The sequence below is a fragment of the Burkholderia sp. AU39826 genome (assembly GCF_020419965.1).
GTDB lineage: Bacteria > Pseudomonadota > Gammaproteobacteria > Burkholderiales > Burkholderiaceae > Burkholderia > Burkholderia semiarida.
The window spans coordinates 1-56,949 of record NZ_JAIZQG010000003.1; the positions used below are offsets into that span (position 1 = coordinate 1).

The 56,949-nt window shown below is 66.2% G+C and carries 50 protein-coding genes and 2 pseudogenes (1 of these 52 only partly in view); 19 read left to right on the top strand and 33 right to left on the bottom strand.

What is annotated here, in order from left to right:
- The first annotated feature begins 299 nt into the window (after nt 1–299).
- Nucleotides 300–488, top strand: a complete 189-nt coding sequence (locus LGM42_RS33190; protein ID WP_319001448.1) for a hypothetical protein — start codon at nt 300–302, stop codon at nt 486–488.
- Between the two features lie 99 nt (nt 489–587).
- The gene (locus LGM42_RS33195; protein ID WP_060317912.1) at nt 588–857 is read left to right on the top strand and encodes a hypothetical protein; all 270 of its coding nucleotides are present in this window, start codon (nt 588–590) and stop codon (nt 855–857) included.
- A 620-nt stretch (nt 858–1,477) separates the two neighbouring features.
- Here the strand turns inward: LGM42_RS33195 and LGM42_RS33325 are convergent.
- A pseudogene (locus LGM42_RS33325) lies at nt 1,478–1,543 on the bottom strand (ESPR domain-containing protein); the annotation flags it as partial.
- Nucleotides 1,544–2,152: 609 nt separating this feature from the next.
- Here LGM42_RS33325 and LGM42_RS09015 point away from each other — a divergent pair.
- Together LGM42_RS09015 and LGM42_RS09020 are read left to right on the top strand one after the other, a co-directional pair.
- Complete coding sequence (locus LGM42_RS09015; protein WP_081083370.1) at nt 2,153–2,521, top strand: H-NS family nucleoid-associated regulatory protein; 369 nt, start codon at nt 2,153–2,155, stop codon at nt 2,519–2,521.
- 124 nt (nt 2,522–2,645) lie between these two features.
- Nucleotides 2,646–3,329 (top strand): response regulator transcription factor, encoded by a 684-nt coding sequence (locus tag LGM42_RS09020; protein WP_060317909.1) that lies wholly within the window; start codon nt 2,646–2,648, stop codon nt 3,327–3,329.
- A 109-nt stretch (nt 3,330–3,438) separates the two neighbouring features.
- On the opposite strand, the gene LGM42_RS09025 is transcribed toward LGM42_RS09020, so the two are convergent.
- The 3 genes and pseudogenes from LGM42_RS09025 to LGM42_RS09035 all read right to left on the bottom strand — a co-directional run.
- Nucleotides 3,439–4,728, bottom strand: coding sequence for an MFS transporter (locus LGM42_RS09025; protein WP_226232047.1), 1,290 nt, complete (start codon nt 4,726–4,728; stop codon nt 3,439–3,441).
- An 88-nt stretch (nt 4,729–4,816) separates the two neighbouring features.
- Complete coding sequence (locus LGM42_RS09030; protein WP_226232048.1) at nt 4,817–5,725, bottom strand: helix-turn-helix transcriptional regulator; 909 nt, start codon at nt 5,723–5,725, stop codon at nt 4,817–4,819.
- A 125-nt stretch (nt 5,726–5,850) separates the two neighbouring features.
- Nucleotides 5,851–6,127, bottom strand: a pseudogene (locus LGM42_RS09035) (transposase); the annotation flags it as partial.
- Nucleotides 6,128–6,312: 185 nt separating this feature from the next.
- Between LGM42_RS09035 and LGM42_RS09040 the strand changes: the two are divergent.
- Complete coding sequence (locus LGM42_RS09040) at nt 6,313–6,891, top strand: YbhB/YbcL family Raf kinase inhibitor-like protein (protein WP_059581827.1); 579 nt, start codon at nt 6,313–6,315, stop codon at nt 6,889–6,891.
- 139 nt (nt 6,892–7,030) lie between these two features.
- Here LGM42_RS09040 and LGM42_RS09045 read toward each other — a convergent pair whose 3' ends face one another.
- Nucleotides 7,031–7,729, bottom strand: coding sequence for an MgtC/SapB family protein (locus LGM42_RS09045; RefSeq protein ID WP_226232049.1), 699 nt, complete (start codon nt 7,727–7,729; stop codon nt 7,031–7,033).
- A gap of 117 nt (nt 7,730–7,846) precedes the next feature.
- Here LGM42_RS09045 and LGM42_RS09050 point away from each other — a divergent pair, with 117 nt between their 5' ends.
- Nucleotides 7,847–8,956, top strand: a complete 1,110-nt coding sequence (locus LGM42_RS09050) for an AGE family epimerase/isomerase (RefSeq protein WP_226232050.1) — start codon at nt 7,847–7,849, stop codon at nt 8,954–8,956.
- Here LGM42_RS09050 and LGM42_RS09055 read toward each other — a convergent pair.
- Complete coding sequence (locus tag LGM42_RS09055) at nt 8,929–10,548, bottom strand: methyl-accepting chemotaxis protein (protein WP_226232051.1); 1,620 nt, start codon at nt 10,546–10,548, stop codon at nt 8,929–8,931. The genes LGM42_RS09050 and LGM42_RS09055 overlap by 28 nt on opposite strands.
- A gap of 281 nt (nt 10,549–10,829) precedes the next feature.
- On the opposite strand from LGM42_RS09055, the gene LGM42_RS09060 reads away from it, so the two are divergent.
- A complete protein-coding gene (locus LGM42_RS09060) occupies nt 10,830–11,273 on the top strand; it encodes a PaaI family thioesterase (RefSeq protein WP_006480333.1) in 444 nt (147 codons plus the stop codon).
- Between the two features lie 58 nt (nt 11,274–11,331).
- Here LGM42_RS09060 and LGM42_RS09065 read toward each other — a convergent pair whose 3' ends face one another.
- The 8 genes from LGM42_RS09065 to prpB all read right to left on the bottom strand — a co-directional run bounded on the left by LGM42_RS09065 (nt 11,332) and on the right by prpB (nt 20,616).
- The gene (locus LGM42_RS09065) at nt 11,332–12,384 is read right to left on the bottom strand and encodes a CaiB/BaiF CoA transferase family protein (protein WP_226232052.1); all 1,053 of its coding nucleotides are present in this window, start codon (nt 12,382–12,384) and stop codon (nt 11,332–11,334) included.
- Nucleotides 12,385–12,672: 288 nt separating this feature from the next.
- On the bottom strand, nt 12,673–13,581 hold the full coding sequence (locus LGM42_RS09070; protein WP_060317894.1) for a hypothetical protein: 909 nt from the start codon (nt 13,579–13,581) through the stop codon (nt 12,673–12,675).
- A gap of 168 nt (nt 13,582–13,749) precedes the next feature.
- Complete coding sequence (locus LGM42_RS09075) at nt 13,750–14,199, bottom strand: response regulator transcription factor (RefSeq protein WP_081083368.1); 450 nt, start codon at nt 14,197–14,199, stop codon at nt 13,750–13,752.
- Nucleotides 14,200–14,419: 220 nt separating this feature from the next.
- Complete coding sequence (locus LGM42_RS09080) at nt 14,420–14,629, bottom strand: hypothetical protein (protein ID WP_124860187.1); 210 nt, start codon at nt 14,627–14,629, stop codon at nt 14,420–14,422.
- Nucleotides 14,619–15,809, bottom strand: coding sequence for a 2-methylaconitate cis-trans isomerase PrpF (prpF, locus tag LGM42_RS09085; protein ID WP_226232053.1), 1,191 nt, complete (start codon nt 15,807–15,809; stop codon nt 14,619–14,621). The genes LGM42_RS09080 and prpF overlap by 11 nt, the downstream gene beginning before the upstream one ends.
- Nucleotides 15,810–15,833: 24 nt before the next feature.
- Entirely contained in the window at nt 15,834–18,428 is a 2,595-nt protein-coding gene (gene acnD, locus LGM42_RS09090; protein ID WP_226232054.1) for a Fe/S-dependent 2-methylisocitrate dehydratase AcnD, read from the bottom strand.
- Nucleotides 18,429–18,510: 82 nt separating this feature from the next.
- Complete coding sequence (gene prpC, locus LGM42_RS09095) at nt 18,511–19,683, bottom strand: 2-methylcitrate synthase (RefSeq protein WP_006491569.1); 1,173 nt, start codon at nt 19,681–19,683, stop codon at nt 18,511–18,513.
- A gap of 39 nt (nt 19,684–19,722) precedes the next feature.
- Complete coding sequence (gene prpB, locus LGM42_RS09100; protein ID WP_059581788.1) at nt 19,723–20,616, bottom strand: methylisocitrate lyase; 894 nt, start codon at nt 20,614–20,616, stop codon at nt 19,723–19,725.
- Nucleotides 20,617–20,786: 170 nt separating this feature from the next.
- Between prpB and prpR the strand changes: the two genes are divergently transcribed.
- Entirely contained in the window at nt 20,787–22,769 is a 1,983-nt protein-coding gene (gene prpR, locus LGM42_RS09105) for a propionate catabolism operon regulatory protein PrpR (RefSeq protein ID WP_226232055.1), read from the top strand.
- Nucleotides 22,770–22,793: 24 nt separating this feature from the next.
- On the opposite strand, the gene LGM42_RS09110 is transcribed toward prpR, so the two are convergent.
- A complete protein-coding gene (locus tag LGM42_RS09110; RefSeq protein ID WP_226232056.1) occupies nt 22,794–23,423 on the bottom strand; it encodes a CGNR zinc finger domain-containing protein in 630 nt (209 codons plus the stop codon).
- A gap of 275 nt (nt 23,424–23,698) precedes the next feature.
- On the opposite strand from LGM42_RS09110, the gene LGM42_RS09115 reads away from it, so the two are divergent.
- Nucleotides 23,699–24,082 carry a VOC family protein gene (locus LGM42_RS09115; RefSeq protein ID WP_060317875.1) on the top strand — a complete coding sequence of 128 codons (384 nt, stop codon included), beginning with the start codon at nt 23,699–23,701 and terminating at the stop codon, nt 24,080–24,082.
- 223 nt (nt 24,083–24,305) lie between these two features.
- Here the strand turns inward: LGM42_RS09115 and LGM42_RS09120 are convergent, their stop codons facing one another.
- Complete coding sequence (locus LGM42_RS09120; RefSeq protein WP_226232057.1) at nt 24,306–25,154, bottom strand: ureidoglycolate lyase; 849 nt, start codon at nt 25,152–25,154, stop codon at nt 24,306–24,308.
- A gap of 644 nt (nt 25,155–25,798) precedes the next feature.
- Here LGM42_RS09120 and LGM42_RS09125 point away from each other — a divergent pair.
- A complete protein-coding gene (locus tag LGM42_RS09125; protein WP_226232058.1) occupies nt 25,799–26,620 on the top strand; it encodes an IclR family transcriptional regulator in 822 nt (273 codons plus the stop codon).
- 162 nt (nt 26,621–26,782) lie between these two features.
- Nucleotides 26,783–27,334, top strand: coding sequence for a hypothetical protein (locus tag LGM42_RS09130; protein WP_059581772.1), 552 nt, complete (start codon nt 26,783–26,785; stop codon nt 27,332–27,334).
- 662 nt (nt 27,335–27,996) lie between these two features.
- Here the strand turns inward: LGM42_RS09130 and LGM42_RS09135 are convergent.
- The 5 genes from LGM42_RS09135 to LGM42_RS09155 all read right to left on the bottom strand — a co-directional run bounded on the left by LGM42_RS09135 (nt 27,997) and on the right by LGM42_RS09155 (nt 33,755).
- A complete protein-coding gene (locus LGM42_RS09135; RefSeq protein ID WP_124658201.1) occupies nt 27,997–30,354 on the bottom strand; it encodes a GNAT family N-acetyltransferase in 2,358 nt (785 codons plus the stop codon).
- A gap of 581 nt (nt 30,355–30,935) precedes the next feature.
- Complete coding sequence (locus tag LGM42_RS09140; protein WP_059581767.1) at nt 30,936–31,241, bottom strand: H-NS family nucleoid-associated regulatory protein; 306 nt, start codon at nt 31,239–31,241, stop codon at nt 30,936–30,938.
- A 102-nt stretch (nt 31,242–31,343) separates the two neighbouring features.
- Nucleotides 31,344–31,616: a hypothetical protein gene (locus tag LGM42_RS09145; RefSeq protein ID WP_059608900.1), complete on the bottom strand. Its 273-nt coding sequence runs from the start codon at nt 31,614–31,616 to the stop codon at nt 31,344–31,346.
- Between the two features lie 61 nt (nt 31,617–31,677).
- Nucleotides 31,678–32,214, bottom strand: coding sequence for a BON domain-containing protein (locus LGM42_RS09150; protein WP_060317860.1), 537 nt, complete (start codon nt 32,212–32,214; stop codon nt 31,678–31,680).
- Between the two features lie 53 nt (nt 32,215–32,267).
- Nucleotides 32,268–33,755 (bottom strand): sigma-54 interaction domain-containing protein, encoded by a 1,488-nt coding sequence (locus LGM42_RS09155; RefSeq protein ID WP_060317857.1) that lies wholly within the window; start codon nt 33,753–33,755, stop codon nt 32,268–32,270.
- Between the two features lie 327 nt (nt 33,756–34,082).
- On the opposite strand from LGM42_RS09155, the gene LGM42_RS09160 reads away from it, so the two are divergent.
- Nucleotides 34,083–35,486 carry a GntP family permease gene (locus LGM42_RS09160; RefSeq protein WP_059581760.1) on the top strand — a complete coding sequence of 468 codons (1,404 nt, stop codon included), beginning with the start codon at nt 34,083–34,085 and terminating at the stop codon, nt 35,484–35,486.
- Nucleotides 35,487–35,830: 344 nt separating this feature from the next.
- The gene (locus LGM42_RS09165; RefSeq protein ID WP_059582185.1) at nt 35,831–36,082 is read left to right on the top strand and encodes a DUF4148 domain-containing protein; all 252 of its coding nucleotides are present in this window, start codon (nt 35,831–35,833) and stop codon (nt 36,080–36,082) included.
- A gap of 39 nt (nt 36,083–36,121) precedes the next feature.
- Here LGM42_RS09165 and LGM42_RS09170 read toward each other — a convergent pair whose 3' ends face one another.
- Both LGM42_RS09170 and LGM42_RS09175 read right to left on the bottom strand, forming a co-directional pair.
- A complete protein-coding gene (locus LGM42_RS09170) occupies nt 36,122–37,720 on the bottom strand; it encodes a thioredoxin family protein (RefSeq protein ID WP_226232059.1) in 1,599 nt (532 codons plus the stop codon).
- Nucleotides 37,721–37,987: 267 nt separating this feature from the next.
- A complete protein-coding gene (locus LGM42_RS09175) occupies nt 37,988–38,488 on the bottom strand; it encodes a GNAT family N-acetyltransferase (protein ID WP_059581756.1) in 501 nt (166 codons plus the stop codon).
- Nucleotides 38,489–38,959: 471 nt separating this feature from the next.
- On the opposite strand from LGM42_RS09175, the gene LGM42_RS09180 reads away from it, so the two are divergent.
- The 3 genes from LGM42_RS09180 (at nt 38,960) to LGM42_RS09190 (ending at nt 42,994) form a co-directional block, all read left to right on the top strand.
- Nucleotides 38,960–41,305 (top strand): phosphocholine-specific phospholipase C, encoded by a 2,346-nt coding sequence (locus LGM42_RS09180; RefSeq protein ID WP_226232060.1) that lies wholly within the window; start codon nt 38,960–38,962, stop codon nt 41,303–41,305.
- A gap of 272 nt (nt 41,306–41,577) precedes the next feature.
- Nucleotides 41,578–41,847 carry a hypothetical protein gene (locus tag LGM42_RS09185; protein ID WP_059581751.1) on the top strand — a complete coding sequence of 90 codons (270 nt, stop codon included), beginning with the start codon at nt 41,578–41,580 and terminating at the stop codon, nt 41,845–41,847.
- Between the two features lie 154 nt (nt 41,848–42,001).
- A complete protein-coding gene (locus LGM42_RS09190; protein WP_060317843.1) occupies nt 42,002–42,994 on the top strand; it encodes a DedA family protein/thiosulfate sulfurtransferase GlpE in 993 nt (330 codons plus the stop codon).
- A gap of 54 nt (nt 42,995–43,048) precedes the next feature.
- Here LGM42_RS09190 and LGM42_RS09195 read toward each other — a convergent pair whose 3' ends face one another.
- From LGM42_RS09195 to LGM42_RS09225, 7 genes are all read right to left on the bottom strand, one after another.
- Nucleotides 43,049–44,521 (bottom strand): OprD family porin, encoded by a 1,473-nt coding sequence (locus tag LGM42_RS09195; RefSeq protein WP_226232061.1) that lies wholly within the window; start codon nt 44,519–44,521, stop codon nt 43,049–43,051.
- Nucleotides 44,522–44,689: 168 nt separating this feature from the next.
- The gene (locus tag LGM42_RS09200) at nt 44,690–45,709 is read right to left on the bottom strand and encodes an ABC transporter ATP-binding protein (RefSeq protein ID WP_226232062.1); all 1,020 of its coding nucleotides are present in this window, start codon (nt 45,707–45,709) and stop codon (nt 44,690–44,692) included.
- A complete protein-coding gene (locus LGM42_RS09205) occupies nt 45,706–46,698 on the bottom strand; it encodes an ABC transporter ATP-binding protein (protein WP_059581740.1) in 993 nt (330 codons plus the stop codon). The genes LGM42_RS09200 and LGM42_RS09205 overlap by 4 nt, the downstream gene beginning before the upstream one ends.
- 2 nt (nt 46,699–46,700) lie before the next feature.
- A complete protein-coding gene (locus LGM42_RS09210; RefSeq protein WP_226232063.1) occupies nt 46,701–47,603 on the bottom strand; it encodes an ABC transporter permease in 903 nt (300 codons plus the stop codon).
- A 13-nt stretch (nt 47,604–47,616) separates the two neighbouring features.
- Complete coding sequence (locus tag LGM42_RS09215; protein ID WP_059581735.1) at nt 47,617–48,555, bottom strand: ABC transporter permease subunit; 939 nt, start codon at nt 48,553–48,555, stop codon at nt 47,617–47,619.
- An 11-nt stretch (nt 48,556–48,566) separates the two neighbouring features.
- Nucleotides 48,567–50,183 carry a peptide ABC transporter substrate-binding protein gene (locus LGM42_RS09220; RefSeq protein WP_059581732.1) on the bottom strand — a complete coding sequence of 539 codons (1,617 nt, stop codon included), beginning with the start codon at nt 50,181–50,183 and terminating at the stop codon, nt 48,567–48,569.
- 178 nt (nt 50,184–50,361) lie between these two features.
- Nucleotides 50,362–50,940: a cupin domain-containing protein gene (locus tag LGM42_RS09225; protein WP_011548888.1), complete on the bottom strand. Its 579-nt coding sequence runs from the start codon at nt 50,938–50,940 to the stop codon at nt 50,362–50,364.
- A 497-nt stretch (nt 50,941–51,437) separates the two neighbouring features.
- On the opposite strand from LGM42_RS09225, the gene LGM42_RS09230 reads away from it, so the two are divergent.
- Entirely contained in the window at nt 51,438–52,955 is a 1,518-nt protein-coding gene (locus LGM42_RS09230) for a peptide MFS transporter (protein ID WP_059608903.1), read from the top strand.
- 120 nt (nt 52,956–53,075) lie between these two features.
- Nucleotides 53,076–53,282, top strand: coding sequence for a hypothetical protein (locus tag LGM42_RS09235; RefSeq protein ID WP_060317829.1), 207 nt, complete (start codon nt 53,076–53,078; stop codon nt 53,280–53,282).
- Between the two features lie 44 nt (nt 53,283–53,326).
- Here the strand turns inward: LGM42_RS09235 and LGM42_RS09240 are convergent, their stop codons facing one another.
- The 3 genes from LGM42_RS09240 to LGM42_RS09250 all read right to left on the bottom strand — a co-directional run bounded on the left by LGM42_RS09240 (nt 53,327) and on the right by LGM42_RS09250 (nt 56,084).
- On the bottom strand, nt 53,327–54,451 hold the full coding sequence (locus tag LGM42_RS09240; protein WP_060317826.1) for an OpgC domain-containing protein: 1,125 nt from the start codon (nt 54,449–54,451) through the stop codon (nt 53,327–53,329).
- Nucleotides 54,452–54,871: 420 nt separating this feature from the next.
- On the bottom strand, nt 54,872–55,771 hold the full coding sequence (rarD, locus tag LGM42_RS09245) for an EamA family transporter RarD (RefSeq protein ID WP_059644386.1): 900 nt from the start codon (nt 55,769–55,771) through the stop codon (nt 54,872–54,874).
- 16 nt (nt 55,772–55,787) lie between these two features.
- Entirely contained in the window at nt 55,788–56,084 is a 297-nt protein-coding gene (locus LGM42_RS09250; protein ID WP_006480292.1) for an acylphosphatase, read from the bottom strand.
- 152 nt (nt 56,085–56,236) lie between these two features.
- Between LGM42_RS09250 and hpnA the strand changes: the two genes are divergently transcribed.
- Nucleotides 56,237–56,949: the 5' portion of a hopanoid-associated sugar epimerase gene (hpnA, locus tag LGM42_RS09255; protein ID WP_226232064.1), read on the top strand. It continues 295 nt past the right edge of the window; only the first 713 of its 1,008 coding nucleotides appear in the window; the start codon lies at nt 56,237–56,239; the stop codon falls past the right edge of the window.

The window sequence follows — 56,949 nt, forward strand, 5'->3', positions numbered from 1 at the left end:
CGCTTTGAGCCGTGCTGATCCCCGTCGACGCCGACGTCGACAGCGAGGTCACCGTGCTATTCGTCGCGCTCAGGCCCGTCGACAACGACGTCACTCCGCTTTGAGCCGTGCTGATCCCCGTCGACGCCGACGTCGACAGCGAGGTCACCGTGCTATTCGTCGCGCTCAGGCCCGTCGACAACGACGTCACTCCGCTTTGAGCCGTGCTGATCCCCGTCGACGCTGACGTCGAAAGCGAGGCCACGGAACTATTCGTCGAGCTCAGCCCCGTCGACAATGACGTCACTCCGCTTTGAGCCGTGCTGATCCCCGTCGACGCTGACGTCGAAAGCGAGGCCACCGAGCTATTCGTCGAGCTCAGACCGGTCGACAACGAAGTGACGCCACTTTGCGCGGTGCTGATCCCGGTGGAAGCCGACGTCGACAGCGACGCGACCGAGCTATTCGTCGAACTCAGGCCCGTCGACAACGACGTCACTCCGCTTTGAGCCGTGCTGATCCCCGTCGAGGCCGACGTCGACAGCGAGGTCACCGTGCTATTCGTCGCGCTCAGGCCCGTCGACAACGACGTCACGCCGCTTTGAGCCGTGCTGATCCCCGTCGAGGCCGACGTCGACAGCGAGGTCACCGTGCTTTTGGTCGAACTCAGACTTGTCGACAACGAAGTGACGCCGCTTTGCGCGGTGCTGATCCCGGTGGAGGTTGACGTCGACAGCGAAGTCACGGAACTGTTGGTTGAACTGAGTCCCGTCGAGAGCGACGCAATTGAACTGCTTGCTGATACAGCACCGGCAGCTGCTGTAGACAGGCTTGTCACGCTCGACGCGACGGCAGTAATCGCTTGGTTCGTCGCATAAAGCTCCGATCCGTTAATCGCATCAGTGCTAGTTGACGATATCTGCCCTGCATTAACATTGGTGATGGTTCTTTCGGCACCAGGGGCACCTACGCTAACTACCGCGTTGCCGCCGCCCCCGGCAAAAGTATATAGGATACCGTTAATTGTTGTCCCGATCGGTGCAGTAACCAAAGCATCGGCTATCGACCCATTACCTAAAGCCACGGAGTTTATAGCTGCAGCGGTGGCCCCATAACCAATTGCCGTGCCACCGTCAACTGTCGAAACAGCATGCCCGCCAATTGCCGTGGCGTGCGTTTGGGCGGCGGTCGCGAACGCGCCAAGTGCGGTCGCATATAGATTCGAAGCGGTAGCGGCCCAACCAATGGCAACCGCCGGCCCCATGGTCCCAAACACGTTCGAACCTGAATTCGCTGCCGCAGCTGAACCAATTGCAATGTCCCCAGCAGTCGATGCATTCGTGATCCCGCTATTGCCACCAATTGCGATCGCACCTGTTTGAGTGGCCGCTCCCAAGCCCGCCGAATATTGCGCCAGAACAGTATGCGGGGACGAAATCAGCGCAAGGGCCATCAGCGCAACTACGCTTCTCTTGTTCGGCTTTCCGCGAGCCGAGTCGTTTTCAGAGGCGGCCACCCAAGCGCCAAGCGCCTCGTTCCAAATTGTCCTGTAACTCTTGTTCATTTAGATCCCCGTCGATATCGAGCCGCAGCTTCCGCCAATCGACCCTTTCACATAAATCTGACAAATTAAAAAATGTCGACCTTTCAACGGCGAGCTAAATGCCAAACCAACCCACCGGCTAGCGACGATTCTCCAATTGACCGTTCCAGTCAGGGCTGAACAATTTTCACGAAAATGCACCAATCCGGTGAATATGTGTCAAGGTTCGTCAGATCGAATATCGCCTGCCGTTTAATTTATTGGCGCTCGATGGCAACAAACGACCGCTCCAAAATGACTGACCATACGTCACGCCAACCCCGCCTTTTCTCCGGGTGGCAGTAGTTCTGTCTGATGTTTTCAAATTTTTTTCGCGTCCACGAAGCCCGCAAAAATTCAAAAAGCACGGCACGGCGAAGCGTGACAATATTTCAGAAAGACAGACATCCATGGACGAACATCTGATCGCACGGAGTAGTCAATGAGCGAGTATGCGCACCTGCTATATCCGGCCGCACTGATAGCAGTGGCGTCCGGGTGAATTTAGAGAATGCCTCGCCACCTCTCGCCATTGCTTGAGGAAGCGTCAGCCGTGTAGATAATTTGCTTCCACCTTTCTAGGACACGTCAATGCAGACCTATCAAAATTATCTCGATTTGAAGAAGCGGCTCGATCACGAACTTGAGATTGAGAAATTGAAAATGATTGACGCCGTGATATCAGAGATCAGGATGTGCGTGAAATTGTTCAACTTGACCGCACGCGACGTATTCCCCCCTGAACATCAACGCCAGCGAAAAAGAAGGGCCAAATACTACGATCCGGTGTCCGGATGCACGTGGTCAGGAGTCGGTCGCGAGCCGCACTGGATTAAAGGGAAAAACCGGAAAGAATTTTTGCTGAGCCCGGTCGCGCACGATGAGACTCAGAGAAGCCTCCGCTCCGGTGAGCCATTGTCGCCCCTTCAAATGGGTCGCGATCACACGTTACTAGATTAGCATTTCAGAAATGCACTTGATCCTGAAACACATCAGATTAACTCAGAATCAGAACCACACCTCAACCGAAGGTGGTTGATTTTCACCACACAAAGGTGAAATATTCGCTTCACACGAACGATATATGAAGATTTTGTTTTTGGACGAGCGAGCAGTATATGGTGATCTCGCGCGCCTCCTCTGTCAGCAACGCGAAAATGATGTGGTCGCCGTCAAGAACGGCGCCCAGGCTGTGCGCGCCCTTCAACAAGCGATGTTCGATCTCGTTATCTTGGAATTGACTGTGCCGGCCATGCCGGGGCTCGACCTCATCCGCTGGGTTCGGCATAACCTCGGCAAGCAAATTCCCGTCTTGGCTTTGTCCGGCGTATTGTCGGACTGTTCCACCGCGGATGTACTCAACGCTGGCGCAGATGACTGGATCCGCATGCCGATGAGCAAAGAAGATTTTATCGCCAGAGTGAATGCTGTAATCCGACGCACGAACATCTCTGAAGAATCAGATGACTCCGTCTTGGTCGGAAATTACCTGGTTCCACGCGGCGGTCGAAATATCTTCGTCAACAACGAGCCAGTTAAAGTGACAAGGAAGGAGTTCGAGATCGCCGCCACGCTTTTCAGAAATGTCGGGCGGGTCGTTCCCCGCGACCACCTGATAACGTTTGTCTGGGGAGACGCAGGCGACACGTCCTCGCGATCTCTTGACACCCATATCTATCGCGTGAAAAACAAGCTGCGACTCAATGGGGAGCATGGCCTCCGGCTGCAGTCGGTATACACCTTCGGATATAGACTCGAGAAGGTTTAAGCAGCACGCCCAGTCATAAGCCCGCTGCATCGTCTACTTTCCGGGCTGTGCATGGCGGAATGCGGCGCTCGTTGGCGGACGGAGCCGCCGGACACTGCGATCGATGCAACTATTGGAAGGTCCTGTCTTCCGTGGCGACCTGAGCCCGGCGTGTCACGTCACGCAAAAGGATGAAGAGTATCGTCGCCCCAATAAGATCGAAGGCTCCAAATGCTCCAAAGAAAAGCCCATATCCAAACCGGTCGGCAGTCGAACCCAACAGCAACGAAAATCCAAGACCTCCAATCGAGGCCACCATACCGGCCAGTCCCGCTGCAGTACCTACCTCATCCGGTTCGAAGACGTCTGCACACAGCGTATTGAGAAGTACGGAGATCATCTGATGTGCAAAACCACCCATGCAGAACAGAACGATTGCTTGAAGCGGCGTAGCGACTAGCCCAATACACGCGGGCCCGAACATCAAAACGGCTCCGAGCGCTACGCCGGCGACGCGCGATCCGATTAGCCGCACGTGAAAGCGGTTGATCAGGAAAGGCGACAAGTATCCGCCGAAAAGGCCACCCAGGTCGGCTGCGAGAAAGGGTAGCCATGCAAACAGTGCAATCTGCTTCAGGTCCATGTGCCGTTCCGTTGCCAGATACAGCGGCACCCAGAAAATCAGGGTCTGCCAGACGGGCTCGGCAAAGAAGCGCGCCTGGGCTATTGCCCAAAAACGGCGCATTCCAAGCACCTTCCATATGCGCCGGATTCCTTCATGCCACTCGGTGCGGACTGACATTCGCTTACCGGGAGGCTCGACGTGTTTCGTCTTGGCCAGCCCCTGGTATTGCCCTGGCGAGCGGTAGACAAAATACCAAATTGCCGACCATACGAAACCCAGCGCGCCGGTAATGGTGAACGCGCTTTGCCAGCCATACTCGCGAGACAGGAACACGACGACCAGCGGTGCAAAAAGTGAGCCGAGTGATGTGCCAGCGTTGAAATAACCGACCGCAACCGATTTTTCGTGATCTGGAAACCATTCGGCAACGATTTTCATCCCGGCGGGAATCGCGACAGCATCGGCGGCGCCTTTTACCGCACGCAGTGCAGCCAGCGATAGCCATCCACCGGCCACGCCGTGCAAGATACCCGCAAATGACGAGATGCCTACGAATATGGCAACGCCAATCCGCAAGCCGATCAAGTCTATGACCAGCCCGCATATCGGTTGCATGACTAAATAGCCCGCCTGAAATGCACCGACCACGTATGCGTATTGCTGCGTACTCATGTTCAAAATGAACTTGAGTTCCGGCGCCATCACCCCAAGCGCGTTGCGGGACAGATAATCGATGATGGTACCGAGGCAGCCGAGCGCCACGACCCACCAGCGCAGGCTGTAGGCTTGTTTCATAAATTTTCCGTACAGGCGGCCTACGGGGCGGAAGGTGTGTCGTTCCCGACCGGGAGCAGGATTTCGACGTGATATCTCGCCGTGGCGATCATCGGCTTCCTTTGATCAACTGGGATGGTGACGCAGCCCATCGGCGTTTGAAAGCGGTCGAGAAATGGCTCATATTGTTGAATCCGCATGCCAGCGCTACGTCGGTTACGCTCCCGTGCCCCTGAAGCAACAGATTCTTCGCACGCTCGAGGCGAGCTTCCATCACATATTGATGTGGTGGTAAACCGGTGTACTTTCCGAACAGGCGCATGAAACCATACAAATTTGACTCGAAGCCCGCGGCACTAGCGATCTCTCGGACTCGAAGCGTTGAATCCAGCCCAGCGTGAATGAATTGCAATGCCCGGTCCATAATCGCATCTGCGAGCCCCATGTTGCACTCCCATGTGGTATTTCGGGCCAGCGCCGTGAAGCGGTAAAGCGCCGAGAGCGCCAACCACTCGGCATGTTCGACGCCAGTAGGCGTGCCCGATGACGCGTCCCGCACGATCTCGTCAATGAGTTGCACCAGTATGCGATCGTGGATACCCGCAAACCACCCATGGAGCGGGATCGGCATCCGGCCGGAGGTACCCTGAAGCCAATCGATATTGATAATGAGATGGCTTTGCTCGAGGTTGACGCCCCATCGATAATTCAACGCCGCATTAGGTGGACCATACGCCACACTGCTATCTGAAGCATCGGCGTGCTGCCAGCGGCCGAATCGATTGAGGCTTTCAACCCGCTCGTGGGGCTTTCGATACAAGCAAAGAAGCAGGTTCGATTCGAATCGCAAATCCCGTACTTCTCCCTCTTCGCGGATCTGATAGTTATGCACTTGAATCCCGTCCCACGGTGACACCACTGGTGCGGGTTTCCATGTATCTGGTAGCGCTGTCAGGATGCGACCCTCTGAGGGAGAGGCGTTGGAACACGGAAACTGCGTGGCCGGATTGGCGTCCATGATCGGATCAAAAGTGGCATGCAATGTTGTAATAATTGGAACATGTTTCGACCGCAAAGGCGAGTATCGATTCGCAGTGCGAAGGCCTGGCCTCGAGGGAAGCGAGGATCGACAGGGATTCGCAGTAGTTTGGTCAGCAGCAACGCATGAAATGCATCCCGGACTGCAGCCTCTTGCCAGTCCCGCGGCAGCAGCCAGCAACTCACGCACGAGCCACATCCCATTTTGGCAGGAAGATCGCGCCAGCGAATGCAGGTCTTCAGCACGAACAGAATGCCCGTCGGCGCCGCGCGATTCAGCACGGGCTTGCGACGCGGATACTTGAACCGACGGGGGCTTGGCCGGTGCTAGAAGTGGCTCGATCAGTTTCCACAACGCGTCGTCAATGATCCGTCTGCCCATCTCCTTGATCCGGCTGTCGCGACGGCTCAGGGCTAACAGGTCGAGAGAAACGTTGACAGTAGCTACGCGTCGACGTTGCAGCCAAGGCAACACCGTGGTTCGCGAATGCGCCTTCCGGCGCGAATCGCCACAAGATACCGTGGATACCGTTGTACTGAACTCTCACCCTTCAACGGAGCAACGTCATGCGACCGAGGATTTTTTTGTCCGCGATTCTATTCACCTCAACGGCATTGGCGTTCATCCCGGCGACAGCCAGCGCGGAGCCGTTCACGATCACGGTCGATGGCCTCCATCGCGGGCACTTTACGAACGAACACGTGTACGGAGGGTTTGGCTGTCACGGTCAGAACGTTTCGCCGCGCATTTCGTGGGCTCACGTTCCGCGCGGCACGAAGAGCATCGTCGTGACGATCTTCGACCCCGATGCGCCGACCGGGGGGCTTGGCTGGACCCACTGGGAGATCGTCAATATTCCACCTTCGGAGTCGTCGATCGAAAAAGGCGCGTCCGGCAATCCGAAGCTCATGCCGAGCGGCGCTGTCGAGACATTGACGGATTTTGGCGAATCCAGATACGGTGGGCCCTGCCCGCCTCAGGGTGCATCGCATCGATATGTCGTGACGGCATCCGCCCTGAACGTGGAAAAAATCGACGTGGCACCGGCGGCAAGTCCCGCCGTCGTCGCTTATCAGATGCACGGGAAAATCATCGCTCAGGCAAAGTACGTCGCCCGATATCATCGCGCCTCCACTACCGATTGACGGTTGCGATTACGCCAACGACATTCCACCACGTTGAGGTTGCCGCCGCACCCGACGGCACCACGTAACACCATGCGGCATCAACCAACGCCCCGGACCGACGACTCCCTCCGCCCAGCGCATTCGTGCCGATAGGCCGCTATTCGTCACTCGACATCCCATTCCCGCCGTCGAACCGCGTGACGCCCGGCAGTGCGCGCAGCTTGTCGCAGATCGCCTTGTATTCGCCTTCCGACACCCGCGCGAGCGCGATGCGCACCTCGTCCTGCTCGCCCGTGTCGTCGACACGCTGCACGATGAACTGCTTCACGCGCGCACTGTCGGGGCCGAGCGCCGCGTGCAGCGAATCGAACGTCAGCGTGCCGCTCGCCACCGTCAACGCGAGCTGGCGCCGCTGCCGCACCGTGAAATAGCGCCGCTCCAGCGGCTTGATGCCGGCCAGGATGATCAAAATGATGATCGTCGCGGAAATCGCCGCGACATAGAGCCCGCCGCCCACGGCGAGCCCGATCGCGGCGACCGACCACAGGCTCGCGGCCGTCGTCAGCCCGCGTACGATCTCGCCGCGCAGCAGGATCGAGCCCGCGCCGAGGAAGCCGATGCCCGACACGACCTGCGCGGCGATCCGCGACGGATCGAGCACGATGTGGTCGCTGGTGCCGAGCACGTCGGCGAAACCGAACGCCGACACGATCATGATCAGCGTCGAGCCGACACACACCAGCATGTGCGTGCGCAGGCCGGCGGCCCACGACAGGCGCTCGCGCTCGACGCCGATGACGCTGCCGAGCGCCGCCGCGAGAACGAGCCGCATCACGAGTTCCAGGTTGCTGAGCATTCGATTTATCTCCTTTTTTTGGTGCCGCCCGCGCGGAATGTTTTATCCTTGGCCCCGGCCGCGCCGATTCTCCGGGCCGCGCCGACACGTTTCGATCCAAGCGCTCAAAACCCCGCCATGTCCGTTTCCGACTTCGCTTCCGCCCAGGCCGCCCAACTGCGCCACCATTTCGCGCACGTCGTCTTGCCGATCTGGCGGGGTTCAGGGTTCGACCCGGCATTGCAACTGCCGTTCGAGGCCATCGATCCCGCCACCCATGCGCCGCTGCCCGCGACCCGTTATCGCGCAATGGCGTGCGCGAGGCAACTGTTCGTGTTCGCGCAAGCCGGCGATACCGCACACGCGGCCACGCTGTTCGACGCGCTGTGCCGGCACTTTCGCGACCCGCGGCACGGCGGCTGGATCTACAGCGTCGATGCGCGCGGCGCGCCGCTCGATACGACCAAGGACCTCTATACGCACGCATTCATCGTATTTGCGTGCGCCGCGTGGCATGCGGCGTCGGGCGACGCCGCCGCGCGTACGGTCGCAGAAGAAACGGCCGCACTGATCCAGGACCGCTTCGCGCCGCGCCACGGCGACGCGTTGCTCGATGCCGCACGGCACGCCGATTTCTCGTCATCCGGCAGCGGCGCGCTGCAGAATCCGCTGATGCACCTGACCGAAGCGTGGCTTGCTGCCGCCGATGCGTTCGGCGACACCGCGTTCGACGATGCGCTCGCGCGCACCGCGCAGGCCGTCGAGCGCACGTTCGTCGATCCGGCAACGGGCTGCGTGGCCGAGCTGCCGCTCGGGGCGGCCGACAACCGTTTCGAGCCCGGCCATCAGTTCGAGTGGTTCTATCTGGTCGACGCGGCCGGTGCGCGGCTCGCGCAGACCGGGCTCCGCGCCGCGCTGTCGCGCGCGTTCGCGTTCGCCGAGCAATACGGCGTCGATCCGCAGACGGGCGGCGTGTGCGCGGCGCTCGACGCGCAAGGCGCGTGCATCGACGGCACGCAGCGGATCTGGGCGCAGACCGAATACCTGCGCGCGCTCGCGACGCACGGCGGCACGCCGGCCTCCGCGCCGCTCGCGCGTCAGATCGAACGGTTCGCCGCGCGCTTCCTGCATCCGCGCGGCTGGTTCGAGTGCAAGACGGCGGACGGTCAGGTATCGCGCGCGGACATGCCGTCGACGACGCCCTACCACCTCGCGACCGCCTACGCGGCGCTGCCGGCCGGTTCGTAACCCGTCGCGGCAAACGACGGCGCCGCACGATCGCCGCGTGCGGCGCGTCCGTCGCCCAGTTCGAACACCGACACCGCCTGCATCAGGTGCGCGGTCTGGTCGTTCAGCGACGCGGCCGCCGCCGCGACTTGCTCGACCAGCGCGGCGTTCTGCTGCGTGAGCTGATCCATCTGCGTGACGGCCTGGTTCACCTGCTCGATCCCGACGCTCTGCTCGACCGACGCCGCCGTGATCTCCGACATCGTCTGCACGACCCGCGTGATCGACGCCGACACCGTGCGCATCGCGTCACCGGCGCGCTCGACGAGCTCCGCGCCGCCGTTGATCTGCGCGACCGAATCCTCGATCAGCGCCTTGATTTCCTTCGCCGATTGCGCGCTGCGCTGCGCGAGCGAGCGCACTTCGCCCGCGACCACCGCGAAGCCGCGCCCCTGTTCGCCGGCCCGCGCGGCCTCGACCGCCGCGTTCAGCGCAAGGATGTTGGTCTGGAACGCGATGCCGTCGATCACCGAGATGATCTCCGCGATCCGCCCCGAGCTCTGCGCGATGCCGCGCATCCGGTCGATCACGCTGTCGACCACGCCGCCGCCGTGGCTCGTCGCTTCGAGCGCCGCGTCGGCCAGCGCGCTCGCCGCGCGGGCGCTGTCGGTGTTCTGCCGGACGGTCGCGGTCAGTTCCTCCATGCTCGCGGCGGTTTCCTCGAGCGACGCGGCCTGCGTGCCCGTGCGCGCCGACAGGTCGGCGTTGCCGCCGGCGATTTCGCCCGCGCCGAGATGGATCGCGTCGGACGCTTGGCGCACCGTGCGCACGGTGCCCGCGATGCTCGTCTGCATCGCGGCGAGGCCGCGCAGCATCCGGTCGATCTCGAATACGCCGCCCGCCTGCACGGCTTCGTCGAGACGGCCCTGCGCGATCCGCTCGAAATGGCGGCCGGCCTGCTCCAGCGGCGCGACGACCGCGCGCCGCGCGGCCGCGTAAATCGCCGCGCTCGCCGCGAGCATCGCCACCAGCAGCACGATGCCGACCGACTTGAACCACAGCATGCCGCCGTCGATGGTGTCGAGCGCCGCGCGGCTCGACGTGCCGCCATAGTCGGTGAAGCGATGCAGTTCGGCGATGTACGCGTCCTGGAAGCCCTGGGTCGGCTGGTCGAGGAACGCCTGGATGTTGTCGGCGTCGAGGAACTGCACGAGTTCGCCCAACGCGCCGCGCAGCGCGCGATAACGCTCGGTGAGCGCCGCGACGCGCGTGCGGTTGGTCTCGTCGACCGGCTGCGCGGCCGTCAGCACCGCGAACGCCTTGTCTGCTTCCGCGAGCGATGCGCCGGCGTGGCGGATGATGTCTTCGGGCTTCGGGCCGCCGCGCACCATCCGCGTGCCGGCGCGCGACAGGTTGATGCGCGCGTCGAGCAGCTGCTCGGTCGCCCGGCTGGCCGCGTCGACCTGCGCGATCGCGACGTTCGACAGATCGTCGACGCCGCTGCGCGTCGACGCGAGCGTCCAGAAACCGAGCGCTTCGATCGCGAACAGGAAGAGACAGAACACGGTCAACACGCCGAGCAGACCCGACGCGAGCTTGATTTTTCCGAACATGGGGGGATTCCTGGAAAGCGGACGATGAGGCAATGCCCCGGCATTAGCGGCATTTCTTCGTCGGACTTTAGGCGGAACGGCCGGAAACGCGGGCCAATCGCGCGCTTCGCTCGCGCATTCGCGTCGAATCGCCCGCAAACGCGGAGATCTTCGGTATTCGACGCAATAATCGCGTCGCATCGCACCGGGATTTGCACGAAATGCGGACGAATTTCCTTGCTTATCCGGAACCCCCTTCCTAGAGTTCAGCGCAAGCGGGCACTCATTTCGAAGGAAATTCGATGACCGACATCACGGACCACGCGCGCGGCGCATTGCGCGCGCAGCCGTTCAGCATGCTGCTGGGCACGGAGCTGATGCATATCGGCGACAACGAAGTGTCGCTGTGTCTGCCCGTGCGCGAGGAATTGCGGCAGCAGCACGGTTTCGTGCACGGCGGCGTCATCAGCTATCTCGCGGACAACGCGCTGACCTTCGCCGGCGCGCTCGTGCTCGGCCCGCGCGTGATCACCGCCGAATACAAGATCAACTACCTGCGGCCGGCCGTGAACGGTACGCTCGTCGCCCGCGCGAAGCTCGTCTACGCGGGCCGGCACCAGGCGACCTGCCAGTGCCACGTGTTCGTCATCGACGGCGATCACGAGCGGCTCGTCGCGATCGCGCAAGGCACGATCAATCGGGTCGGCGACGGCAAGATGCCGGATGCGCCGGTGGAAACGGCGTGAGAACGGCCTGAGCAACCGGCGGGCAATATCGCGGCCGGCTGGCCCCTGAGTCGCGCCGCTAGGCCGCGTCATCCCCCGCCAACGGCGAAAACCGCGGCGCCACCTTCGCCCACACGTTCCCGTGCTCATCCGTCCGATAGATCCCGCGCGCCGCGTTGTGCGGATGCACGGCCGCGTCGGCCACGCTCAGCACCGGCGCGAAACACGCGTCGGTGCCTTCGAGCAGCGCGCGCCAGTGCGCGGACGGCCGCTGCGCGAACACCTCCGCGAAACGCGCCTTCAGCGCGGGCCAGCGCGCCCGGTCGTACTGCGACGCGGGATCGACGTCGGTCAGCCCGAGCCGTTCGACCAGCAGCGCATAGAACGGCGGCTCGAGCGCGCCGATCGTCACGCATTCGCCGTCCGCGCAGCGATACACGTCGTAGAACGGCGCGTCGTGGAACAGGCTCGGCTGCGCGCCGTCGAGTTGCCCGTTCGCGCGTGCCCACAGCGCGAGCGAACCAAGCATCGACACGATGTCGACGATCGCGCCGTCGACCACGCGGCCCGGCCCGCCGCCGCGCACGTCGAGCAATGCGCAGACGATCCCGAAAGCAAGCCCGAGCGCGCCGCCCGCATCGCCGACGACGGTGGGCGGCACGCCCGGCCGGCCGTCGCGCGGTGCGGACAGCGACAGCAGCCCGGTCAGCGCGACGTAGTTCAGGTCGTGCCCGGCCGCGGCCGCGAGCGGTCCATCCTGGCCCCAGCCGGTCATGCGCCCGTAGACCAACTTCGGATGGCGGCGCGCGCAAGCGTCGGGCCCGAGGCCGAGCCGCTCCATCACGCCGGGCCGCAAGCCCTCGATCAGCGCATCGGCCTGCGCGATCAGGTCGAGCGCGGCGTCACGCCCGGCCGGCGCCTTCAGGTCGAGTTCGACGATCGTCTTGCCTTCGCGCAGCAGGTCGCCGTCGCGGGCGCGTAGCGCGTCCGGCGCGCTGGTGCGACCAGACGGGCGCGCGACCAGCGTGATGCGCGCGCCCATGCCGGCGAGCATCCAGCCCGCGAGCGGGCCGGGGCCGAGACCTTCGAATTCGACGATGTGGATGCCGGCAAGCGGTGCGTGCAATGACATGGCGACCTCGTGGGAATGCGATCGAAGCGGGGATAGGCGAGCCTTCACCGCAGGCAGGCATGTGCGCCGGATACACGTATTCTGACGTGCTTTCGCGCATCGACGACGTCCGGTTCGAATCCGTGAGGCGGCAGGCAGAACGGCAAACGAAAAGGCCGGCGAAACGTCGCCGGCCTCTGCAGTCAGGGGATGATCCAGGACCGCCCCCGATACACGCGGGCCGCCGTCGAAACGCCGGAGAGATCGATCTCGACGTAACGGCCGACAACCCGGTCGGTCACGGCAGGATCACGGCGTTTTCCATTGCCCGCCTTCGTACACTCGCCCCGTCGAATTCGTATTCGTGAGGTCGATCTCGATGCTCCGCGACCGCGCCTTCGAGAAGATCGTCGACGTCTCGATGTTCTGCTCGAACCACACGAGCACTTTCTCGATCGGCGTGAACGATGCCTCCCCGGACACCATCACGTCGGGGGCTGCGTAGATCGGCGTGCTGATGGCCTCGCCGTCCACACCCGTGCTCAGTTGGCAGATGCCCGGGTGGATGTCGCCGTAGTCGTTCTCCATGTTGATCGCGGTCGGGTCGCCGCCCGTCGACGGCGCCCCGAACTGGCCGTACTTGTCGAGGGTAACGATCTCCCCAAGGCCGATCGAGACCTTCTTGGTCGACGCCTTGACCGAAATGCCGTCCTGATAGCGGTTCGTTCCGAAGATCTGGTAGATCGGCGTCCACGAGAACTCGTTGTCCTCGAGATACTCGAACGATGCGCGCCAGACCACGTTGTACGCCGCGTCTCCGACCTTCTTGGCGAAGCACAGGTTGTAGCGGGCCTGCTTGAGCGTCGCGAAGTCCTTCTTGCCGATTCCGATATCGACCGTCTTCGTCGCGGCCGCCAGCGCGTTCTGGAACGACTGGACGAGCACGCCGTATTCCTCCGCCTGGAACAGCTGCGCCTGAACCTGGAACTCCGCCACGTTCCCGGTCGGACTGAGGCTCTTGCACACGACCTTCTGGCCCTGGTCGGCATGCGAGCCCTGATACACGTAGTACGTGCTTTCGGTTCTCAGCTGGTCCTTGTTCACCCCGGTCACGGAGAACTTCTCGCCGGCCTTTTTCTTCAGCTCCCCGGTCCCCTCGGTAATGACGTCCCAGGTAACACCGACCTTCGGCCAACGGCATACTTTCAGAATGCTCATTTTCTGATCCCCTCGGATAAGCTCGCTGAAAATAAATCTCTTGCACGCGGCGAGCATCGCGCACAAAAACCAAAAGGCACCTCTTTATTGGTGAATTGAACAATTTCAAATTCGAAAATTATCGACGACTCAATTCATCGAATCGAATGTGCAGCGCATGGACCCAGATTAGGATTCGCCGGACAAATTGGCCATGCCACACTTCGCGTATTGACTGGCGATCCAGGCGACCAGTTGACGCGTCGATTTGCAGCCGCATTTATCGAGTAAATGCTCGCGATGCTTGTCGACGGTACGGGGACTGACTTGAAGCACGCGTGCGATCTGCTTGCTGCCGTGCCCCTGGCACAGCAGCCGCAGCACCCGGGATTCGGCCGGGCTCAGGCGGATACCGCCCAGGTCGAGTCGCTCGAGCCATCCGGGCTCGTCCGGCAGGTCGCCGGCAGGCAATGCGATGACGGATCGGACACCCGTCTTTCGCTTGATGCGGCTTACGTGGCGTCGCGCGGTATCGAGTCCGATTCCGAGGTGAACGGCAATGGCCTTGTTGCTGAATCCGAGACGCAGCAGATCCACGACTTCTTTCTCTCGCGGCGTGAGAGCAGGATCCGAATCCATCGGCCCGGTCGTCTTGTTTTCGCCGCCGGGTAGGTGTGGTCAGTTGAATGCGATGCTGTCGGCTGCGGGTGTTTATGATCGAAATTTCCGGCAGGAGCGTCGCTTATATCACGTTTCAATACGTGCAATTTCACTGGACATCGACCCGGGTCAATCGATATCCAAAAGAAAGAAAATTACGCCGCACATGCGGTACGTAAATTGAAATCGTTTTCCACGGTCAGGATATTTTTATCATCCAGCCGTCAACGACCGGATTTTTCTTTCGAATCGAAACATCGTGGAATATCGCGATTGCGGAGGCCGCATCGCGCGATGGCCCACCCATGGCGGACAGGCCGCCCGCTTCGCCGGCCGCGAAGCCGGCGAAGCGGGAAAATCGCTTGTCGCACGCCCCTTCCAGGGCGATGCGGTACCGATCAGAACGCATCCCCCGGCACGCGCACCCAGCCTTCCATCAATACGCGCGCGCTGCGGCTCATGATCGCCTTCGTGACGGTCCACTCGCCGTTCTCGCGCTGCGCTTCCGCGCCGACCCGCAGCGTGCCCGACGGATGGCCGAAGCGCACCGCATTGCGTTCGCCGCCGCCCGCCGCGAGATTGACGAGCGTGCCCGGGATCGCCGCGGCCGTGCCGATCGCGACCGCCGCCGTGCCCATCATCGCGTGGTGCAGCTTGCCCATCGACATCGCACGCACGAGCAGGTCGACATCGCCCGCGTTCACCCGCTTGCCGCTCGACGCGACGTAGTCGGCCGGCTTCGCGACGAACGCGATCTTCGGCGTGTGCTGGCGGGTCGCGATTTCGTCGAGCGTGTCGATCAGGCCCATCCGCAACGCGCCGTGTGCACGGATCGTCTCGAACTTCTCGAGCGCCTTCGCGTCGCCGTTGATCGCGTCCTGCAACTCGGTGCCCGTATAGCCGATCGCTTCCGCCTCGACGAAGATCGTCGGAATCCCGGCGTTGATCATCGTCGCCTTCAGCGTGCCGATGCCCGGCACGGCCAGATCGTCGACGAGGTTGCCGGTCGGGAACATCGAGCCGCCCGCGCCTTCTTCCTCGGCGGCCGGGTCCATGAACTCGAGCTGCACTTCGGCGGCCGGGAACGTGACGCCGTCCAGTTCGAAATCGCCCGTCTCCTGCACCGCGCCGTTCACGATCGGCACGTGCGCGACGATCGTCTTGCCGATGTTCGCCTGCCAGATCCGCACGGTCGCGACGCCGTCGCGCGGCACGCGCGCCGGATCGACCAGCCCGCCGGCGATCGCAAACGGGCCGACCGCCGCCGACAGGTTGCCGCAGTTGCCGGTCCAGTCGACGAATGCACGGTCGATCGCGACCTGACCGAACAGGTAGTCGACGTCGTGGCCCGGCCGCGTGCTCTTCGACACGATCACCGTCTTGCTGGTGGACGACGTCGCGCCGCCCATCCCGTCGATCTGCTTGCCGTACGGATCGGGGCTGCCGATCACGCGCAGCAGTAGCGCGTCGCGCGCGGCGCCCGGCGCCTGCGCGGCGTCCGGCAGATCCTGCAGCCGGAAGAACACGCCCTTGCTGGTGCCGCCGCGCATGTACGTGGCGGGAATCCTGATTTGAGGAATGTGAGCCATGTCTGTGTTCCCAATGTGCGCCGGTCAGGCGGCCTGCGACGATTCGAGGAAGTCCTGCGCGAAACGCTGCAGCACGCCGCCCGCTTCGTAGATCGACACCTCCTCGGCCGTATCGAGCCGGCACGTCATCGGCACCTCGACGCGCTCGCCGTTCCTGCGGTGAATCACGAGCGTCAGGTCGGCGCGCGGCGTGCGCTCGCCGATCACGTCGAAGGTCTCGGTGCCGTCGATGCCGAGCGTCGTCCGGTCGGTGCCCGGCTTGAACTCGAGCGGCAGCACGCCCATCCCGATCAGGTTCGTGCGGTGGATCCGCTCGAAGCCTTCGGCGGCGATCGCCTCGACGCCCGCGAGCCGCACGCCTTTCGCGGCCCAGTCGCGCGACGAGCCCTGGCCGTAGTCGGCGCCAGCGATCACGATCAGCGGCTGCTTGCGATTCATGTACGTCTCGATCGCTTCCCACATCCGCATGACCTTGCCGTCCGGCTCGACGCGCGCGAGCGAGCCCTTCTTCACCACGCCGTCGACGACGGCCATCTCGTTGACGAGCGTCGGGTTCGCGAAGGTCGCGCGCTGCGCGGTCAGGTGGTCGCCGCGATGCGTCGCGTACGAGTTGAAGTCTTCTTCCGGCAGGCCCATCTTCGCGAGATATTCGCCGGCCGCGCTGTCCGGCAGGATCGCGTTCGACGGCGACAGGTGGTCGGTCGTGATGTTGTCGCCGAGCACCGCGAGCGGGCGCATGCCCTTCAACGTGCGCTCGCCGGCCAGCGCGCCTTCCCAGTACGGCGGGCGGCGGATGTACGTGCTCTGCGCGCGCCAGTCGTACAGCGGCGCCGCGCGCTCGCCGGCGTCGGCGCTGCGCGCGAACATCGGCTCGTAGACCTTGCGGAACTGCTCGGGCTTCACGCTCGACGCGACGATCGCATCGATCTCCTCGTCGGTCGGCCAGATGTCCTTCAGCGTGACGGGGTGGCCGTCCCGGTCGTGACCGAGCACGTCCTTCTCGATGTCGAAGCGGATCGTGCCGGCGATCGCGTACGCGACGACGAGCGGCGGCGACGCGAGGAACGCCTGCTTCGCATACGGGTGGATACGGCCGTCGAAGTTGCGGTTGCCGGACAGCACGGCGGTCGCGTAAAGATCGCGATCGACGATCTCCTGCTGGATCTTCGGATCGAGCGCGCCCGACATCCCGTTGCAGGTCGTGCACGCAAACGCGACGATGCCGAAGCCGAGCTTTTCGAGTTCGGGCAGCAGGTTCGCTTCCCGCAGATACAGCTCGACCGCCTTCGAGCCGGGCGCGAGTGAGCTCTTGACCCACGGCTTGCGCGTGAGGCCCTTCGCGTTCGCATTGCGCGCGAGCAAGGCCGCCGCGATCACGTTGCGCGGGTTGCTGGTGTTCGTGCAGCTCGTGATCGCGGCGATGATCACCGCGCCGTCGGGCATCTCGCCCGGCTTCTCTTCCCACTGGCCGGCAATGCCGCGCGCGGCGAGATCGGACGTCGGCAGCCGCTTGTGCGGGTTCGACGGGCCGGCCATGTTGCGCACGACGCTCGACAGGTCGAACGTCAGCGTGCGCTCGTATTGCGCGTTCGCGAGCGTATCGGCCCACAGGCCCGCCGTCTTCGCATACGTCTCGACCAGCTTCACCTGCTCGTCGCTGCGACCGGTGAGGCGCAGGTAGTCGATCGTCTGGCCGTCGATGAAGAACATCGCGGCCGTCGCGCCGTATTCGGGCGCCATGTTGGAGATCGTCGCGCGATCGCCGAGCGTGAGGCTCGCGGCGCCTTCGCCGCGGAATTCCAGATACGCGCCGACCACCTTCTCCTTGCGCAGGAACTCGGTCAGCGCGAGCACGACGTCGGTCGCGGTGATGCCGGGCTGGCGCTTGCCGGTCAGCTCGACGCCGACGATGTCGGGCAGGCGCATCCACGACGCGCGGCCGAGCATCACGTTCTCGGCCTCCAGCCCGCCGACGCCGATCGCGATCACGCCGAGCGCATCGACGTGCGGCGTGTGGCTGTCGGTGCCGACGCAGGTGTCCGGGAACGCCACGCCGTCCTGCGCCTGGATCACCGGCGACATCTTCTCGAGGTTGATCTGATGCATGATGCCGTTGCCCGGCGGGATCACGTCGACGTTCTCGAACGCCTTCTTCGTCCACTCGATGAAGTGGAAGCGATCCTCGTTGCGGCGATCCTCGATCGCGCGGTTCTTCGCGAACGCGTCCGGATCGAAGCCGCCGCATTCGACGGCGAGCGAGTGGTCGACGATCAGCTGCACAGGCACGACCGGGTTCACCTTCGCCGGATCGCCGCCGCCGTCCGCGATCGCGTCGCGCAGGCCGGCGAGATCGACGAGCGCGGTCTGCCCGAGGATGTCGTGGCACACCACGCGCGCCGGGAACCACGGGAAATCGCGTTCGCGCTTGCGCTCGACGATCTGCTTCAGCGAATCGGCGAGGATCGCCGGATCGCAGCGGCGCACGAGGTTTTCGGCGAGCACGCGCGACGTGTACGGCAGCGTGTCGTAGGCGCCGGGCGCGATCGCATCGACCGCGGCACGCGCGTCGAAATAGTCCAGCGACGTGCCGGGCAGGGGTTTGCGGTTGGCGGTATTCATGATGTGGGGCGGAATTCGGGGAATGACGCGCCGCACGCGCGGGCCGCCCGCATCACGGGCGCCGGCGCGCGCGGCGGGCGTTTCAGCGCTTCTCGATCGGCACGAACTGCAGGTCTTCCGGGCCCGTGTAATTCGCGCTCGGGCGGATGATCTTGTTGTCGATGCGCTGCTCGATGATGTGCGCGCTCCAGCCCGACGTGCGCGAGATCACGAACAGCGGCGTGAACATCGCGGTCGGCACGCCCATCATGTGATACGACACCGCGCTGAACCAGTCGAGGTTCGGGAACATCTTCTTCGCGTCCCACATCACCGATTCGAGGCGCTCGGCGATGTCGTACAGCTTCAGGTCGCCCGCTTCCTTCGACAGCTTGTGCGCGACGCCCTTGATCACCTTGTTGCGCGGATCGGAGATCGTGTAGACGGGGTGGCCGAAGCCGATCACGACTTCCTTGTTCTCGACGCGGCGGCGGATGTCGGCTTCGGCGTCGTCCGGCGAGCTGTAGCGGCTCTGGATCTCGTACGCGACTTCGTTCGCGCCGCCGTGCTTCGGCCCGCGCAGCGCGCCGATCGCGCCGGTGATCGCCGAGTAGATGTCCGAGCCCGTGCCCGCGATCACGCGGCCCGTGAACGTCGACGCGTTGAATTCGTGCTCCGCGTACAGGATCAGCGACGTGTGCATCGCCTCGACCCACGACTTCGACGGGGTCTTGCCGTGCAGCAGGTGCAGGAAGTGGCCGCCGATCGAGTCGTCGTCGGTTTCCGTCTCGATGCGCTTGCCGTTGTGCGAGAAGTGATACCAGTACAGCAGCATCGAGCCGAGCGACGCCATCAGGCGATCGGCGATGTCGCGCGCGCCCGGCAGGTTGTGGTCGTCCTTCTCGGGCAGCACGGTGCCGAGCACCGATACGCCGGTGCGCATCACGTCCATCGGGTGAGCCGACGCCGGGATCTGTTCGAGCGCGGCCTTCAGTGCGCTCGGCAGACCGCGCAGCGCGCGCAGCTTGGTCTTGTACGCGGCCAGTTCGGTCAAATTCGGCAGCGTGCCGTGCACGAGCAGGTGCGCGATTTCCTCGAATTCGCACGATTCGGCGACGTCGAGAATGTCGTAGCCGCGGTAGTGCAGATCGTTGCCGGTCTTGCCGACCGTGCACAGCGCGGTGTTGCCGGCCGTCACGCCCGACAGCGCCACCGACTTCTTCGGCTTGAATGCGCCTGCGGCGGCCGGTGCTGCTGCGTCTTTCGTCTCGCTCATGTTTTCCTTCTCCAATGGGTATCGGGGGTGCGGGCCGCGTTACTTCCTGCCCTGCGCGAACAGTTCGTCGAGCTTGCGTTCGTATTCGTGATAGCCGAGGAAGTCGTACAGCTCGGCGCGCGTCTGCATCGTCGGCACGACCGCCTTCTGCGTGCCGTCGCGGCGCAGCGTTTCGTAGAAGTTCAGCGCGGCCTTGTTCATCGCGCGATACGCGCCGCAGCAGTACAGCGCGATGTCGACGTTCGCCTCGCGCAGCTCGTCCAGCGTGAACAGCGGCGTCGAGCCGAATTCGGTCAGGTTCGCGAGGATCGGCACCTTCACCGCGGCCTTGAAACGGCGGTAGTCGTCGAGCGTCTTCATCGCTTCCGGGAAGATCATGTCCGCACCGGCTTCGACGTACGCGACCGCGCGCTCGATCGCCGAGTCGATCCCTTCCGCGGCGGCCGCGTCGGTGCGGGCCATGATCACGAACTGGTCGTCGGTACGCGCATCGACCGCGGCCTTCACGCGATCGACCATTTCCTCGGTCGGCACGACTTCCTTGCCCGGGCGATGGCCGCAACGCTTCTGGCCGACCTGGTCCTCGAGGTGCACGGCCGCGACGCCGGCGTTGATGAACGAGCGGACCGTGCGCGCGATGTTGAATGCGCCGCCCCAGCCCGTGTCGATGTCGACCAGCAGCGGCAGGTCGGTCGCGTTGGTGATCCGGGTCGCGTCGATCAGCACGTCTTCCATCGTGCTGATGCCGAGGTCGGGGATGCCGAGCGAGTTCGCGGCGACGCCGCCGCCCGACAGGTACACGGCCTTGAAGCCGACGGCCTGCGCCATCTTGGCCGCGTACGCGGTGATCGCGCCGACCACCTGCAGCGGCTGCTCGGCCGCGACTGCCGCGCGGAACTTCGCGCCGGCGCTCTGAAGATGCGTATTGCTCATGAACGGCCTCCTGATGGAATGCCTGATAACAGCAAGGACCGGGCCAGCTTGCGGAATGTCGCTAACCCACTGATTCTTAAGCAAGGGCCGTGGGCGTTGCATCGGCCGTCGATTTCAATTCGGCAATTTGGTGTTTCAAAAATGAAATCGCACGCGCATAATCGACCGTCATGGACCTCTCTTCGACCAAGCCCGTCGGCCCGGCCGACCGCACGGTGCGCCCGCGCATCTGGGCGATGGGCATCAGCCGGCTGCGCGAGCTGTTTCGCGAGATCGCCGGCGAATTCGACGAACGTGCCGACGTGCGCATCGTCACGCGTGCCTATGAAGATGCGCTGAGCGCCATCGCGGAAGCCGGCACCGCGCGGCCCGACGTGATCGTCGCGGCCGGCTCGAACGGCGGCTTCCTGAAAACGCGCGCGCAGGTGCCGGTGGTGGTCGTGTCGCCGACCGGCTTCGACGTGATGCAGGCGCTCGCCCGCGCGCGGCGCGACGCCGCGCGGATCGCGCTCGTCAGCGCCGGCGAAACGCCGCCCGAAGTGCGCCGCTTCGTCGCCGCGTACGGCCTCGACGTGCAGTTTGCGTCATATCAGTCCGCGCAGGAAGCGGAAGCCTGCGTGCACGACCTGCGCGACCGCGGCATCGAGACGATCGTCGGCCCCGGCCTCGTCACCGATCTCGCGGCCAGCGCCGGCATGGGCGCGGTGTTCCTGTATTCGCATGCGTCGGTGCGCAAGGCCGTCGAGACGGCGCTCGAGGTCGCGTACGCGACGCACGCCGAGGCATTCCGCCGCCAGCGGCTCGATACGCTGCTGCAGCATCTGCGCGACGGCGTGGTCGCGCTCGACGCGCACGGCCGCGTCGAGGCGATCAACGAGCGGCTCGCGTCGGCGCTCGGGGTCGAACCGGCGGCGGCCGTCGGCCGCGCGCTCGTCGACCTGCGGCCCGAGCTGCGCACGCTGCGCGGCGAGGACGGCGACGCGCTCGCGACCGTGCGCGGCGTGCGCTACGTCGTGCATCGCGGGCCGCTCGTCGATCGCGGCGTCACGTCGGGCAGCGTGCTGACGTTCCAGGAATCGCGCGCGGTCGAACGGCTCGATCGCGCGTTGCGCTCGCAACCGACCACGCAGCAGTTCGCCGCACGCTATGCGCTCGACGACGTGGTCGGCGCCTCGGCGCCGATGACGCGCGTGCGCGACCTCGTGCGCCGCTACGCGAAATCCGACGCGACCGTGCTCGTGCTCGGCGAAAGCGGCACCGGCAAGGAAATGATCGCGCAGAGCCTGCATGCGCTGTCCGCGCGGCGCAGCTACCCGTTCGTCGCGGTCAACTGCGGCGCGTTTCCGGAAGCGCTGCTCGAGAGCGAGCTGTTCGGCTATGAGGAGGGCGCGTTCACCGGCGCGCGGCGCGGCGGCAAGACCGGCCTGTTCGAGGCCGCGCACCGCGGCACGCTGTTTCTCGACGAGATCGGCGAGATGCCGCCGTCGTTGCAGAGCCGGCTGCTGCGCGTGCTGCAGGAGCGCGAGGTGATCCGCCTCGGCTCGACCGAGCCGATCCGCATCGACGTGCGCGTGATCGCCGCGACGCACCGGCCGCTGCTCGCGGCCGTCGAGGCCGGCACGTTCCGCGCGGATCTCTATTACCGGCTCAACATCCTGAACATCGGCCTGCCGCCGCTGCGCGAGCGCGCGGCCGACATTCCCGCGCTCGCGGCGACGCTGCTCGTGCAGGCCGCGCGGCGCGAGCCGCGTCTCGCCGAACGCGTGCGCGACACCGACGACGCGCTGCGCGTGCTCGACGCGACGCAGGCGACGCTCGCGCGCTACCGCTGGCCGGGCAACGTGCGCGAACTGCAGAACGTGGTCGAGCGGATCGCGGTCGAGCTGGCCGAGGAAGTCGACGAAAGCGATCCGGCCGCCCCGTGCGCGGCGCTCGCACCCGGCGCGCTGCAAGTGATCGCGCCCGAGCTGTTCGCCTCGCGGCCCGATGCGGCCGACGCCGACGACGCGCAAACCCTGCAAGCGCGCCGCCGTCGAGCGGAAGCCGACGAGATCCGCGCGGTGCTCGACGCGTGCGGCGGCGACCGCGACCGCGCCTGCGCGATGCTCGGCATCAGCAAGACGACGCTGTGGCGCAAGTTGTCGGCGAAATAGGTTCGGGCGGCGCCAGCCGCGCCGTCATTCGGCCTTGTGGTAGTGGCGATACGCCTTCGCGCGATTGCCGCACGACGACATCGAGCACCAGCGGCGGCTGCCGTTCTTGCTGTCGTCGATGAACAGCCACTGGCATGTATCGTTCGCGCAGCGCTTGACCTTCGCGAGCCGCGCGCCGCCGAGCAGGTCGATCGCCGACCACAGCACCGGGCTCAACAACCCCGCGAGCGTCGCGCTCGACGCGTCGACCCGCCACGCATAGCGGCCATCGACGCGCGCCAGCGCAACGCGCGGCGACGCTTGCGCCAGAAAGCCGCCGAGCAGCGCGAGATCGTCGGGCTGCGGCTCGCGTTGCTCCGCCTGTGCAAGAAACAGCCGGTACAGCGCCTCGCGCAATGCGAGCGCCCGCGCAAGCATCGGCGGCGCGTCGCTCTTGTCTTTCTCCTTGTCGGGCACGCGGCATGCGTCGGTCAGGCAGGCCGGCACGCCGGCACGCTCGCGGCACCACACCAGCAGGTCGTCCATCGTGGCGAAGGTTTCCGTCGGCGGATCGCTGCCGCGCCAGTACAGCGTGTTCGCGAAATCGACGCTCAGCGTATCGGGCGGCGCCGGGACCAGGCAGTCGGTCGTGACGGAAGGTTGCATTTTGTTCATGACGCGATCGTATCTAACCACCATGCCGGTTGACAAGCGCTCGAGCGATTTCTAACATAACCGGCATGGTGGTTAAAAACAGGTTGATTGCACTGACGCCTCTTCAATTCAAGGAGACACAGATGATCGATTGCCTTTCGTTCAGCGTTATCCACACCGCGGCCGGCCGCGCGTACGACGACAGCACGCTCGGCGCGCTTCGCTACAAGCGGCTGGCATGGTGCCTTTGAGCAGGTTTGCCGCACTGACGTCCCCTTCAGTTCAAGGAGCCACAGATGATCGATCACCTTTCATTCGGCGTTGCCCACATCGACCGCAGCCGCACCTTCTACGACAACGCGCTCGGCGCACTCGGCTACAAGCGTCTGTATAGCGACGACAGCGCCATCGGGTACGGCGCGACCGAGCCCGAGCTGTGGTTGCAGCACGCGGCTCGCCCTGTCGCCGCCGATCCCGAGTCGGGGATGCACCTGTCGTTCAAGGCCGCGTCGCCGGCCGAGGTCGATGCGTTCTACCGCGCCGCGCTCGAGCACGGCGGCCAGGACAACGGCGGGCCCGGCAAGCGCGAGCACTACGGCCCCGGCTATTACGCGGCGTTCGTCGTCGATCCCGACGGATATCGGCTCGAAGCGCATTGCGAGCTGGACAACGTCGTGTGATCCGCTTCGTGCGGACGCCGACGAGCGACAACGGCCCGATTCCGCATCACGCGGAATCGGGCCGTTGGTTTAGGGCTCTTCACGCTAATAACGGGCTTGCGCTGGCTGCATCGTCGTTCGGTTCGCGGCCGCCACCGACGGCGGCCGGGCCGACATGTCGGAGCGACTGACCGGCACGCGCGGGCGGGTTGCGCCCTCCGGCCAGCGCCCGCCGCGCACGCGCTTATTGCGCGTTGCGTGTGCGCTGCAACTGTTCGCCGAGCCCTTCGATCCCGAGGCGCACCGTCTGGCCGGCCTTCAGGAACACCGGCGACGGCTTGACGCCCATGCCGACGCCCGGCGGCGTACCGGTCGTGATCACGTCGCCCGGCAGCAGTGTCATGCACGCCGACAGATAGGCGACCAGTTGCGCGACGGTGAATACCATCGTGCGCGTGTTGCCGTTCTGATAACGATGGCCGTCGACGTCGAGCCACAGGTCGAGACGCTGCGGATCGGGCACTTCGTCGCGCGTGACGAGCCACGGGCCGATCGGGCCGAACGTGTCGAAGCCCTTGCCCTTGTCCCACTGACCGCCGCGTTCGATCTGCCATTCGCGCTCGGACACGTCGTTGACGACGCAGTAGCCCGCGACGTAATCGAGCGCGCGCGCTTCGTCGACGTCCTTGCATGTCGCGCCGATCACGACGCCGAGTTCGACTTCCCAGTCGGTCTTCACCGAGCCCTTCGGGATATCGATGCCGTCGTTCGGGCCGCAGATCGAACTCGTCCATTTGCCGAACACGACCGGCTCCTTCGGCACCGGCATGCCGGCTTCGGCCGCGTGATCGGCATAGTTCAGGCCGATGCCGATGAACTTGCCGACGCGCCCGACGCACGCGCCGATGCGCGGCTCGCCGGACACGAGCGGCAGGGTGGCCGGATCGATCGCGCGCAGCCTCGCGAGGCCGGCGTCGGACAGCACGTCGCCGGCAAGATCCGGTACATGTGCGGACAGGTCGCGAATCCGGCCGGCCGCGTCGAGGAGGCCGGGCTTTTCCTGGCCGGACGGGCCATAGCGAAGCAGTTTCATCGTGCTTAACCTCTGTTGTCGAATGGGACAGCATACCGGCCGGCGCGGCCTTCCGCAGCCGCGCACCGGACTGATGGTCGATCGTCGATTGCGCGCGTCGGCGCCGCATGCGGCATGCCGTCGACGCGCGGGGGGCGCGCGGGCGCAGCGATCGGGGCGCCATACGGAAGGACGGCGCGCATCGAACGGGCAGCCGCCGGTCCGTGCATCGGCGACGACGGCCCGGCACGCGCGACGCGTGCCGCCCCATGCGGCCGCGCCGTCGCCGGCCCGCAACTCTTTGTACCATCGGCCGCGCGCCGTGAAATGACGCGCGACGGATACCGACTATTGGTGCGCCCGCGGACGCTGCGACGCAGCACGCGCTGCACCGGCGTCGGTGGCTCGGCCGCCGTTTGCAATGGCGCCTGCCATCGGTGCATGAATACTGGCTATTCGGGGTGCCCCTGTCATCGGAAACGTTTGCCCATCCGTTCTTTTCCGGTAATGATCAGTAAAAAGACGCTGCATTGCACACTGTATGTTTATTGCTAAGCTCGTACGGATGGCTTTCATCGCCATCCGCGGGGCCGCCCTCTACGCGTGCAGAACCGGCCAGCGTGCGTCGCCAATCGATCGAGTAATCCCCCAACCTCACACCGACAATGCAGACAACCAACGACCCGCTTCCCGGCTGCGACGCACGGGAATCGATGGCCGCTATCGACCGCTATCGCGCACCCGCGCTCGACAAGGGCCTCGACATTCTCGAGCTCCTGTCCGAGCAGAAGGAAGGACTCACCCGCACCGAAATCACGAAGGAACTCGGCCGTAACGCGAGCGAAATCTACCGGATGCTCGAACGCCTCGTCGCGCGCCGCTACGTGATGCGTTCGACCGGCGGCGATCGTTACACGCTCAGCCTCAAGCTGTTCGCGCTTGCACACCGGCATCCGCCGATGAACCGGCTGATCGCCGAGGCGCTGCCGCCGATGCAGCGCTTCGCCGATGCCGCCGAGCAGTCGTGCCACCTGTCCGTCTACGATCGCGGCAACCTGCTCGTGATCGCCCAGGTGGACGGGCCCGGGCCGTGGGGCGTGTCGGTCCGGCTCGGCTCGCGCGTCGGGCTCGCCGATACGGCGTCGGGGCGCATGATGCTGGCGTTCCAGGGCTCCGAGCAACGCGCGCACATGCTGGCCGAGCACCGCAAGGTCAAGGGCGAGGCGCCGCTGAACGAACAGGAGCTCGCGACTGCGTGCCAGTCGATCCGGCAGTCCGGCTATCTGCGCCAGGACAGCCGCCAGGCGTACGGCGTGACCGACCTGACCGTGCCGATCCTCGGGCCGGCCGGCCATGCAATCGCGGTGCTGACCTGCCCGTACATGCGCCGGATCGATGCGCACATGGCGCCGTCCGTCGACGTGGTCATCGGCGCACTGCGCGACACGGCCGCCCATCTGTCGATGTGCCGCACCGAGACCTGCTGACACGCGGGATAGCCGGCAACGCGAAGCGGCGCCGGCTCCGGATACGCGCGACGCCCGTGCGGCGGCCGATGCGCGATGTCGCATCGGCCGCCCGCGGCGCTACGCTAGAATAGCGGCCCTCTCAAAAACTACGGCGGCCGGTTGTCGCGGCCGTCGTGTCCGATGGATGTCATGGCCAAACTTCTGAACGATCAAGAATTCCAGCGTTTCTCCGAACTTCAGCAGAAGCAGGCAAGCTTCACGATCACGCCCGAGGAAGCGGACGAGCTGCGCGATATCGTCGCGCGCGCACAGAAGAAGCGCGACGATCGCGCCGCCGCGATGCAGGCGATCGAGAACTACATCGAGCAGTTCGACATCACGCCTGACGAACTCTTCTCGCCGGAGCAGATCGGCGACGCCGCCCGCACGTACGGGCTCATCACGGCGACCAAGAAGGAACGCACGCTACCGCCGTCGATCACCTTCAACGGCAAGCCGTACCAGTGGACCAAGACGCTTCCGGACGACGTGCGCGGCGCACTCTTCGACGCGTTCACGTCCGGCGAATCGGTCAAGCGCTTCATCGCGATGCCGAAAGACACCGCGCGCTGTGCGCTGACGATCGCCCGCCTCGAGCGCGAAACCGGCGCCGTCTATGCCGATCCGCACCTCGAGGAACTCGCGATTTCGCGCGATCAGGTGAACGACGCGGCGTCGAAACTCACCGCGTGAATGTCATCACGGGCACGCTTCCTGCGTGCCTGCACCCGCGCATGGCGCCGGCATTGGCCGGCGCCGCGCCCGCGGGAGCCGCGCATTCGCATGCTCCCGAAAAAGCTCACCTCGACATCCCGCAAGCCTCACCGCCGCCTCCCGGAAAACCTCACCCAAGGCGCCCGGAAACGCCCACTGACGTCTCCCGAACGTCCTCACCGATTGCTCCCGCACGTGCTCACCGAGGCGTCCCGGAAAGGCTCACCGGCACCTCCCGCAGGTGCTCACCGGCCGTTCCCGGGAAAGCTCACCGAATGCTCCCGTATCGGCTCACCACGCTGTCCCGGAAAAGCTCCCTCACTGCTCCCGAAAAATCTCACCTGTCTCACCTTCGTGATGGCTATGAATCCGCGAGGCCGGCATGTGGCCGCGAATATTTGCGAGCACATCGCTTGAAACGGCGGCGCAAGACGAATATCGCAGCACGCTGGTGCGCATCTCCCGACCTCATCCGTGCCTCGCGATATCGCCGCGATCGACAGGCTCGACACGTTGGCAAGCGCTTCATCCGGGATGATTTTTCGACTTCTTTGCATTCCTGATCGAAATTCCGGCATGGCGAAACATTGCTGCCTCGACGCCATGCGCTCACCCTTCAGCGTCGGGGCGCGGGCTGCTGCCTACGGCTGCAACTTCATCCTGAAACCCACGACACCGGGCTCCTCCGTCGTCGACACCTCGAAACCGCACGATTTCGCGAGCGAGATCATCGCCGAATTCTCGCGCAGCGCCTCGCCGACCATCCAGGCGGTGCCGCGCGAGCGTGCGTAGTCGATGATGCGGGTCATCATCAGCCGGCCGAGCCCCTTGCCCTTCTGGTCGGGCCGCACCGCGATCGCGAACTCCGCCGTCTCGTTGTCGGGATCGGCCACCGCGCGCACCACCGCGAGCGTGTGGTCGCGCCCGGACACATCGGTAAACGACACGATGAAAGCCATCTCGCGGTCGTAGTCGATCTGCGTCATGCGCGCCACCTGCGAATGATCGAAGCTGCGCACCGCGCCGAAGAAACGCATCCGCAGATCTTCCGGCGTCATCGCACCGAGCAGTTCGTTGTGCGCGGCTTCGTCCTCCGGACGGATCGGGCGGATCGTCACCGTCTCGCCGTGCCACTCGAGCGTCTGCTCGAGGTGCCGCGGATACGGCATGATCGCGAGCCGGCTGCGCCCCGAAGCCAGCGTGATGCGCGGCGCGACTACCCATGCGCGGTCGGACAGCACGCGCAGCGTGACCGACATCGCCACGACTTCACGCACGTCGCAAACGGCCTGCGACAGCGCGGTCAGCGCATCGAGCGTGGGCTCGACGGGCGTGCTGCGCGCATACGGCGAGCGCTCCATCACCGCGCGGGCGAGCACGGTGTTCAGCGGCGGCAGGCCGTAGACGACGAACGGCGCCGATACGCCATCGGCCGGCGGCACGGCATAGCGAAACACCGGACCGAAGTTCGAATCGTCGTACATGTCGACCGTGATATCGACGATTTTCTTGCCGGCCGGCTCGTCGGGCTGCTCGCCCTGCAGACCGAAACGGGACAGCCAGCGCAGCGCGGCTTCGCCGGCCAGTTCATGCTGACCGGCTTCGACCATGCGGCGCGCATCGGCCTGGGCCGATGCCACGCACTCGGCCGGCTGCAGCGGCGTGCCCTCCGGCGTCTGCATCAGCAACTGGCGCCCGAGGTTGTAGTCGACGAGACGCGCATACGCGCGGGCAAGCCGCTGCGGCGTCGTATGCACCGGAATGCCGTTCGCGTGCAGCGCGTCGCGCGTCGCCGCGTCGACCGCGCCGAAGAAACACGCGAGGATGCCGCGATGCGCGTATTGCCGCGAGTCGATCAGCGTGCGCGCGACCCGATCGGCCGGCGCGCTGTGCGAAGTCGAATGAACGACGAACAGCGTGCCCGTCTGCGGAAACGGGGCGAGCGCCTTGATCGCCTCGGCAAAATGCTCGGGGCGCGCATCGTCGCCCAACGTGAGCGGGTTGCCGGGTGCCGCGAGATGCGGCAGCGCGGCCGCGACGGCCGACGTTGCCGCGGGCGACCAGTTTGTCAGCACGTCGCGCACCTCGGCCACCGCATCGACCGCGAGTTTCGCCACGCCCGCGTCGCTCGTCACGAGCGTCGCCGCCCCACGCGCGGTGACACGGCCAACGCCGAGCGTCTCGATTTCGTCGAGCAGATCGTCGAGCGCATCGACGCGCACCATGCCCGCGCGCTGGAACGCCGCCGTGTACAGCGCGTCGCCGGGGTCGGCCCGGCCGGTGCGCAACGCGAGCACCGGCTTGTTGCGTGCGGCCGCGCGCGCGGCCGACATGAACTTGCGCGCCGCGCGCACGGTATCGAGTTCGAGCAGGATCGCGCGCGTGCCGGGGTCGCTTGCCAGATAGTCGAGTACGTCGCCCGCATCGACGTCGGATTCGCTGCCGAGCGCGACGACATGCGAAAAGCCGAGGCCGCGCGCATCGGCCCAGCCAAGCACCGCGTTCGTCAACGCATTCGATTGCGACACCCACGCGACGCCGCCCGATCGCGCCGTATACGCAGGCGCGCCGAAATGCGCATGCCGCGCGGGCGACAACACGCCCAGGCTGCCGGGCCCGACGATACGGAGCACGAACGGCTTCGCCGCCTTCAGCGTACGATCGACCGCGGCGCGATCGGCATCGGTGCGCGCCTCGCCGACGATCACCGCGACGCGCGTGCCGAGCTCGCCGAGCTTGCGCACGATGCCGGCCCAGGTCGCGGGCGGCGTGCAGATCACGGCAACCGACGGCGGCGCGGGCAACCGGTCGACATCGGAGACGACCGCATGCCCGTCCAGCTCGCGATATTTCGGGTTGACCGGCCACACGGGCCCCTGGAACGCGCCGTCGAGCACGCGCGACCACACCATCGCGCCGATACTGCCCGCGCGCGATGACGCGCCGACGACCGCAACGGACCTGGGCTGGAACAATGCATCGAGATGGCGAACGGTCACATCGGCTCCCTGCGGTGACGAAAGACGACACGATCGGCATGCGGCCCGGCAGGCCATGCGCCGATCGACGCGAACTCCAAGCATAGGCGAAGCGCCCGCGACTGCCTATATGCCGAACGGCCGACTATTCGACGGACGTCAATGCCCGCACCATGGGCCTGCACCACATGCGGCCCGGCATCGCAGCGCCGCTCGCACGATGCACGCAACGCGGCACGACGCTGCAGCCGCTTTCTCAAAGGTGAGGATTTACAGGAGGCATGGTGAGTATCTTCGGGAATCGCACGACATACCGCGCCACCACGCGAACGGTGATGAAAATCCGCGTCATGCATGCACCGCGAAAATGGCGAATGCCAATGCGCGTGCGTTGCGCCATTACGCGGTTGTTTACGGAAATTCCCCGCGATATGCAGTCGGATCGCGGCAAATTCGCAAAACGGTATCCGTTAATTGCGCGGCGGCGCACCTCAATCCGTCGGGGAAAATCGCATGACGCGCGCGCAAAAACAAAACGGTGCGAAGGCCGCATGGCCATTCGCACCGTCGGTCGACACGCGAAAGGTGAGGATTTTCGGGAGTCAGTCCTTGATCAGGAAACGTCCGCGATTCTTGCCGAGCCATGCCGGCGCCCGCCCGCGGCCACTCCAGGTTTCGCCCGTCTTCGGGTTCAGGTACTTCGGCGGCAAGGTGCGCCTGGGCTTCGCGGCGGCAGCGGCGGCCGCCGCTCCTGCCGGGCGAAAACCGAGCTCTTCCGGCGTGATGTCGTATTCGTCGATTTTCGCGCGGATCGTCGCGATCGCGTCGGCGATCGCCTTTTCGCGTTCCTTGTCGATCTTTTGCTGAAGCCGTTCGAGCTGCGCGGTCAATTGCCTGTAGGTCGCCATATGGATGGGACTCCGTGAGTGTTATTCGTGAAAAACAAGTGACTCAAGCAAACAGAAAAGCGCTTCGCCCGATCGTGGTCTCCTCAGCCGGTCATTTCGGGATCAATAACCGCTTTTCTTCTTGCATGCGAAGAGAAGATTTCGTACGGCGTCATCCGTCGATTGCTGGATCACGTCGAAATCTCCATTGCACATGGCCCGGGCATTGTCCGTGCAATTGCTCCAGTCGCTGCCGGTGCATTGCACCTGCGTGGTCGGACGCCCGTCCGAAGTGAACAGCGGAGCACCGCCACCGCACCCGCCGAGCCCGGCAACCAGAACCAGCATCACGGCCGCCCGAGGCCACCGACAGACCGACGCAAGCATGTGTTTCATTGTTGTTCCCGTCAACCTTTTTTTGAATGTCGCGAGTATGCCATGGGCAGCCGTTCGGCCGTCAGTCCGGCGTGCGGTCGGGTTGCCCGCGCGCCTTGTACGGCAAGCGCTTGCGCGGATCGTCGGTGATGCGAATGAAAACCTGCTCGACGTCCGGAAGCGCCTCGAATTCGCGTTGCAGCGCCTGGCGATCGAGTGCCGTATCCGCGCATCCTTCGACGTAGATGAAACGTCGCTGCACGGTGATCCACAGGCTCGTGCCGCGCAGACGATCGGAGCCGGCAAAGTGCGCCTTCGCCGCATCGGCGATCGACGCGTCATACATATACGAGTTCGGCTTCGTGCAGCGATGGGCGAGCCAGCAGGTCGTGCCGCGTTCGGCGCGGTAGTGCGCATCGTCCGCCATCTCGGCGCGCGTCATCCACGGGCCGAGCGGCAACGGGCATTCGGCCACGTCCCGCGACAGCGCGACGAACGGATCGTTGTACCAGTTGCGCCGCGCGTCGGGCGCGTCGGGCGTGTCGGTGTTGCCGGCCTGCGCGAGTGCGGCGCCCGCCAGCAACATGGTCAGCCACCCCGCGATGCCGATCTGCTTCATCGTGACTCCTGTTCGATGCGTTACATCGGGCCGGCTCGGCGTCGCCGATCGGCCTACCGGGCGATACCGAGCGCCGCCAGTTTCTTGTACAGCGTCGCGCGGCCGATGCCGATGCGCGCGGCCGCTTCAACGACCTTCCCGTCACAAGCCGCCAGCGCATCGGTCAGGAACTGGCGCTCCCACGCCGCCAGTGCATCGGCATACGAAGCGGCCGGCGCACCGGATGTCGTCAACGCGTCGCCCGCGCGCTGCTCGGCCGGCACCGCGGCAATCCGCTGCGCCGGCGCCGCAGCGTCCGGCGAGATGCGCACCGGCCCGAGAAACGGCGCGAGCGCGCGCGCATCGATCACCGAACGGTCCGACAGCATCAGCGCGCGTTCGAGCGTATTGCGCAACTCGCGCACGTTGCCCGGCCACGGATACGCGCACAGCATCCGCAATGCATCGTCGGTCAGCTCGCAGTGCGCGGCGCGCCCGTGCTGGGCCGCCAGTTCCTCGAGCGTCGCATAGACGAGCGCCGCGATGTCGGATGCGCGTTCGCGCAGCGGCGGCGCATGGATCGTCAGCACGTTCAGCCGGTAATAGAGATCCGCGCGAAAACGCCCGGCTGCCACGAGCGCCGGCAGGTCGGCCGACGTGGCGGCGATGATGCGCACGTCCGCCCGCACGATCCGGTTCGAGCCGACCGGCTCGAACTCCTTGTCCTGCAGCACGCGCAGCAGCTTGCCCTGCAACGGCAGCGGCATGTCGCCGATCTCGTCGAGAAAGAGCGTGCCGCGATCGGCCAGCTCGAACTTGCCGACGCGCCCCTTGCGATCGGCGCCGGTGTACGCGCCGGGCGCCGCACCGAAGAATTCGGTTTCGAGCAGCGTGTCGGGAATCGCCGCGACGTTGACGGTCACGAGCGGCTGGAGCGCACGCGCCGACGCCGCGTGAATCGCGTGGGCGAGCAGTTCCTTGCCGGTGCCCGTCTCGCCGAGCAGCAGCACCGGCGAATCGACTTGCGCCGCGCGACGCGCCTGGCGCTTGGTCTCGAGGCTCGCGGCGCTCGTGCCGACGAAGCTCGCGAACGTGTATTTCGCGCGGCGCGCCTGCGCGAGCGAGCGCTGCGTCGCGATCAGTTGCTGCTGAAGCTGCGCGTAGCGGGAAAAAATCGGCGTGAGTGTCTTCAACTGGTCGAACAGCGCGAAGCCGATCGCGCCCACCGTCTCGCCGGCCTCGTTCTTCAACGGCAGGCGCGTGACGACGAGCGGCTCGCGGCCCGTCTCCATGATGTCGAGCAGGATCGGCTGCCCGGTCGACACGACCTCGCGCATCAGGCTGTTCGGAATCACGGCCTCGCAGTCGAGGCCGACGGCCTGCTGCGGATCGGCGAAACCGAAGCGTGCGGCGTAACGCTCGTTCATCCACACGACGCGCGCCTCGCGATCGACGACCACCGTGCCCGCACTCGAATCCTCGAAAGTCCGGAACAGCGACTCGGCGGCGCGCCGCAGCACGTCGCCGTAGTTGACGGGCAGGCGGGCCCAGTCGTTCATCATCGTGTCGTCGTCTCCATGTATCGTCGGCCAGATTGTCTCTGGAACGAGACGGATTATCTCACTCTGGAGACACCCCGCAATGCGTTGTCCGGGAAAGCCCTGCATGATTTCGAGGGTCGGCCGGATGGCCGAAACGTCTCCCGATGGAGACGTTTTATGTAGAATCGTCAGACTTACGCCGGCGCGGGCCCGCCGGCCGTCGGCGGGCCCATGTCCGGCGGCGCAATGCGCCCGATGGCACGAAACCTGCACCAACCCGAGTTGGTCCGCGGTGCACCGCGCGATCGAACAACAACCAAAGCCATTCCAAGCTTTTAGGAGACTCCCTTGTCTTTCGTGATCGTCCTCGCCGCGCTGGCGTTCCTGATGTTCGCCGCGTATCGCGGCTACAGCGTGATCCTGTTCGCGCCGATCGCCGCGCTCGGCGCGGTGCTCCTGACCGAACCCGCCGCCGTCGCACCCGTTTTCTCGGGCATCTTCATGGAGAAGATGGTCGGCTTCGTCAAACTGTATTTCCCGGTCTTCATGCTCGGCGCCGTGTTCGGCAAGGTGATCGAGCTGTCCGGGTTCTCCGAGTCGATCGTTCACGCGGCGATCCGCTACATCGGCCGCTCGCGCGCGAATGCGGTGATCGTCGCGGTGTGCGCGCTGCTCACCTATGGCGGCGTCTCGCTGTTCGTCGTGGTGTTCGCGGTTTATCCGTTCGCGGCCGAACTCTATCGCCAGAGCAACATCCCGAAACGGCTGATGCCCGGCGCGATCGCCCTCGGCGCGTTCTCGTTCACGATGGATTCGCTGCCCGGCACGCCGCAGATCCAGAACATCATCCCGACCACGTTCTTCAAGACGACCGCCTGGGCCGCGCCCGCGCTCGGCACGATCGGCTCGCTGTTCATCATCGTCGTCGGCCTCGCGTATCTCGAATGGCGGCGCCGTTCGGCAATGGCGAAGGGCGAAGGCTACGGCACGTCGCTCGTCAACGAACCGGAACGCGTCGAGGCGAAGGCGCTGCCGCACCCCGCGCTGGCGATCCTGCCGCTGATCCTCGTCGGCGTGTCGAACTTCGCGTTCACGAAGCTGATCCCGCAGTGGTACGGCGCCGCGTCGTACACGGTCGCGCCGGAAGTGCTGCCGGGCGTGCACGCGCCGGTCACGACGTCGATCAAGACCGTCGTCGCGATCTGGTCGGTCGAGGCCGCGCTGCTGCTCGGTATCGTGCTGGTGGTGCTGACGGCATTCAAGCGCGTCAGCGACCGCTTCGCGGCCGGCTCGAAGGCCGCCGTCGCCGGCGCGCTGCTCGCCGCGATGAACACCGCGTCGGAATACGGCTTCGGCGGCGTGATCGCCGCGCTGCCGGGCTTCCTCGTCGTCAGCGATGCGCTGAAGAGCATCCCGAACCCGCTCGTCAACGCAGCCGTGTCGGTCAGTTCGCTCGCCGGCATCACGGGCTCGGCCTCGGGCGGCATGAGCATCGCGCTCGCCGCGATGTCGGACTTGTTCATCAAGGGCGCGCAGGCCGCCAACATCCCGATGGACGTGCTGCACCGGGTCGTCGCGATGGCGAGCGGCGGCATGGACACGCTGCCGCACAACGGCGCGGTCATCACGCTGCTCGCGGTCACGGGCCTCACGCACCGCGAGTCGTATCGCGACATCTTCGCGGTCACCGTCATCAAGACGCTCGCCGTGTTCTTCGTGATCGCCGTGTACTACGCGACGGGGCTCGTGTAAGCGTTGGCATCAGGGCGGCACTTCGTGCGCCGCCTTCCCGTCTTTCAAGATCGGACCGCATGCGCGCCGGAATCAATTCCGGAATGCGCATCCGGTCCGACTTCATTTCCCTGCCCGCCGAATCAGGTCAAATTCACGCCGCCGCGCCTGCACACGCGTGGCGGCTACCCGGGGCCATTGCACGACCTCGCCCCTTACGCGCCCATTGTTACCCGCAGCAAAACACTGCGTTGGGCGCGATCGCATTTTTCCCGGGCCCGCCGCGGCCTACACTGATTCCAACGTCGCGCGGCGCTTCGACGAACGAAGCGCCGCGAATTACCGGAATCGCGGAGGTCCCGATCATGAAGCGCCTGTTCCAAGCCGTTGCCATCGCCCTGGCCGTCTCGGCCCCGTTCGCCGCACAGGCCCAGTCGAACCAGCCGCTCACGCGCGCGCAGGTCCACGCCGAAGTCAAGGCGCTCAAGCAGGCCGGCTTCCAGTCGAGCGACTGGTTCTATCCGGCCAGCATCGTATCGGCCGAAGCAAAAATTGCCCGCGAGCACGACGCCGGATACGGCAGCGACCGCGGCGCATCGTCGGAGTCGGGCCGGTAATCGTTCGCCCCGCCCGCTCGACGATCCGTCGACGCGTCGTTACGCCTTCACGGGCTGGATCAGCTTCGCGCACGCCGCTGCCTGCGGATCGCCCGCCGGCAACTTCCCGCACACGCCGTCGAACTGCTTGACGACCGATCTGACCGACGCATCGTGCGCGCCGCTGCCGCGCCAGCGGTTCAACTGCGTGACGACCTTGGTCAGCGCGCGCAGGTTCGCGCCGTAGAACGCGTCCCGCGTCTTGTCGGCCTGTGCGAGCACGCTGGCGGCAATTCCTTCGATGCGCGCCGAATCGTTCGGCGCCAGTTCCACCGCATTCGCAAAGTAAGTTGCGCCCCAGCGCAGCTTCGTCGCCGGCCCGCTCGCCGCGTCGTACGCCTTGCGATACCAGTCGAGCGCGGCCGCCTTGTCGCCGCGCGCCTTCGCGTTCGCGGCCAGCCCCGACATGAAGTAGTACGGCGTGGACGAACGCGGCAGCTCGGCCTTCAGCAACGCATCCGATTCGTCGTACAGGCCGGCGTCGGTCAGCGTGTCCGCGCCTTCGCTGACGAGCGCCTGCCGCTCGTACGCGTTCGCCGCGCCCTGCACCGACGCGGCGATCTGCTTGCGTGCGGTGTCGGCCAGCGCCGCCGGTGCGGCGGGCGCCGTGCCGCTGCGCGCGCCACCGCGCGCGAGCAGCACGCGGCCGTGCAGCGCCATCAGCCGGTCGATCGACGATAGCGTGGTGTCGGTCGACAGGCGCGCCAGCGCCGCGTCGTATGCGCCGCGCAACTTGGTGCGCTGCGCGTCGTCGCCACCGAGATACGCGACCACGCGCGCGGGCGCCGCGACCAGCACGTCCGAATCGGCGCGCGACAGCGCGGCATCGTGCAGCACCGTGCGCAGCGAATCGGCCAGCGCAGCCTTGTCGAGCGCACCGGCCTGCGTCGGGTCGTCCGACGCGGCGACCACCGCCGACTTCAACGCGAAGCGCGCCGATTCGGCTTTCGCGCCAGCCGCCCGTGCGCGTTGCGCGAGCGACTGCAGCGTCTCGGCGACACGATCGGCCGGCACCGGCAGCGCACCGTCGGTATCCCACGAATAGTCGGCCAGCAGGCGCCATTCGTCCGGCGTCAGCGACGCGCCGTTCTTCAGCGCCGTCGCGAGCGTCTGCCGCACCGGATGCGCGGCCGTCATCCCGAGCGACAGCGCCTGCATGTAGCGGTCGAGATCGGCCTCGCCCGGCAGCCGCGTCACTTCGGTGCCGTCGGGACGGAACAGGATCATCGTCGGATAGCCGTGCACCTTGAAACGCTCGCCGAGCTTCTGCGCGCTTTCGGTATCGCCGTCGAGATACACGGGCACGAAGAACGACGAGCGCGTCTTGAATGCCTGCTGGCTGAAGATCGTCGACTTCACCTGGTTGCACGACGGGCACCATACCGCGCCCCAGTACAGCAGCAGCGGCTTGCCCTCGCGCTTCGCGAGCGCGAATGCGGCATCGACGTCGCCGTGTTGCCACGCGATACCGGGCGGCAGATGCGCACCGTCGGGCGATGCGCTCGCCACCGGCGCGGCCGCGGGCGTGGCAGCGGCAAGCGCCGCACCGGCGGCGGCGAACAGGCAGGCAGCGGTGAGATTGCGGAGAACGGTTTTCATCGAAGCGGATTCCGTTGAAAAAGACGGTTTCAGGGCGATGCCGCGCACGCAACGAGGGCCGTGAAGCGATGACGATGAAGCCGGCCGACATGCCGCGCCGCGCAGGCATCGATACGGAGAAGCGAAGCCGGCCGAATCGGCCGGCAAATCGTTCGACGATACGACGGATACAGCCGAAGGAAAACGAACGAATTCTCGATTGAATATGACGCGCGGCAGCGCGGCTGCACGGCCGCGCGTGCCGTCACGTCCGCGACGGCCGGCCCTTCATTGCCGCGCCCTGATCCGGGCCATGTGATACACGGACGCATGCACGCCGTCGCGCAATGCGTAATCCGGCGATTCGCCCTCGATGCGGAAACCGTGTTTCTCGTAGAGCGCGATCGCCGCGCGGTTGTCGGTGAACACGGTCAGCTCGACGCGCGTGATGTTCAGCCAGTTCTCCGCGAGATCGATCGCGGCCGCGAGCAGCCGGCCGCCGATGCCATGCCCGTGACGGGCCGCGTCGACCATCATGCCGAGCGCCGCCGCGTGCCGCCTGCGGGGATTCGGCTCGGGACGCAGGCCGAGATGGCCGACCACCGTGCCGTCGATTTCGGCGACGAGGCTCACGCCGTGCGCACGTATGTCGTCGAGCCGCTTCTGCCATTTTTCGAGCGACGGAAACGGCTGCAGCAACGTATTCATGTACACCGCGGGGTGCGCGGCGATCTGCCGGATCGCGTCGACGTCGTGCGTCTCGCTGTGCCGGATCCTGATATCGGTCATGGGTGGGCCGGGTCCGAAAAGTCGCGCCGATGGCGCGGACCGCGCACGCGCGCGGCAATGCATCGAGCTTAGCCGATTTCACGCATTTGAAACACGGGGTCACGCCATCTCCGTCAGGTTGCATCCGCAACGAAACCCGTTCACGCCAAGCTCGCGGAATCCGGAAAATTCTGACCAGCCTCACCCTCGGCGATCGGTAATTTATTACCGTTTTCAAGCTCGCAAAGCGCTCGAACGAATCGTTGTAGATGCAACGTCACGTTCGCGACATGCGATGTCATTTCTTCATCACGTCGACGTCATTCGGCCTCCCTAGACTGAGCGCCGCGCCGGCCGCGATGCGCGCACCGCCGCGACACGCGGCCGACGCCCCGAACGCGCATGCATCGCGGACCGTCCCGTGGCGGGACGACACCCGGGCACCGCCAGACGAACTCACGAACGCTCCCACCTTCACAGGATCCGAACGCCATGACGTCACGCCGCAAATTCCTTCAGCAGACCGCCGGTTCCGGCCTCGCCGCCGCCGCGCTGTCCGCGTTTCCGCCGAGCATTCGCCGCGCGCTCGCCATTCCCGCCTTCCACGAAACGGGAACCATCCAGGACGTGAAGCACGTCGTGCTGCTGATGATGGAGAACCGCGCGTTCGACAGCTACTTCGGCACGTTCAAGGGCGTGCGCGGCTATGGCGACCGCTTCGCGGTGCCGTCGCCGAACGGCCGCGACGTGTTCTATCAGGCGTACACGAAAGCGACGCCCGCCACGACCGTGACGCCGTATCACCTCGACGCGCGCCAGGGCAACGCGCAGCGCGCGGGCGGCACGCCGCACACGTGGGCCGATGCGCAGGCCGCGTGGGATCACGGCCGGATGAACCGCTGGCCCGACACGAAAACGCCGCTGTCGATGGGCTACTACGACGCGGCCGAAGTGCCGTTCCAGCGCGCGCTCGCCGATGCGTTCACGCTGTGCGACCACTACCACTGCGGGATGCACACGGGCACGATCGCGAACCGCCTGTTCTACTGGAGCGGCACCAACGGCCCGAACGGCATCAGCCCGGCCGACGGCAGCCGCGTGAAGATCGCCGCGCTGAACAACCAGTTCAACGGCGGCAACGACATCGGCCCGTCGAGCCAGGGCTGGACTTGGACGACCTATGCCGACCGGCTGCAACAGGCCGGCGTGAGCTGGAAGGTCTACCAGAGCCTGATCGACAACTTCGGCTGCAACGAGATGATGAGCTTCCGCCACTGGCGCGCGGCGATCGAGCAGATGCCGGCCGCGCGCCGGCCCACGTACGTCGCGTCGACCGACATCACGCAGCCGGTGACGGCGGCCGGCGCGTTCTACGATCCGGCGATCGACGATCCGCTGAGCCCGCTCGCGAAGGGCTTCGGCAACACGATGCCATACGGCTTTCTCGAAACGTTGCGCGACGACATCCGCGACGGCAAGCTGCCCGAAGTGTCGTGGATCATCCCGCCGTCCGCGTACAGCGAGCACCCGGGGCCGTCGAGCCCCGCGCAGGGCGGCTGGTACGTGCAGGCCGTGCTCGATGCGCTGACGGCGAACCCGGAGGTCTGGAGCAAGACCGTGCTGCTGGTCAACTACGACGAGAACGACGGCTTCTTCGATCACATGCCGTCGCCGGCCGTGCCGTCGCGCAACGCCGACGGCACGCTGGCGGGCGGCCATACGCTGTCGGCCGCCGACGTCGCGGTCGAGTACCACGACTTCACGCCGGCCACGTCGAGCCAGCCGGCCAGCGACGGTCGTCCGTACGGCCCGGGCCCGCGCGTGCCGATGTGGATCGTGTCGCCGTGGAGCCGCGGCGGCTGGGTCAACTCGCAGGTGTTCGACCATACGTCGACGCTGCGCTTCCTCGAGAAGCGCTTCGGCGTCGCGGAGCCGCAGATCAGCGCGTACCGCCGCGCGGTGTGCGGCGACCTGACGAGCGCGTTCAATTTCCGCACGCCGAACGACGAGCCGCTGCCGACGCTCGCGGGCCGCACGACGAAAAGCCAGGCCGACGCGCTGAGCGCCGCGCAGCAAACCGCGCCGAAGATCGTGCCGCCCACCACGCCCGCGCTACCCGCGCAGGCGACCGGCGTGCGCCCGTCGCGCGCGTTGCCGTACGAGCTGCACGCGAGCGCGCGCGCCGATGCCGCCGCCGGCACGGTCACGCTGAAGTTCGCGAACACCGGCCGCGCGGCCGCCGTGTTTCACGTCTACGACAAGCTGCACCTCGACCGGCTGCCGCGGCGCTACGTCGTCGAGCCGGGCAAGACGCTGCATGGCGACTGGTCCGCGCGCGCGGACGACGGCGGTAAATATGACCTGTGGGTGCTCGGCCCGAACGGCTATCACCGCCGCTTCACCGGCGATCTGAGCCGCCTGGCGGGGGCGCGCGCGCCGCACCCGGAAGTGCGCGTCGGCTATGCGGGCGCGAGCGGCAATCTCCACCTGCGGCTGCGCAACGACGGCGGCGGCACGGTGCGCTTCACGGTGAAGTCGAACCAGGTCTACGGGCCGCTGTCCGGTCGCGGCGCAAGCGCCGACCATGGTCATGGTCACGGCGACGAAAACGGTCACGGTCAGGGCACCGGCCATGACACCGGCACCACGTGGACCGTCACCGTGCGCGCCGGCGATCAGTCCGAACTGCACTGGAAGCTCGATTCGACCGGCTACTGGTACGACTTCATCGTCACCGCCGACAGCGACGCGAGCTTCTCGCGCCGCGTGGCCGGGCGCGTCGAAACCGGCCGCCACTCGGTCAGCGACCCGGCGATGGGGCTCGCAGACCGCTTCTGACGCCACCGCGGCGACGCGCGGCGCGGCGCGCGCCGCCCGCGCCGGGGCGGCCGCGAACGCCGTTCGGGTACCGGTTCCGGCCGGGGCCGATCCGGCGCAGACGCCCGCCCGGCGCGGCTCAAACATCAGAAGGATCGGTGGTGTAGCCCTCATTTCCGGCCCACGAAAATGCTCCGTGTCGCGGCCCGTTCGCGTTAAACTGCGTCAAGCCGTATTCAACAAAGACATCCTTGCCGCTCCGGCATCCACGACACGATACGAGGATAGGTTCGATGCGCACTACCGGCTCATCCGGGGCAATGACCCTGCTCACCGAACACGACGCGGCCGACGGCCGCGAACTGCGCTCGCTCCGGCTCGAAGCGACCGGCGACGGCAAGAGCGTGCTGCTGATCGAGGTCGACGAACGCAAGCCCGGCATCCACCGCGAGGTTCGCTACGAGATCACCCCGGCCGAACTGATCGCGGCGATCCGCTCGCACGGCGCCGAGCTGCCCGGCGAAAACCACGGCGCCGCGTCGCTCGCCCGTACGCCCTCCTGATTCCGAACGGTGAGCCGCGTGCAACGCGCCGGCTCACCCACATTCCCCTGCCGCCGTCAGGCGCTTTGCATCATTCCCGCCGCTGCGTTGAAAAAGGCCGATAATCGGCCCATCCGCCTTTCCTGCCCACGCGTTTCCTTTTCGGCCAGCCGTCATGCTCCGTGACCTCGTCGCCCAGTACGGGCCGCTTCTCGTGTTCGCCAACGTGCTCGCGGCGGCCATCGGCCTGCCGGTGCCCGCGATGCCGACGCTCGTGCTGTTCGGCGCGATGTCCGCGATACATCCGGCGATGATCGGCTCGCAACTCGTGACGGTCGTGGCGCTGTCGGTGCTCGGCGCGCTGGTCGGCGACACGGTCTGGTACGTCGCCGGGCGGCGTTACGGCGGCACGACGCTGAAGACGATCTGCCGGCTGTCGCTGTCGCGCGATACCTGCGTGAAAAAGACCGAGCGCTTCTTCGGCCGCTACGGCGTGCGCGTGCTCGCGGTCGCGCGCTTCATTCCGGGGTTGTCGCTCGTGTCGGTGCCGATGGCCGGCGCGCTCGGCACGCGCTACCGCACGTTCGCCGGCTACGACGCGCTCGGCGCCGCGCTGTGGACGATCGTCGGGCTGGGCGCCGGCCTCGTGTTCTACCGGCAGATCGACTGGCTGTTCGCCGGCGCGAGCCAACTCGGCCGCGCGGTGCTGCTGGTCATCGTCGCGCTGCTCGCGGTCTATGCGGCCGTGCGCTGGATGCGCCGCCGTGCGCTGATCCGCCAGCTCGCGAACGCGCGGATCGGCGTCGACGAGCTCGACATGCTGCTGCGCGACGCCGCCGCGCCGGTGGTGCTCGACGTCCGCTCGCCCGAGCACCGCAAGCTCGACCCGTTCACGATTCCCGGTGCGCAGTTCGCCGACGAGCGCCAGATCGGCGACATCGTCGCGCGCTATCCGCTCACGCAGAAATTCGTCGTGTATTGTTCGTGCCCGAACGAAGTGACGGCCGCGCTGATGGCCAAGCGCCTGCTCGATGCAGGCTTCACCGATGCGCTCGCATTGCGCGGCGGCCTCGACGCGTGGCGCGATACGGGCCGCCAGCTTACGTCGCTCGTGGAAGAGGTGCCCGCCGCGAACGATTCCGTAGCGGGATGGCACAAGCCGGCCTGATCGCATCGATCGCCGGCCGGCCGTGCGAGACAGGGGGCCTCGCGCCCCCTTCGGTCAGAACGCGTGCAGCGGCAGGTTCACGACCAGACGGTACTCGGTGTTCGTCGCGTCCGAGTAGTGGGCCGAACCGTTGTGCCACATCGCGATGAACGTGACCTTCGTGTTCTTCAGCTTGCCGCTCTGGAACGTGTACGACGGGATGAAGCCGAACTCGTGGTGACGGCCCTGCACCGGCGCGCCGTTGCTCCAGTAGATGCTCGACTTGCTCGGGTCGTTCGCCGCGCCCGCGCTGCCGTCCGCGCCCCAGCCGGTCACACCCCACACCATCGCCTTGAAGCCCGGCAGGCCCGCTTCCTTGCCGTAGAACGTGTAACGCAGCTGCAGCGATTTTTCGTGCGGCGCGTTGTAGTCGACGTCCATCGAGTTGGTCAGGAAGATGCCGTTCGTTTCGTTCAGGTAGTCGAAGAACTGGTCGCCGAGCACCTGCTGGAAGCCGACCAGCAGCTCGTGTGGGCCGTGCTGCGCGGCCAGCGACAGGCTGTACGCGTTGTTGTTGATCTTGCCTTGCAGCGCGTCGCCCGTGTCGTGCGTCGAGTAGACGTTGCCGAAGCCGGTCCACTTGATCGTCTGCGGGCTGCCGATGCTGTGCTTCACCGACGCGTAGTACTGGTGCCACACGTCGTCGGCCTGGTTCGCGTACAGCGCGACCTCGCCGTTCGGCGAGTAGTCCCACGTGCCGCCGACGTAGGTCAGGCGGTTCACGCGCGTGCCGCCGTATTGCGTCGTCAGGTTGGTGAGCGTCGTATGGCCGCGTGCGTCGGTCTTCGTGAAGCTGCCGGCCTCGAGCATCACGTTCTTGAATTCATTGCTGACGATCGTCGCACCGAGGAACGTCGGCGGCAGCGCGCGGTTGTCGTGCTGCTCCATGAACGGGTTGTCGACGGCCTGCAGACCGTACTTGACCACCGTGTTCGAGATGCGCGCCTTCACGTCGTAGATGCCCGGGTACGCCCATGCAAGCTGGTTCGACCCGCCGCCGCCCTTCGCCACGTGCACCATGTTGCCCGCGCCGGCGCCGCCGTCGAGCTTCAGGCCCGCGTACAGCGATGCGTCGACGCCGAAGCCGATCAGGCCCGCCGTATAGCCGGACTCGAAGTTCGCCATCACGCCCTGGACCCACGCATGGCGATGCGGCCCGCCCTTGTTGTCGAGGATGTCCGAATAGTTGCGGAACAGGAAGTCGAGATGGCTGTCGGCGATGAAGCCGTTCGATTTCGACTGCGCCGACGGCTCGTCGGGCGGCGTGACGGCCTGGGTGGCCTCGGCATTGACAATGGCGTTCGGGGTCGTTGCCTGCGCAACGGCCGCGCCCGAGCCGGCGGCCGGTGCGGCCTGCGCGACCGTCAGCGGCGCGGGGGCCGCGTCGTCGGCGTGCGCGACGCCCGTCAGCGAGACGCCGGCGAGCGCCGGCAGTCCCCATGCAAGCAGCATCTTCGATGCCGTCCCGATCCTCTTCTGCTTTTTCATCGTAATAATTCTCGTCTTGTGTTGATATCGTCCACGCCGGTCGCGATCCGCTCCCAGCCCCCCGGCGAGCCCGGCTAAGGACGCGCCTGTACCCGCGGCGCGAAGATCGTTCGCGCCGCACCTACCCCTGTTGACCTGCCTTGGTTTTGTTTGCTGCGTTACTTCACATCACGCCGCGCCCGCGCGGATGCACGCGACGCGCGCCGCCGACCCCTGCCGCACTTCCGGCAGCGGCACGTCCCGCGCGCATGCGTCGATCGCGACCGGACAGCGCGTGCGGAACGCGCAGCCGGATGGCGGGTTGAGCGGCGAGGGCATCTCGCCCGCCAGCAGCATCGGACGGCGAGCACGCTCGCGCGCCGGCTCCGGCGTCGGCGCCGCATCGAGCAGCGCCTTCGTGTACGGGTGCTGCGGCACGCCGTACACGTCATGCCGCGTGCCGAACTCCATCACGCGGCCGAGATACATCACGAGCACGCGCTGGCTGATGGCCTTCACCACCGCCAGGTCGTGCGCGACGAACAGATAGGACAACGACAGTTCGCGTTGGAGATCGCGCAGCAGGTTCACGATCTGCGCCTGGATCGACACGTCGAGCGCCGATACGGGCTCGTCGCAGATCACGAGCTTCGGCTCGCTGATCAGCGCGCGCGCGATACCGACGCGCTGGCACTGCCCGCCGGAAAATTCATGCGGATAACGCAGCAGGTGATGCGCGTTCAGGCCGACGCGTTCGAGCATCGAGATCACGCGGCGGCGCACTTCGGTACGGCCGAGGCCCGCGTGATGCGTGACGAGCGGCTCCGCGACGACCTGCTCGATCGTCATGCGCGGGTCGAGCGACGCGAGCGGATCCTGAAAGATCATCTGCACTTCGCGCCGCATCGCGGTGCCGCGCAAGTGATCGGGCGCGACGGCCTGGTCGCGCCATTTCACGGTGCCGGCCGTCATCGGCACGAGGCCGATCAACGCGCGCGCGAGCGTCGACTTGCCGCAGCCCGATTCGCCGACGAGCCCGACCGTCTCGCCGCGCTTGACGTCGAACGACACGCCGTCGACCGCGCGCAGCGTGCCCTTCGGCGACCACGGATAGCCGCCGAGCGGCACGCGGAAATGCACTTTCAGATTGTCGACGGACAGCAGCGTGTCGTCCGTCGCGCCGGCTTGGCGGCGTTCATCGGCGCTCATCGCAGACCTCCGATCAAATCGGCCACGGGCCGGTGGCACGCGCGCACCGCGCCCGCGGCGCCATAGGTTTCGAGCGCCGGGCGCTCGGCGCCGCAGCGTTCCTCCGCATACGTGCAGCGCTTCGCGAACGCGCAGCCGGCCGGCGCGGTGCCGGGCATCGGCGGGTTGCCGGGGATCGCGACGAGCGGCGCATCGTCCGCGTCGGTCAGGCGCGGCAGCGCGTTGAGCAGGCCGATCGTGTACGGATGCGACGGCGCCGCGAAGATCGAGTCGGCCGGCGCGTATTCGACCGTGCGGCCCGCGTACATGACCATCACGTCGTCGGCAAGGCCGGCGACCACGCCCATGTCGTGCGTGATCAGCACGATCGCGGTGCCGCGCTCGCGGTTCAGCTCGCGCAGCAGGTCGATGATCTGCGCCTGCACGGTCACGTCGAGCGCGGTGGTCGGCTCGTCGGCGATCAGGATTTCCGGCTCGGACAAGAGCGCCATCGCGATCATCACGCGCTGCCGCATGCCGCCCGAGAACTCGTGCGGATACATGCGGATGCGGCGCGCCGCGTCGGGAATGCGCACCGATTCGAGCGCCTCGATCGCGCGCTTGATCGCTTCCTTGCGCGACAGCTTGCGATGCAGCTGCAGCGTCTCGGTCATCTGCCGCTCGATCGTCAGGAACGGATTGAGCGACGTCATCGGATCCTGGAAGATCATCGCGATGCGGTCGCCGCGCACCGCGTTCAGCGCGCGCGTATCCATGTCGAGCAGGTTGTCGCCGCGGTAGCGCGCGGCGCCCGTCGTCGTGCCGTTGCCGGCCAGCAGGCCGAGCAGCGCCATCACGGTCTGGCTCTTGCCCGAGCCCGATTCGCCGACGATGCCGAGCGTCTTGCCGGCTTCGAGCGAGAACGACACGCCGTTCACGGCGTCGATCGGCGGCGCATCCTTGCGCGTGAAGCGCACGCCGAGGTTTTCAACTTCCAATAGAGCGGCCATCTTCAGCGATCCTTCGGGTCGAGCGCGTCACGCAGGCCATCGCCGACGAAGTTCACGCAGTAGAGCGTCACGCACAGCATGACGGCCGGGGCCAGCAGCAGCCACGGCATCGATTCCAGTTTCTGCGCGCCGTCCTGGATCAGCACGCCCCAGCTCGTCATCGGCTCCTGCACGCCGAGGCCGAGGAACGACAGCACCGATTCGGTGAGCACGATGTTCGGCACCGAGACCGTCGCGTACACGACGACCACGCCGAGCAGGTTCGGCACGACGTGGCGCAGCACGATCGACGCCGGCGACACGCCGATCGCGCGCGCCGCATCGACGAACTCGCGGTTGCGCAGCGACAGCGTCTGGCCGCGCACGACGCGCGCCATGTCGATCCACGAGAACGCGCTGATGGTCAGCACGACCAGCATGAACGAGCGGCCGAACAGGGTCATCATCAGGATCGCGATCAGCAGGTACGGGATCGCGTACATCATGTCGACGACGCGCATCATCACGGCGTCGACGCGGCCGCCCGCGAAGCCGGCGGTCGCGCCCCACGCGACGCCGAACAGGCCCGACACGAGCGTGCCGAGCAGGCCGACCTCGATCGATACGCGTCCGCCGATCAGCGTGCGCACGAGCAGGTCGCGGCCGAGCTCGTCGGTGCCGAACCAGTGCTGGTTCGCCCAGGTCGGCGGCAGGCTGATCGAGGCCCAGTCGCTCGCGGCGGGATCGGCCGCGAGCAGCCACGGGCCGACGAAGCACGCGAGCGTGATCAGCGCGAGCAGCACGAGGCTGAGCACGGCCGCACGGTTGTGAAGGAAGCGCGCGAACGCCAGCTCGAGCGGCGAGCGCGAACGCGGCGGCGAATCGGTCTGCACGGGCAGGCCGACGACGGGAGTGGTCGGGGTCATCGCTGTGCCTCGCTCAATAACGGATGCGCGGATCGAGCCACGCGTACGCGAGGTCGACCAGCAGGTTGAACAGCACCGCGAAGACGGTCGTCAGCACGACGAGGCCGAGCACCAGCGTGTAGTCGCGGTTGATGGCGCCGTTCACGACGAGCTGCCCGAGGCCCGGCAGCGCGAACACCGATTCGGTGACGACGGCCGCCGTGATCGACGTGATGCAGACCGTGCCGAACAGCGACACGACCGGCATCAGCGCGGGCTTGAGCGCGTGGCGCAGCACGATGGTCGAGCCCGGCAGGCCCTTCGCGCGCGCGGTGCGGATGTAGTTGCTCGACAGCGTCTCGATCATCGAGCCGCGCATCACGCGCGCGAGCAGCGACACGTTGATGAGTGTCAGCAGCGCGATCGGCAGCAGCCGGTACCGCCAGCCGCCGTCGCCCCAGCCGCCGGCCGGCAGCCAGCCGTTGCCTTCCGACGTCTTCAGCAGGATCGCGAAGATCCACACCATCACGGGGCCGAGCACGAACGGCGGCACGACGTTGCCGAAGTTGCCGATCAGCATCACGAAGCGGTCGATCACGCTGTCGCGGCGCACGGCCGCGACGGTGCCGAGCAGCACGCCGAGCACGATCGAGATCGGGATCGACACGCCGCCGACGCCGAGGCTCACGGGCAGCGCCTTCTTCACGAGATCGTTGACCGACCAGTCGACGTAACGGAACGACGGGCCGAGATCGCCGTGCAGCAGCGAGCCGAGATACAGCAGGTACTGCTTCCACAGCGGCTCGTCGAGGTGGTACTTCGCGTTCAGGTTCGCGAGCGTCGCGGCGGACAACTGCTTCTCCGTATCGAACGGGCCGCCGGGCGTGAAGTGCAGCAGCAGGTAGCAGACGGTGATGACCGCGAGGATCGTCGGCACCGCCCACAACGTGCGCCTCAATGCGTAGGCCAGCATGATCGCTCCGCTCAGTGCTTGATCAGGTACATGTCCTGCGAGGCGCGCATGTCGATCACGTTCTTCAGCGAATAGCCGCCCACGTACGACTTCACGAGACGGTCGGCCGAATACTGGAACAGCGGCACCATCGGCGTGTCCTTCATCGCCATGTCGTGCGCCTGCGTGAGCAGCGCGGCGCGCGCCTGGTCGTCGAGCTTCTGGTTGCCTTCCTCGACGAGCGCGTCCACCTGCTTGTTGCAGTAGCCGACGGTGTTCTGCGCGCTGCCGCAGCGGATCAGGTCGAAGAAGGTCATCGCGTCGTTGTAGTCGGCGAACCAGCCGTCACGCGCGATCTGCACCTTGCCGTCGTGCCGCTGCTTCATCAGCACCTTGAACTCGACGTTCTCGAGCTTCGTGTTGATGCCGAGCTTCGTGCGCCACTCCGACGCGGCGAACAGCGCGACCTTCTTGTGCAGGTCGTTGGTGTTGTACGTGAGCGTGAACGACAGCGGCTTCGCGTCCGAGTAGCCGGCCTGCTTCAGCAGGTCCTTCGCGGCCGCGACGCGCCTGGCCATCGGCCACGACGCCCATTCCGGCGTGAACGGCTGCTGCACGCCCTTCGTGCCGTTCGGCATCAGCCCGTACATCGGCTTCTCGCCGGCCTGCGTGAGCTTCGACGTGAGCACGTCGCGATCGATCACCATCGACAGCGCCTGGCGCACGCGCTTGTCCTTCAGCGCCGCGTCGCTGTTGTTCAGGTAGTAGTAGTAGGTCGCGAGCTGCAGGCCCTGGCGCAGCTCGCCGCCGAACTGCTTGCTGACCTGCTGGAAGATGCCCGACGGGATCGAGTAGCTGTAGTCGATCTGGCCGGCCTGGTACATGCGCATCGCGGTTTCGTCGCTTTCGATCGGCAGGTACGTGACCTTGTTGATCACGACCTTCGACGCGTTCCAGTACTTCGCGTCCTTCGTCGCCACGATGCGGTTGTTCGGCTGCCAGTCGGCGAGCTGGTACGCGCCGTTGCTGACGATGTTGCCCGGGCGCGTCCACGCGTCGCCGAACTTCGCGACCACGTCCTTGTTCACCGGCGCGAGCGGCGCCATCGCGGTCAGTTCGGGGAAGAACGCGACGGGCACGTCGGTCGTCACTTCCAGCGTGTACGGATCGACCGCACGCACGCCGAGCGTCGACGGCGCGGCCTTGCCGGCGATGATGTCCTTCGAGTTCTTGATGAACTCGACGAGGATCGTGTACTTCGAGCCCGTCTTCGGATCGACGAGACGCTGCCACGAGTAGACGAAATCGGCGGCCGTCACCGGCTGGCCGTTGCTCCACTTCGCGTCGTGGCGAAGCTTGAAGATCCAGGTCTGCGGCGTCTTGCGTTCCCACGACAGCGCCACGCCGGGCACGATCTGGCCGGCCGCGTCGATGCGCGCGAGCCCTTCGAACAGGTCGAGGCCGATCGTGTTGCCGGTCCACGATTCGATGTGCGCCGGGTCGAGCGACTCGACTTCGGCCGGCACCTGGCGCGTGAGGTCCTGTTGGGGAGCGAGCGCGACGTTGGACGGAACGGTCACGGCGTGGGCGGCGGGCGTCGTCAGGGCGAGCGCGGCCAGCACGGCCGACATGGCATGCAAGGATTTCATCGTGGCGGTCTTGAGAAGGTGGTTCGGTGGGCGTCGCGCGGCGGATGCCGCGGCTTACGCGTGAGACGCTGACGGGTGCAGCGATCGGGGAGGCCCGTGGTTCTCGTATTGCATGTTAGTATTCCTTACATTTCTTTCGACGGGCATCCCGTCGAAGAAACGAAGGAATACCCGTGCGTTAGAACAGCCGCGGCGTACCGACCCAGACCACCACCGACTCGATCTTCGCGGTGTTGACCCAGCTGTGCGGGACCGTCGACTGATAGTGCGAACTGTCCCCGGCCTGCAGGACGAACGTCTTGCCTTCCAGCGTCAGCGACACTTCCCCTTCAATCACGTACAGGAACTCCTCTCCTGCATGTGTCGTCACCTCCGACCGCTTCTGCCCCGGCGGCATCCTCACGAGGATCGCCTCCAGCTGGCGCCCTTCGGACACGTTCGTCAGTCGCGCGAACAGGTTCGCCGAATCGGCAAACCCGAAGAAGCGCAACTGATCGCCTCGGCACACCGAGCGTTCCTCGCTCGGCGTATCCACGAAGTACTGCACCGTCACGCCGAGCGCGTGGGCGATACCGGCCAGCGACGTCAGTGACGGCGACGCGAGCCCGCGCTCGACTTGAGACAGAAACGGCTTCGAAATCCCCGCGGCGGTAGCGGTGTCGTCGAGCGTGCGCTTCAGACGTTGGCGCAACGCGCGAATCTTGCTGCCCAGTGCGACAGCGTCTGCCGATCGCGAGTTTTCAGTGGGGGGAACCATAGCAGGCCGAAAAGTGGTCGTCAAAAAATGTTTGATGGAAAGTAACTAAGTTAATTAGAGATAGCTTAATCTTCGGTTTCGTACACGCTTTCGGCGTTGAGCCCGGTGCACTAAACAGGGGCCGAAGCGAGCGAAACGACGCGCTATCTTGCCAGACTCGCCGGCTTCACAGGCAAGCTGCAAGCGGCTCTCCGGGAATTTGCGGAGAACGGTCGCGAAGCTTACAAGTAGATGATGAGACAAATGTTCCTGAAAGCTGCTGCCATATCGGGAGTTTCCCTAAGTGGCGCGGACCCGACGCACCGGACCGGCAAACGTTACCATTCGCGCGCCGGTCGGGGGCTTGCTCCGCCTTCCAACGCGGAGTTCGACCCCGGCCCGGGCTAACCGCCCGACTGCTCCATCGCCGACGCCAAGCCTACCCGGCCACCGTGCTCCGGCGCCAGTTCGACCCCAAGGCGACGCGCGATCCGCGCCGTCCGTTTCAAACGAGATTGATGATGCAAGCACCTGTTTCACAGACCCGATCGTTTACGACGGTCTTCCTCATCGAAATGTGGGAGCGCTTCGGCTACTACGGCATGGCCGCGCTCCTGGTCCTCTTCATGGTCGACCGGCTCGGCTTCACCGACAGCCACGCGAACCTGACGTGGGGGGCGTTCACCGCGCTCGTCTACGCCGCGCCGTCGATCGGCGGCTGGATCGGCGACAAGGTGCTCGGCGCGCGCCGCACGATGATCATCGGCGCGTCCGTGCTGTGCGCCGGCTACCTGATGCTCGCGGTGCCGAACGATCACCTGGCGTACATGTACGCGTCGCTCGGCGTGATCGTCGTCGGCAACGGCCTGTTCAAGGCCAACGCGGCGAACCTCGTGCGCCGCATCTACGAAGGCGACGACGCGCGCATCGACAGCGCGTTCACGATCTACTACATGGCGGTCAACATCGGCTCGACGGTGTCGATGCTCGCGACGCCGTGGATCAAGGATCACTGGGGCTGGCACACCGCGTTCGCGGTCTGCTGCGGCGGCATGCTGCTCGCGATCCTCAACTTCATGCTGATGCACCGCACGCTCGCGCACGTCGGCTCGCAGCCGGACGACGAGCCGATCCGCTGGAAGCGCCTCGGCGCGGTCGCGGCCGGCGGCGTCGCGCTCGCGCTGATCACGCTGTACGTGCTGCAGCACAAGCAACTCGCGGTCGCGAGCGTGTGGACGGCCGCATTCGCGATCCTCGCGATCTTCGCGTACATGATCGCGAAGTCGGAGCGTTCGGAACGCGCCGGCCTGATCGCGGCGCTCGTGCTGATCGGGCAGGTGATCCTGTTCTTCATTTTCTACGTGCAGATGTCGACGTCGCTGACGCTGTTCGCGCTGCGCAACGTCGATCCGCGCTTCATGCTGTTCGGCACGACGCTGTTCACGTGGAGCGCCGCGCAGTTCCAGGCGCTGAATCCGATCTGGATCATGCTGCTGAGCCCGGTGCTCGTGTGGGTCTACAACGCCGTCGCGAAGGGCGGCCGCGACCTGCCGGTCGCCGCGAAGTACGCGCTCGGTTTCGGTGCGGTCGCCGCGGGCTACCTGGTGTTCACGATCAGCGGCCGCTATGCGGTCGACGGCCGCGTGTCGTCGTGGTTCATGGTGTGGGGCTACGGCCTGTACTCGCTCGGCGAGCTGCTCGTGAGCGGCCTCGGCCTCGCGATGATCGCCCGCTACGTGCCGGCGCGCATGAGCGGCTTCATGATGGGCGCGTATTTCGTCGCGACGGGCGTGTCGCAGTATCTGGGCAGCGTCGTCGCGAACTTCGCGCAGATGCCGTCGCACGAACTGCCGGCCACCGAATCGCTGCCGCTCTACCTGTCGCTGTTCGAGAAGCTCGGCTGGCTCGCCGCGATCGGCATGCTGCTCGCGCTGCTGCTGCTGCCGCTGATGAACCGCCTGTCGCGCCAGCATCAGCGCTGCACGGACGAGCGCCGCGAAGAAGCGCTGCAGGCGCAGGCCGCCGCCGCGCAGTAAGGACTATCCCTCGGCGTGCGGCGTGCACGCCACATTCTCCCGCCAGAAACGCGAACGCGTCCTACACTGGTTGCAGGCAACGCATCCGCTTCGCGAGATGCGCACTGGCGGGAGAACACGATGAAAAGCAAGACGACGCGGCTTTTGAGGATCCTGTCGGACATCCGGCACGCGCAGCGCTGCACCGCGATGCGCGCCGCCCGGGCCGCGGCCGAAGCCGACACGGTGCTCGCGGAGCGCGACGAGCCGGCGCAGGACGAACGCGACGACGCCGAACCCGACGACGCCACCGCCACGCCCCGCTCCCGTATCGGCTCACCTCACTAACGCCGCGCGGCGCCTGCCGCGCCGCATACGCCGCTTCCGCGCGCCTACGCCGCCGCGCCGCGCCATCGCGCGATCCACGTTCCCGAACCGGCCACCACCATCATCAGCCCGAGCGCGCACGCGTCGGCCACGAGGCCCACGCCGACATGCCGCAGATCGGCGCCGCGCACGACCGGATGCAGCAGCGAATCGATCACGAGCGAGATCGCCGCGCCCGCGACGAAGCAGACCAGCCCGCGCTGGCCGACCGCCACGACGGGCCGCACGCCCTGCGCGATCCGCGCGATCCAGCCGAAGCGCACGCAATCGGCCATCAGCCACGCGACGGCCGCGAAGCTCACGACGCGCGGCAGCGCGAGATCGCGCTTGAACACGCCTTCCGGCACCGGCAGCCCCGAGAACAGCTTGTAGCTCGCGCAACCGAGCACGATCGCGCACGCGAGCCCGGTCGCCGCGGCGCCCCAGCGGCCGAGCGCGATGCGCCGGTAGAACGGCTGGCAGCGCGCGAGCACGCCGGCGACGAACATCAGTTGCCACGCGAACGGGTTGAAGCTCCAGCGGAAGCCGTCGGTGTCCAGCAGCTCCGGGCCGAGCCAGGCCGCCGCGAGCCACGACGCGACGCTGAGCGCGACGAGCGGCCACGGATGGCGCCGCGCGAACGGCACCAGCACCGGCGACGCGAGCGCGAATAGCACGTACATCGGCAGCACCGACGCGAGATACGGCTGGCGCTGGAACGTCAGCAGCTCGGCGAGCCCCGTGAGCGGCGACGCGAGCATCACGCTGACGTCGTCGAGCGCGAGGTTCGGCGCATCAATCCCGTAGTGGTCGAGCACCGCCGACACGACGAGCATCAGCGTCGACGTCGCGAGAAACGCGCGGTAGATCTGCATCGCGCGCCGCACGAACCGCTGCTGCGCGGCGCGCGCGCCGTGCCGCTCGGCGATCGCGCCGTACGCGCTCGCGGTCGCGAAGCCGCCGAGGAACACGAACACCTCGGCCGCATCGCACAGCGCGAACGCGTGCAGCGTCACGCGCGACAGCACGCTCGCGCCGATGTGATCGACGACGATCATCAACAGCACGAGCCCGCGGAAGAAATCGATTTCGATCAGGCGGCCGCTGCGCGGCGGCTGCACCGTAGTGGAATGCAGCGGGCTCAACGACATGAGCGCACCTGTACGGCGGCGGTGCAACGCGCACCGGGGAAGGGATCGGGAACAAGCAGGCGAACGCGATCGGCGGCGATACGCGTATGCCCGTATCGCGCCAACCCGGCTGGCCAGGCACGGAGATGACCGTTCATCGAAAATCTGCATACGAAGGGAAGTCGGTCAGGTCAGTCTAATGGCCGATCAGCGGAGACCCTAAGTAACAAAATGCAACTGAATCTTCTCTTCGATTACACGCGCGAGCGTGGCGCAACGAAGCTGGCGGCGTCGCCAGATTCGCGTCAGCGCGGCGTCGGTTGCCGGTCGGTACCGATTGGATTCGACGGGATTCGGCAGCGATACGGGCGCCGTTCGACGGTCGATGGAGCACGCGATGCGCGGCACGTTCCGCACGGCCCGCGCATCGCGACGAGGCCGTTACCCGCGCGCGGGCAGGCGCCGCATCAGCATCGCGCCGTGCCACGCGGTGAGCGCGACGGCAGCCCAGATCGGCCCGTACGTCGCGAGCTGCGCGACGCTCAGCGTTTCGCCGAGCAGCAGCAGCGACACCACGACGAGCAGCACCGGCTCGACGTAGCCGAGAATCCCGAACAGCGCCATCGGCAGCATGCGGCTCGCCTTCAGGTAGCTCGCGAGCGCGAGCGTGCTGAGAATGCCGAGCCCCGGCAGCAGCGCAGCCCACAGCAGCGGATGGCCGGCGACACGCGTCGTGCTCGCCGCGACCATCGCGAACGCGACCGGGCACAGCAGCACGATCTCGATCGCGAACGCGGCCAGCGAATCGGCGCTGATGCGCCGGCGCAGCACGAAATACGGCGGATAGCCGAGCGCGACGACCAGCGTCGGCCACGCGAACGCGCGCGTCGCCCACACCTCGTGCGCGACACCGAGCGCCGCACAGGCGACCGCCGCCCATTGCAGCGGGTCGAGCCGTTCGCGATAGTAGAAGCGGCCGACGAGCACCATCGTCAGCGGCAGCAGGAAATAGCCGAGCGACACCTCGAGCATGCGGCCGTGCAGCGGCGCCCACAGGAACAGCCACAGCTGCACGCCGAGCAGCGCCGCGCTCGCTGGCAGCGCGATCAGCAGGCGCCAGTCGCGCGCACCGCGCGCGGCGAGGGCGACGAGCGCCGGCCAGCGGCCGCGCAGCGCGATCAGCGCGAGCGCGCCCGGCGCGGTCCAGAGGATGCGCCACGCGAAGATGTCGAGCCCCGTGAGCGGCGCGAGCAGTTTCGCGTAAGCCGACATCAGCGCGAACAGCGTCGACGCCATCACCGACAGCATGAGGCCGCGCCCCGCCTCCGGATACCCCGTCATGATCGTCGTCTGCCCCTTACTGCTGCTGGAAACGTTCGAAGCGCTTCTCGGTGCGGCGTTCCTCGAACGTCACCTCGGTCACGCGCGCGGCGGGCGGCCCGTGACGCAGCCACGCGAGCATCCGGTCGATCTGTGCGCCGGGCCCCTGGATCATCGCCTCGACGGTGCCGTCCTCGAGATTCGCGACCCAGCCGCGCAGCTTCAGCGCATGCGCTTCGCGCACCGTCGCATGACGGAAGCCGACGCCCTGCACGACGCCGCGCACCCGCACGTAGTAGGTCTCGATCCGTTCGTCCAGTTCATTGCGGCTCATCGCGTCGCCCTCCCGTTGCATTCAAGCCCGGCATTGTAGTCGCGTCGGCCGCTTCGCACACGCGCCGGCCGGGCGTCGCCGCGCCCGCCGACCACGTACAATCTCGCCGATGCCCAACCGCCGCGCCGCCCGCGCGGCCCAGAAGGAAACGCATGACTGATACTTCCCGCGATCTCGTTCTCGTCACCGGCGCGTCCGGTTTCGTCGGCTCGGCCGTCGCGCGCATCGCGCAGCAGAAAGGCTATGCGGTGCGCGTGCTCGTGCGCCCGACCAGCCCGCGCACGAACGTCGCGGATCTCGATGCCGAGATCGTCACCGGCGACATGCGCGACGAGGCGTCGATGCGCGCCGCGCTGCGCGGCGTGCGCTACCTGCTGCACGTGGCGGCCGACTACCGGCTGTGGGCGCCCGACCCCGACGAGATCGAGCGCGCGAACCTCGAAGGCGCGGTCGCGACGATGCGCGCGGCCCGCGCGGAAGGCGTCGAGCGGATCGTCTACACGAGCAGCGTCGCGACGCTGAAGGTGACGAGCGCCGGCGACCCGTCCGACGAGAACCGGCCGCTCACGGCCGAGCAGGCGATCGGCGTCTACAAGCGCAGCAAGGTGCTCGCGGAGCGCGCGGTCGAACGGATGATCGCCGACGAAGGGCTGCCGGCCGTGATCGTCAATCCGTCGACGCCGATCGGCCCGCGCGACGTGAAACCGACGCCGACCGGCCGCATCATCGTCGAGGCCGCGCTCGGCAAGATTCCCGCGTTCGTCGATACGGGGCTGAACCTCGTGCACGTCGACGACGTCGCGCACGGCCACTTCCTCGCGCTCGAGCGCGGCCGGATCGGCGAGCGCTACATCCTCGGCGGCGA

Bases quoted from the DNA above. Each gene is read 5' to 3' on its own strand.
- rarD (WP_059644386.1), bottom strand. From the start codon at position 55,771: ATGACGGGGTATCCGGAGGCGGGGCGCGGCCTCATGCTGTCGGTGATG.
- LGM42_RS09055 (WP_226232051.1), bottom strand. From the start codon at position 10,548: ATGTTCGGAAAAATCAAGCTCGCGTCGGGTCTGCTCGGCGTGTTGACC.
- LGM42_RS09070 (WP_060317894.1), bottom strand. From the start codon at position 13,581: ATGAGCATTCTGAAAGTATGCCGTTGGCCGAAGGTCGGTGTTACCTGG.
- LGM42_RS09015 (WP_081083370.1), top strand. From the start codon at position 2,153: ATGCAGACCTATCAAAATTATCTCGATTTGAAGAAGCGGCTCGATCAC.
- prpF (WP_226232053.1), bottom strand. From the start codon at position 15,809: ATGGCTCACATTCCTCAAATCAGGATTCCCGCCACGTACATGCGCGGC.
- LGM42_RS09190 (WP_060317843.1), top strand. From the start codon at position 42,002: ATGCTCCGTGACCTCGTCGCCCAGTACGGGCCGCTTCTCGTGTTCGCC.
- LGM42_RS09150 (WP_060317860.1), bottom strand. From the start codon at position 32,214: ATGAAGCAGATCGGCATCGCGGGGTGGCTGACCATGTTGCTGGCGGGC.
- LGM42_RS09060 (WP_006480333.1), top strand. From the start codon at position 10,830: ATGACCGACATCACGGACCACGCGCGCGGCGCATTGCGCGCGCAGCCG.
- LGM42_RS09145 (WP_059608900.1), bottom strand. From the start codon at position 31,616: ATGAAACACATGCTTGCGTCGGTCTGTCGGTGGCCTCGGGCGGCCGTG.
- LGM42_RS09215 (WP_059581735.1), bottom strand. From the start codon at position 48,555: ATGCTGGCCTACGCATTGAGGCGCACGTTGTGGGCGGTGCCGACGATC.
- LGM42_RS09115 (WP_060317875.1), top strand. From the start codon at position 23,699: ATGATCGATCACCTTTCATTCGGCGTTGCCCACATCGACCGCAGCCGC.
- LGM42_RS09110 (WP_226232056.1), bottom strand. From the start codon at position 23,423: ATGAACAAAATGCAACCTTCCGTCACGACCGACTGCCTGGTCCCGGCG.
- LGM42_RS09045 (WP_226232049.1), bottom strand. From the start codon at position 7,729: ATGCTCAGCAACCTGGAACTCGTGATGCGGCTCGTTCTCGCGGCGGCG.
- LGM42_RS09170 (WP_226232059.1), bottom strand. From the start codon at position 37,720: ATGAAAACCGTTCTCCGCAATCTCACCGCTGCCTGCCTGTTCGCCGCC.
- LGM42_RS09185 (WP_059581751.1), top strand. From the start codon at position 41,578: ATGCGCACTACCGGCTCATCCGGGGCAATGACCCTGCTCACCGAACAC.
- LGM42_RS09200 (WP_226232062.1), bottom strand. From the start codon at position 45,709: ATGAGCGCCGATGAACGCCGCCAAGCCGGCGCGACGGACGACACGCTG.
- prpR (WP_226232055.1), top strand. From the start codon at position 20,787: ATGGACCTCTCTTCGACCAAGCCCGTCGGCCCGGCCGACCGCACGGTG.
- LGM42_RS09130 (WP_059581772.1), top strand. From the start codon at position 26,783: ATGGATGTCATGGCCAAACTTCTGAACGATCAAGAATTCCAGCGTTTC.
- LGM42_RS09180 (WP_226232060.1), top strand. From the start codon at position 38,960: ATGACGTCACGCCGCAAATTCCTTCAGCAGACCGCCGGTTCCGGCCTC.
- LGM42_RS09080 (WP_124860187.1), bottom strand. From the start codon at position 14,629: ATGCGTTCTGATCGGTACCGCATCGCCCTGGAAGGGGCGTGCGACAAG.
- LGM42_RS09020 (WP_060317909.1), top strand. From the start codon at position 2,646: ATGAAGATTTTGTTTTTGGACGAGCGAGCAGTATATGGTGATCTCGCG.
- LGM42_RS09205 (WP_059581740.1), bottom strand. From the start codon at position 46,698: ATGGCCGCTCTATTGGAAGTTGAAAACCTCGGCGTGCGCTTCACGCGC.
- LGM42_RS09025 (WP_226232047.1), bottom strand. From the start codon at position 4,728: ATGAAACAAGCCTACAGCCTGCGCTGGTGGGTCGTGGCGCTCGGCTGC.
- LGM42_RS09030 (WP_226232048.1), bottom strand. From the start codon at position 5,725: ATGGACGCCAATCCGGCCACGCAGTTTCCGTGTTCCAACGCCTCTCCC.
- LGM42_RS09235 (WP_060317829.1), top strand. From the start codon at position 53,076: ATGAAAAGCAAGACGACGCGGCTTTTGAGGATCCTGTCGGACATCCGG.
- LGM42_RS09075 (WP_081083368.1), bottom strand. From the start codon at position 14,199: ATGGATTCGGATCCTGCTCTCACGCCGCGAGAGAAAGAAGTCGTGGAT.
- LGM42_RS09250 (WP_006480292.1), bottom strand. From the start codon at position 56,084: ATGAGCCGCAATGAACTGGACGAACGGATCGAGACCTACTACGTGCGG.
- LGM42_RS09210 (WP_226232063.1), bottom strand. From the start codon at position 47,603: ATGACCCCGACCACTCCCGTCGTCGGCCTGCCCGTGCAGACCGATTCG.
- acnD (WP_226232054.1), bottom strand. From the start codon at position 18,428: ATGAATACCGCCAACCGCAAACCCCTGCCCGGCACGTCGCTGGACTAT.
- LGM42_RS09125 (WP_226232058.1), top strand. From the start codon at position 25,799: ATGCAGACAACCAACGACCCGCTTCCCGGCTGCGACGCACGGGAATCG.
- LGM42_RS09040 (WP_059581827.1), top strand. From the start codon at position 6,313: ATGCGACCGAGGATTTTTTTGTCCGCGATTCTATTCACCTCAACGGCA.
- LGM42_RS09240 (WP_060317826.1), bottom strand. From the start codon at position 54,451: ATGTCGTTGAGCCCGCTGCATTCCACTACGGTGCAGCCGCCGCGCAGC.
- LGM42_RS09165 (WP_059582185.1), top strand. From the start codon at position 35,831: ATGAAGCGCCTGTTCCAAGCCGTTGCCATCGCCCTGGCCGTCTCGGCC.
- LGM42_RS09155 (WP_060317857.1), bottom strand. From the start codon at position 33,755: ATGATGAACGACTGGGCCCGCCTGCCCGTCAACTACGGCGACGTGCTG.
- LGM42_RS09225 (WP_011548888.1), bottom strand. From the start codon at position 50,940: ATGGTTCCCCCCACTGAAAACTCGCGATCGGCAGACGCTGTCGCACTG.
- LGM42_RS09175 (WP_059581756.1), bottom strand. From the start codon at position 38,488: ATGACCGATATCAGGATCCGGCACAGCGAGACGCACGACGTCGACGCG.
- prpC (WP_006491569.1), bottom strand. From the start codon at position 19,683: ATGAGCGAGACGAAAGACGCAGCAGCACCGGCCGCCGCAGGCGCATTC.
- LGM42_RS09065 (WP_226232052.1), bottom strand. From the start codon at position 12,384: ATGTCATTGCACGCACCGCTTGCCGGCATCCACATCGTCGAATTCGAA.
- LGM42_RS09140 (WP_059581767.1), bottom strand. From the start codon at position 31,241: ATGGCGACCTACAGGCAATTGACCGCGCAGCTCGAACGGCTTCAGCAA.
- LGM42_RS09195 (WP_226232061.1), bottom strand. From the start codon at position 44,521: ATGAAAAAGCAGAAGAGGATCGGGACGGCATCGAAGATGCTGCTTGCA.
- prpB (WP_059581788.1), bottom strand. From the start codon at position 20,616: ATGAGCAATACGCATCTTCAGAGCGCCGGCGCGAAGTTCCGCGCGGCA.
- LGM42_RS09120 (WP_226232057.1), bottom strand. From the start codon at position 25,154: ATGAAACTGCTTCGCTATGGCCCGTCCGGCCAGGAAAAGCCCGGCCTC.
- LGM42_RS09050 (WP_226232050.1), top strand. From the start codon at position 7,847: ATGTCCGTTTCCGACTTCGCTTCCGCCCAGGCCGCCCAACTGCGCCAC.
- LGM42_RS09220 (WP_059581732.1), bottom strand. From the start codon at position 50,183: ATGAAATCCTTGCATGCCATGTCGGCCGTGCTGGCCGCGCTCGCCCTG.
- LGM42_RS09230 (WP_059608903.1), top strand. From the start codon at position 51,438: ATGATGCAAGCACCTGTTTCACAGACCCGATCGTTTACGACGGTCTTC.